The 57,671-nt window shown below is 38.0% G+C and carries 51 protein-coding genes (1 of these 51 running past the window's edge); 30 read left to right on the top strand and 21 right to left on the bottom strand.

Features of this window, described 5'->3' with window-relative positions:
• Positions 1-238, bottom strand: a 238-nt coding sequence (locus tag C7972_RS04555) for a group II intron maturase-specific domain-containing protein (protein ID WP_375334779.1), incomplete at its 3' end; no start/stop codon positions are given.
• A gap of 275 nt (positions 239-513) precedes the next feature.
• Between C7972_RS04555 and C7972_RS04560 the strand changes: the two genes are divergently transcribed.
• The 15 genes from C7972_RS04560 to C7972_RS04640 all read left to right on the top strand — a co-directional run bounded on the left by C7972_RS04560 (position 514) and on the right by C7972_RS04640 (position 18,263).
• Positions 514-1,254 (top strand): hypothetical protein, encoded by a 741-nt coding sequence (locus C7972_RS04560; protein ID WP_110355044.1) that lies wholly within the window; start codon positions 514-516, stop codon positions 1,252-1,254.
• A gap of 683 nt (positions 1,255-1,937) precedes the next feature.
• Positions 1,938-3,260, top strand: coding sequence for a TlpA disulfide reductase family protein (locus C7972_RS04565; RefSeq protein ID WP_110355045.1), 1,323 nt, complete (start codon positions 1,938-1,940; stop codon positions 3,258-3,260).
• A 157-nt stretch (positions 3,261-3,417) separates the two neighbouring features.
• Positions 3,418-4,359, top strand: coding sequence for a 5'-nucleotidase (locus tag C7972_RS04570; RefSeq protein ID WP_110355046.1), 942 nt, complete (start codon positions 3,418-3,420; stop codon positions 4,357-4,359).
• A 605-nt stretch (positions 4,360-4,964) separates the two neighbouring features.
• Positions 4,965-5,477, top strand: a complete 513-nt coding sequence (locus C7972_RS04575) for a toxin-antitoxin system YwqK family antitoxin (protein ID WP_110355047.1) — start codon at positions 4,965-4,967, stop codon at positions 5,475-5,477.
• Positions 5,478-5,637: 160 nt separating this feature from the next.
• Positions 5,638-6,126, top strand: a complete 489-nt coding sequence (locus C7972_RS04580; protein ID WP_110355048.1) for a hypothetical protein — start codon at positions 5,638-5,640, stop codon at positions 6,124-6,126.
• Between the two features lie 382 nt (positions 6,127-6,508).
• Entirely contained in the window at positions 6,509-7,459 is a 951-nt protein-coding gene (locus tag C7972_RS04585; protein ID WP_110355049.1) for an SDR family oxidoreductase, read from the top strand.
• 9 nt (positions 7,460-7,468) lie between these two features.
• On the top strand, positions 7,469-8,380 hold the full coding sequence (locus C7972_RS04590; RefSeq protein WP_110355050.1) for an AraC family transcriptional regulator: 912 nt from the start codon (positions 7,469-7,471) through the stop codon (positions 8,378-8,380).
• A gap of 1 nt (position 8,381) precedes the next feature.
• On the top strand, positions 8,382-8,897 hold the full coding sequence (locus C7972_RS04595; protein WP_110355051.1) for a hypothetical protein: 516 nt from the start codon (positions 8,382-8,384) through the stop codon (positions 8,895-8,897).
• A gap of 1,025 nt (positions 8,898-9,922) precedes the next feature.
• Positions 9,923-10,591: an ATP-binding cassette domain-containing protein gene (locus C7972_RS04610; RefSeq protein ID WP_110355054.1), complete on the top strand. Its 669-nt coding sequence runs from the start codon at positions 9,923-9,925 to the stop codon at positions 10,589-10,591.
• 159 nt (positions 10,592-10,750) lie between these two features.
• Entirely contained in the window at positions 10,751-11,203 is a 453-nt protein-coding gene (locus C7972_RS04615) for a hypothetical protein (protein WP_110355055.1), read from the top strand.
• A gap of 23 nt (positions 11,204-11,226) precedes the next feature.
• Positions 11,227-11,643, top strand: a complete 417-nt coding sequence (locus C7972_RS04620) for a hypothetical protein (protein ID WP_146216264.1) — start codon at positions 11,227-11,229, stop codon at positions 11,641-11,643.
• Between the two features lie 154 nt (positions 11,644-11,797).
• A complete protein-coding gene (locus tag C7972_RS04625) occupies positions 11,798-13,654 on the top strand; it encodes a hypothetical protein (protein ID WP_110355057.1) in 1,857 nt (618 codons plus the stop codon).
• A 257-nt stretch (positions 13,655-13,911) separates the two neighbouring features.
• Complete coding sequence (locus C7972_RS04630; protein WP_110355058.1) at positions 13,912-14,736, top strand: TIR domain-containing protein; 825 nt, start codon at positions 13,912-13,914, stop codon at positions 14,734-14,736.
• A gap of 471 nt (positions 14,737-15,207) precedes the next feature.
• Entirely contained in the window at positions 15,208-15,519 is a 312-nt protein-coding gene (locus C7972_RS04635; protein ID WP_110355059.1) for a hypothetical protein, read from the top strand.
• Positions 15,520-15,914: 395 nt separating this feature from the next.
• The gene (locus C7972_RS04640; protein ID WP_110355060.1) at positions 15,915-18,263 is read left to right on the top strand and encodes an NACHT domain-containing NTPase; all 2,349 of its coding nucleotides are present in this window, start codon (positions 15,915-15,917) and stop codon (positions 18,261-18,263) included.
• A 132-nt stretch (positions 18,264-18,395) separates the two neighbouring features.
• Here C7972_RS04640 and C7972_RS04645 read toward each other — a convergent pair whose 3' ends face one another.
• Positions 18,396-18,623, bottom strand: coding sequence for a helix-turn-helix domain-containing protein (locus tag C7972_RS04645; protein WP_110355061.1), 228 nt, complete (start codon positions 18,621-18,623; stop codon positions 18,396-18,398).
• An 848-nt stretch (positions 18,624-19,471) separates the two neighbouring features.
• Between C7972_RS04645 and C7972_RS04655 the strand changes: the two genes are divergently transcribed.
• The 10 genes from C7972_RS04655 to C7972_RS04700 all read left to right on the top strand — a co-directional run bounded on the left by C7972_RS04655 (position 19,472) and on the right by C7972_RS04700 (position 33,269).
• Complete coding sequence (locus C7972_RS04655) at positions 19,472-20,809, top strand: beta-N-acetylhexosaminidase (protein WP_258364771.1); 1,338 nt, start codon at positions 19,472-19,474, stop codon at positions 20,807-20,809.
• A 152-nt stretch (positions 20,810-20,961) separates the two neighbouring features.
• The gene (locus tag C7972_RS23745) at positions 20,962-21,168 is read left to right on the top strand and encodes a hypothetical protein (protein WP_181422825.1); all 207 of its coding nucleotides are present in this window, start codon (positions 20,962-20,964) and stop codon (positions 21,166-21,168) included.
• 819 nt (positions 21,169-21,987) lie between these two features.
• Positions 21,988-23,421 carry an AraC family transcriptional regulator gene (locus tag C7972_RS04665; protein ID WP_110355065.1) on the top strand — a complete coding sequence of 478 codons (1,434 nt, stop codon included), beginning with the start codon at positions 21,988-21,990 and terminating at the stop codon, positions 23,419-23,421.
• Between the two features lie 508 nt (positions 23,422-23,929).
• The gene (locus C7972_RS04670) at positions 23,930-24,634 is read left to right on the top strand and encodes a DUF1080 domain-containing protein (protein WP_110355066.1); all 705 of its coding nucleotides are present in this window, start codon (positions 23,930-23,932) and stop codon (positions 24,632-24,634) included.
• A gap of 33 nt (positions 24,635-24,667) precedes the next feature.
• Positions 24,668-27,853 carry a PVC-type heme-binding CxxCH protein gene (locus C7972_RS04675; RefSeq protein WP_110355067.1) on the top strand — a complete coding sequence of 1,062 codons (3,186 nt, stop codon included), beginning with the start codon at positions 24,668-24,670 and terminating at the stop codon, positions 27,851-27,853.
• Positions 27,854-27,991: 138 nt separating this feature from the next.
• Positions 27,992-29,122, top strand: a complete 1,131-nt coding sequence (locus C7972_RS04680) for a VCBS repeat-containing protein (protein ID WP_181422826.1) — start codon at positions 27,992-27,994, stop codon at positions 29,120-29,122.
• A 46-nt stretch (positions 29,123-29,168) separates the two neighbouring features.
• A complete protein-coding gene (locus C7972_RS04685; protein WP_110355069.1) occupies positions 29,169-29,465 on the top strand; it encodes a Dabb family protein in 297 nt (98 codons plus the stop codon).
• A 14-nt stretch (positions 29,466-29,479) separates the two neighbouring features.
• Positions 29,480-30,700: a Tm-1-like ATP-binding domain-containing protein gene (locus tag C7972_RS04690; RefSeq protein ID WP_110355070.1), complete on the top strand. Its 1,221-nt coding sequence runs from the start codon at positions 29,480-29,482 to the stop codon at positions 30,698-30,700.
• A gap of 47 nt (positions 30,701-30,747) precedes the next feature.
• The gene (locus C7972_RS04695) at positions 30,748-31,605 is read left to right on the top strand and encodes a phosphoenolpyruvate hydrolase family protein (protein ID WP_110355071.1); all 858 of its coding nucleotides are present in this window, start codon (positions 30,748-30,750) and stop codon (positions 31,603-31,605) included.
• A gap of 59 nt (positions 31,606-31,664) precedes the next feature.
• Complete coding sequence (locus C7972_RS04700; RefSeq protein WP_110355072.1) at positions 31,665-33,269, top strand: sugar MFS transporter; 1,605 nt, start codon at positions 31,665-31,667, stop codon at positions 33,267-33,269.
• 51 nt (positions 33,270-33,320) lie between these two features.
• On the opposite strand, the gene C7972_RS04705 is transcribed toward C7972_RS04700, so the two are convergent.
• Positions 33,321-34,525, bottom strand: a protein-coding gene (locus C7972_RS04705) for an IS3 family transposase (RefSeq protein ID WP_110355152.1) whose coding sequence is annotated in 2 segments (ribosomal slippage) — positions 33,321-34,243 and positions 34,243-34,525 — 1,206 coding nt in all. Because the reading frame shifts where the segments join, the coding sequence is not laid out codon by codon here.
• Between the two features lie 27 nt (positions 34,526-34,552).
• Positions 34,553-35,830 carry a site-specific integrase gene (locus C7972_RS04710; protein WP_110355073.1) on the bottom strand — a complete coding sequence of 426 codons (1,278 nt, stop codon included), beginning with the start codon at positions 35,828-35,830 and terminating at the stop codon, positions 34,553-34,555.
• Positions 35,831-36,274: 444 nt separating this feature from the next.
• Between C7972_RS04710 and C7972_RS04715 the strand changes: the two genes are divergently transcribed.
• On the top strand, positions 36,275-37,489 hold the full coding sequence (locus C7972_RS04715; protein ID WP_110355074.1) for a site-specific integrase: 1,215 nt from the start codon (positions 36,275-36,277) through the stop codon (positions 37,487-37,489).
• Positions 37,490-37,621: 132 nt separating this feature from the next.
• On the opposite strand, the gene C7972_RS04720 is transcribed toward C7972_RS04715, so the two are convergent.
• Positions 37,622-39,925: a relaxase/mobilization nuclease domain-containing protein gene (locus C7972_RS04720; RefSeq protein WP_110355075.1), complete on the bottom strand. Its 2,304-nt coding sequence runs from the start codon at positions 39,923-39,925 to the stop codon at positions 37,622-37,624.
• Positions 39,922-40,308, bottom strand: a complete 387-nt coding sequence (locus C7972_RS04725; RefSeq protein WP_146216266.1) for a plasmid mobilization relaxosome protein MobC — start codon at positions 40,306-40,308, stop codon at positions 39,922-39,924. Before C7972_RS04725 ends, C7972_RS04720 begins: the two co-directional genes overlap by 4 nt.
• Positions 40,309-41,056: 748 nt before the next feature.
• On the opposite strand from C7972_RS04725, the gene C7972_RS04730 reads away from it, so the two are divergent.
• Positions 41,057-41,332 (top strand): type II toxin-antitoxin system ParD family antitoxin, encoded by a 276-nt coding sequence (locus tag C7972_RS04730; protein WP_110355077.1) that lies wholly within the window; start codon positions 41,057-41,059, stop codon positions 41,330-41,332.
• A complete protein-coding gene (locus tag C7972_RS04735) occupies positions 41,325-41,615 on the top strand; it encodes a type II toxin-antitoxin system RelE/ParE family toxin (RefSeq protein WP_110355078.1) in 291 nt (96 codons plus the stop codon). The genes C7972_RS04730 and C7972_RS04735 overlap by 8 nt, the downstream gene beginning before the upstream one ends.
• Before the next feature lie 209 nt (positions 41,616-41,824).
• Here the strand turns inward: C7972_RS04735 and C7972_RS04740 are convergent, their stop codons facing one another.
• Both C7972_RS04740 and C7972_RS04745 read right to left on the bottom strand, forming a co-directional pair.
• Positions 41,825-42,121, bottom strand: a complete 297-nt coding sequence (locus tag C7972_RS04740; RefSeq protein WP_110355079.1) for a type II toxin-antitoxin system RelE/ParE family toxin — start codon at positions 42,119-42,121, stop codon at positions 41,825-41,827.
• Positions 42,114-42,356 carry a hypothetical protein gene (locus C7972_RS04745; protein WP_110355080.1) on the bottom strand — a complete coding sequence of 81 codons (243 nt, stop codon included), beginning with the start codon at positions 42,354-42,356 and terminating at the stop codon, positions 42,114-42,116. Before C7972_RS04745 ends, C7972_RS04740 begins: the two co-directional genes overlap by 8 nt.
• A gap of 366 nt (positions 42,357-42,722) precedes the next feature.
• On the opposite strand from C7972_RS04745, the gene C7972_RS04750 reads away from it, so the two are divergent.
• The gene (locus tag C7972_RS04750; protein ID WP_181422827.1) at positions 42,723-43,844 is read left to right on the top strand and encodes a TlpA disulfide reductase family protein; all 1,122 of its coding nucleotides are present in this window, start codon (positions 42,723-42,725) and stop codon (positions 43,842-43,844) included.
• A 130-nt stretch (positions 43,845-43,974) separates the two neighbouring features.
• On the opposite strand, the gene C7972_RS04755 is transcribed toward C7972_RS04750, so the two are convergent.
• The 7 genes from C7972_RS04755 to C7972_RS04785 form a co-directional block, all read right to left on the bottom strand.
• Positions 43,975-44,823, bottom strand: coding sequence for an SDR family oxidoreductase (locus tag C7972_RS04755; RefSeq protein WP_110355082.1), 849 nt, complete (start codon positions 44,821-44,823; stop codon positions 43,975-43,977).
• 25 nt (positions 44,824-44,848) lie between these two features.
• Positions 44,849-45,478, bottom strand: a complete 630-nt coding sequence (locus tag C7972_RS04760) for a ferric reductase-like transmembrane domain-containing protein (protein WP_110355083.1) — start codon at positions 45,476-45,478, stop codon at positions 44,849-44,851.
• Positions 45,479-45,483: 5 nt separating this feature from the next.
• Positions 45,484-45,684: a hypothetical protein gene (locus tag C7972_RS04765; protein WP_110355084.1), complete on the bottom strand. Its 201-nt coding sequence runs from the start codon at positions 45,682-45,684 to the stop codon at positions 45,484-45,486.
• Between the two features lie 4 nt (positions 45,685-45,688).
• The gene (locus C7972_RS04770) at positions 45,689-46,312 is read right to left on the bottom strand and encodes an O-methyltransferase (protein ID WP_110355085.1); all 624 of its coding nucleotides are present in this window, start codon (positions 46,310-46,312) and stop codon (positions 45,689-45,691) included.
• Positions 46,313-46,415: 103 nt separating this feature from the next.
• Positions 46,416-47,831 (bottom strand): alkyl/aryl-sulfatase, encoded by a 1,416-nt coding sequence (locus tag C7972_RS04775; protein WP_220020871.1) that lies wholly within the window; start codon positions 47,829-47,831, stop codon positions 46,416-46,418.
• 282 nt (positions 47,832-48,113) lie between these two features.
• Positions 48,114-48,617, bottom strand: coding sequence for a MoaF N-terminal domain-containing protein (locus C7972_RS04780; protein WP_110355086.1), 504 nt, complete (start codon positions 48,615-48,617; stop codon positions 48,114-48,116).
• A gap of 99 nt (positions 48,618-48,716) precedes the next feature.
• Complete coding sequence (locus tag C7972_RS04785) at positions 48,717-49,577, bottom strand: AraC family transcriptional regulator (protein WP_110355087.1); 861 nt, start codon at positions 49,575-49,577, stop codon at positions 48,717-48,719.
• Between the two features lie 203 nt (positions 49,578-49,780).
• Here C7972_RS04785 and C7972_RS04790 point away from each other — a divergent pair, with 203 nt between their 5' ends.
• Positions 49,781-50,350 carry a recombinase family protein gene (locus tag C7972_RS04790; RefSeq protein WP_093978151.1) on the top strand — a complete coding sequence of 190 codons (570 nt, stop codon included), beginning with the start codon at positions 49,781-49,783 and terminating at the stop codon, positions 50,348-50,350.
• A 296-nt stretch (positions 50,351-50,646) separates the two neighbouring features.
• Here C7972_RS04790 and C7972_RS04795 read toward each other — a convergent pair whose 3' ends face one another.
• From C7972_RS04795 to C7972_RS04820, 6 genes are all read right to left on the bottom strand, one after another.
• A complete protein-coding gene (locus C7972_RS04795) occupies positions 50,647-51,633 on the bottom strand; it encodes a transposase (protein WP_110355088.1) in 987 nt (328 codons plus the stop codon).
• Positions 51,614-51,973, bottom strand: a complete 360-nt coding sequence (locus C7972_RS04800) for a transposase family protein (RefSeq protein WP_031443165.1) — start codon at positions 51,971-51,973, stop codon at positions 51,614-51,616. The genes C7972_RS04795 and C7972_RS04800 overlap by 20 nt, the downstream gene beginning before the upstream one ends.
• 65 nt (positions 51,974-52,038) lie before the next feature.
• Entirely contained in the window at positions 52,039-52,503 is a 465-nt protein-coding gene (locus C7972_RS04805) for a helix-turn-helix domain-containing protein (protein WP_110355089.1), read from the bottom strand.
• 588 nt (positions 52,504-53,091) lie between these two features.
• On the bottom strand, positions 53,092-55,821 hold the full coding sequence (locus C7972_RS04810) for a hypothetical protein (protein ID WP_110355090.1): 2,730 nt from the start codon (positions 55,819-55,821) through the stop codon (positions 53,092-53,094).
• 189 nt (positions 55,822-56,010) lie between these two features.
• Positions 56,011-56,907 (bottom strand): signal peptidase I, encoded by an 897-nt coding sequence (lepB, locus tag C7972_RS04815; RefSeq protein ID WP_110355091.1) that lies wholly within the window; start codon positions 56,905-56,907, stop codon positions 56,011-56,013.
• A gap of 72 nt (positions 56,908-56,979) precedes the next feature.
• Positions 56,980-57,671, bottom strand: partial view of an O-antigen ligase family protein gene (locus C7972_RS04820; protein ID WP_146216267.1) — the 3' end only. Its footprint extends 1,000 nt past the window's final position; the window shows 692 of its 1,692 coding nt (coding positions 1,001-1,692); its start codon lies beyond the right edge, outside the window; its stop codon occupies positions 56,980-56,982.

Below are 57,671 nucleotides of genomic sequence, written 5' to 3' on the forward strand. Positions count from 1 at the left end.
CATAGGCATGGTCTTGGTCTACGCCCAATCGGATTAGGTTTTTCCTTTTCCGCTCGGACTTCTTCCAATCTGTCCAGATACAATAACGTAAACGATTTCTGAGCCAACCATCCAGATCACGTAGTTTGCCATGGATACTTGTCCCTCGAAAATAGTTCAGCCATCCCCGTTGGATTTCGTTTATCTTGGCAATGTAGCCTTCCCTTACCCGAGCATAAATGCCTCGTAGGTTGTACATACTAAAATACCACAGTTCTCATTCGCAGTTTCCCTTTGCGGTTTCCCTTTACGGTTTCCCGCAACCAACTTCCCATAGAATTGTTTTCCTTTAGTTCCATAAAATTATTCAAACCAATGAGAGCCAGACCCCACAAAATAGGGTAGGGATCAGCAGAGCTAAAAACCATTAAATTAATAACCAGGCTATCTAAAAAGATTTACTAAATTAGACCTATAAGAGGAATATAAACACTAGTTGCTATATACAATTGTTGGCGTGCATTTTAAAAAATAATGGATAAGAAAGCGAAATCAATTCTATTTAAGACCTATTGGAGTTCCCAAGGTTGGAAATCTGAATTTAAAACTGACCCTATCGACTTTGATTATGCTAAATCTAAAGGATTAATGTTCGAGCCTGTTTCAATGTCAATGAAAGAGGTTATTGCCAATTTGGAAAGTTTGGTAAGCCAAATAGAATCAAAGAAAATAACGGACGGTTTTTTATCAAGTTTGAGTAATAAAAGACTCGATTGGCGTTCTGCTCTTGCAAGTTATTTCAACGCCAAACTTATACTTGAAGGTAAAAGAGAATTTTATCGTCCTGAAATTTTCAAATACGATAATGAAGACCTTAATGTTCTGAATTTTGAGCGCATTAAATGGAGCGGAGTTAGACATTCAGACTTACTATATAACTACCTCGATTTAAAACTATTTATGCAAGAAAATGTTTCTGAACCGACCGCATTAGATATTCAGACTTTTAAGGACATATTAAAATGTATAAATGACTCAGAAACTGGGGAATATCCGGGAAAGCTAAGAGATAGACTTAAAAATGTAATGAAAGGAAGTAAAAGTGAACTACATACAATAATGGAAATCCTAGGCTGTTGTGAAATATTGGAACCCAAAAGTTATGATAGACCAACAACTGGAAGGCACGATTGGGCTTTTGTTGAATATTGGCGAGGAGAAGATAAGTTCAATAAAAAAACAGTTGATGAATTTTTTGGACAGTATCTGAAATAAAAAACGACACGCCAACAAGGGCTATAATTCATTGTGGCAGTATGCAAAAAACAAAAATAGAAACCAACAACCGGCCTGATTTCATAAGTGGAAAAGTCTACGACGTTTCCCACAACGAAATCATAGCCTAACCGTTAGCGGTAACTTGCCATAAATATAGACCAGCTTCGGGACTTCCTTTTTTTTGCTGCCTACCCTATAGTTTGACCAATCGGTTCGCAAGCGGAACGTTTATCAGCGCAGCAAAAAAACCACGGTTTGTACAGGTTTGGTTTGGGTTTTCTTGGTGATTAGGGATTAAAGTAGGAGCCACTTACGGGTTCTCCCCTTTTGCCGCCAGTACGCAAGCAGTTCGCAGTTTGACTTTAGGCTCGGCCATCCCTTTCCAGGCTTTACGGAACGCCAAATTTTATTTGTGCTTACAATGGTCTCGGCTTGATTTTAAATGCGGCAAAATCCACGCGGATTGTTCTATTGGTTTGTCCTTTAGAGTATGGCCGCGCTGCAAGCAACCGCTAACATGGCCTATAATTCAGTCTTGCCTTTTTCAAAAGAGAAAATTCATTACTTTTAATCCGGCACGATTCCAACCTGAAAAATCCTAACGGATTTCCCAGACCGAAATCATAGCCTTAACGTTACCTGCAAGCTGAAAACGAACCCGATTATAAATTTAAATAAACATGAGAATTAAAACTGCATTACTATTAAGTATATGTTTATGTATAATGACAGGTTGCAAAAAAGACAACATTTTAGAACTACCTATCACCTATCACAAAGGATTTAGCCCTTTCGAAGCATCTACAAGTGGTGCAAGTCTTTATATGGATGATAAATATTTTAAAGATAAAGTAAACCCATGGAAAAAAACATATTTGAAAGTTTCTGGAGTACCACAAAATTGGACAAATGCAAAAGTTGGACACATTCAATCAGATATGGAACAATATGTTTATCAAAACTACTATTTAGGCGATATTTCAAAAGAATGGTATGATAGACTACAAGATATGTGGAATTGGCATCCAGATACATTGAATTTGTCAAAAGAACCAATAGAAACCAGAGTTGCTTTCGCTGTTGGAAATGATTCCATCGGAAATACAATGGTCGTTATAGATGAAAATAACAATTATGATTTCAGTGATGATAAGCCTTTTGAACTAGTTCAGTCCGACAGCGAATTAGATTGGGATTCTTGGTTAAATAATGAAGCAATATATGTTACTTTTGAACGCCTATTAAATGACAAAAAGATTCAGGTTGAAGTTCCTCTCTTGTTTTCCTCTGCCAATATGGATCAATATTACATAAATTGTTATTTCGCTCAGTACCGTACTGCAAAATTAGAAAATCACATGATATACATCTATTCTAGAAATATCTTTCCATTTAGAGAAATAGGGATAGCTAGTAGCCAAAGTCTAACTGGAGGAAAAATAGATTTTGATAAAGTAGCTTTTAAAAATGAATATCTAGAAATCGGAAATGAATTATATAAAAACTTGGGAGTAAATAGAAATAAAGATGTTTTGCTTTTAGAAAAAATGGATTTATCTAAAAATCAAATAAGCTCCACTCAAATTGGAGATAGACCTTTTAACTTTTCAGAAAAACAGTTCCAAAAACAAAATATGATTTCATTAGATAGCTTGAAGGGAAAATATGTACTTCTCGAGTTTTGGGACACTTGGTGTGGTCCTTGTATCAAAGAAATTCCAAATCTTAAAACGATATATAACAAAACTGATAAATCAAAATTTGAAATAATTGGTATTGTTGGTAAAAATGAAATAACGGTATTAGAAAAATTTGCAAACAAACATGGAATAACATGGCCTCAAATTATTGATTATTCTAACAAAATCAAGGAAAAGTACGGGGTAAGGGGAATCCCAGCAACATTTCTGATTAACCCTGAAGGAATAATTATAGCAAAAAATTTGAGAGGAAAGGAGTTGGAAACTAAAATAGATAGTTTAATAAATAAAGCCAGCAGGTAACAATGGCTATAAGTAAATGCTTGTTCTCGCCTACTTCTGAAAATCCGCTAGGATTTTCAGTTTGGTGCGTACTTGCAAAGTTAAGTGCTAAACCACGCAACTACTCATAGCCGGAGACGTTGTGCGTCATTTAAGAAAACCGAAACATTAAAAAAATATGGCATTAAACTTTTCAGAAATATTAGTTGTCGGAGTTTCTTCAAGAGCACTTTTCAACTTAGAAAAAGAAAACAAAATCTTTGAGAAAGAAAATATTGAAGGTTTTAGAAAATATCAATTGGAACACGAGGATGAACTGTTAACAGAAGGAACAGCTTTTCCTTTAATTAAAAGTCTATTAAAACTAAATGATATTGCCTCGAAACAAATTGTAGAGGTTGTTGTAATGTCAAGAAATAGTCCAGAAACTGGAGTTAGAGTTCTAAAATCTATAAAACATTTTAAACTTCCGATTACAAGATGGGCTTTTTCTGGAGGAGAACCGCTTTCGCCATTTATAGATGCATTTGATATTGATTTGTTTTTATCAAAAGACGAAAAAGAAGTACAGAAAATAAGTGACACATCAAATTGTGCTACTGCTTTAATTTATGAACCACCAACAGACTATCTTCCTGAAATTGACAGAGTAAAATTCGCATTTGATGCAGATGCTGTAGTTTTTTCCGAGGAATCGGAACAGATTTATAAGGAGCAAGGAATGGAGGCTTTTCATAAACACGAATCGGAAAATGAAGATGTTCCGCTCAATGACGGACCATTCGCTGAATTATTACGAAAACTATCTAAAATCCAAGAATTTTTACCTACGACTATAGAATTAACACCTTTAAGGATAGCAATTGTAACAGCTAGAAATGCACCAAGTCATATGCGGGTAATTAAAACTCTTCGTCATTGGGGAGTTTATGTAGATGAAGCTTATTTTATGGGCGGTTTATCAAAAGATAAAGTTTTAAAAGCATTTGGTGCACATATTTTCTTTGATGACCAAGAAAGTCATTTAGATGGCTCTAGTAAAGTAGTTCCATCTGGAAAAGTATTGTACAAGACAGATTCACCTCTAAAAAAATACGAGAAAAAGAAGAAAGAAAAATAAAAACGAACGCACAACAATGGTAACCGTTGCACAAGCCTGTAAAACGTAAAATTACCAACTCAAATAAGCCGCTCTAAGCGGTTTTTCTTTTTTTGGTCATCCGGGTTTAGACCAAATCCAAACCCGTTAAAACGGATTTATCGACTGCTGTCGGTCTGTTTTTCAGAACAAAAAACAAGTCGATCATTCCTGCTCCGCTGTTTACTCGTTTTTGCGTGAATTTCAGATACTTTTTGAGGTTGTAGGCAATGGCCGATAGCTGAATTGCCTAGTTGGCCTACAGCTCGATATTCTTCCTTCATTGTCTTGGTTGATACCTCAGTTTAATGTGCCATGCATTTCGGACCAATTGTGCCATTATAAAAAATAGAAACTAGAAAAATCCCAAACTACGGTTACCCGCAACCAACTTCCCATAGAATTGTTTTTCTTTAGTTCCATGAAATTATGCAAACGAACGATAGCCAGACCCCACAAAATAGAGTAGAGGTCTGCAGGTCCATAAACGATATAATTAATAACTAGGCTAACCAAAAAGTTTTATTAAATTGGACTTATATTAGGAATAGTTAATAACTATACCCAATTGTAACCAATTTTAACAAATGAACTCAAGAATACTTTTTATAGTGCTATTTACAATCATTTTTTCTTGTTCTACAACAAAAGGAATTGAAGAAAATAATACTTCCAACATCAAATTAAACGGAATTACAAAAGAATTTTATGAAAACGGAGATTTAAAATTTGAATGGAACTATGAAAATAAACAGTTAAATGGAATTACAAAAGAGTACCATGAAGACGGAACATATTCTGAATGGTATTATAAAAATGGAAAAAAGAACGGAACTGCTACCAGATATTTTAAAACTGGAAAAAAAGCAATTATGTGGGAATATGAGAATGATATTATAATTAGTGGTACTGGCTATTATCCAACTGGGGAGAAAAGTCTTGACATTGGTTATAAAAATGGCATACAAGAAGGAATTACAACTGAATACTATAAAACTGGGGAAAAGATATTCGAATGGAGGTTCAAAAATGGTCAGTTGAAAGGAGAAACAATTGAGTATGATAAAAACGGGAATGTAAAAAACGTATTGAATTATTAAAGTAAACTGGTTACAACGGGTAGGGCTATAAAAAGGGGAAGCCTACATAATTACCTATATTTAAATTATAAAGGTAGCACACAAGATATTATAATTAACTTCTATCAGAAGATATTTAATGTGATAGACTATTCTATAAACTGTCCGAAACAAAACAACTATGGTCGAAAAAATTAGACTTAAAGAAGCCTCAGAAAAAGAGAAGACTCTTTATTGTTGTTTAGGAGAATCTCTATGCGTAGTTCAAATATTGGAAGATGCACTGAGTCATGCGATTGTTTTAAAGAAAACAGAGCCGGACCAAAAGGAAGAAGCAGGTGCTCTTTTAAAAGAGCAACGATCATATACACTTGGTAAAGCCATTAATATTGCAAAAAAAGAATCGTTGCTGCCTAAACCTTTGGAAATTGAATTGTCTGAATTTCTTAAGGAAAGAAATTGGCTCATCCATAAAAGTATTACAGAGAACAAAAAAGAATATAGAACTGAATCATTTTATAATAATCTTTTTGAACAAACAAAAGCGATAACATCAAAAGCTAACGAATTACGGATTTCGATTGAACTTGATTTAATTGCATATTGCGAAAAGAAAGGAATTGATATGACTAATGTCAAAAATGACATGAATAAGCATTACGGAATTTAAATTTCAAAATCGAGCTCTGCTACAAGGTTGTACATACTAAAATACCACAGTTCTCATTCGCAGTTTCCCTTTGCGGTTTCCCGCAACCAACTTCCCATAGAATTGTTTTCCTTTAGTTCCATAAAATTATTCAAACCAATGAGAGACAGACCCCACAAAATAGGGTAGGGATCAGCAGAGCTAAAAATAATAACCAGGCTATTTAAAAAGATTTACTAAATTAGACCTATAAGAGGAATATAAACACTAGTTGCTATATACAATTGTTGTGTGTAATTAAAATCAACCAAAAAGTATACGACATTCGAAAATCTGTATAAGGAGTTTAACCTACTTCCATCCGACCTTTGTCTTATAATTTTAACACAAAAAATAGACAAAAATGGAAGCAAATAAATTTGGCGAAAAAGGTTGGACACCTGACAGAATCGGAGATTTGAACGGGAAAGTATTCGTTGTAACAGGCACCACAAGCGGAACAGGGTTTGAAGCTGCAAAAATCCTACTTTCAAAAGGTGCAAAAGTTGTAATGCTCAATAGAAACTCCAAGAAAGCGCAAGACACCATTGCTTTATTGAAACAAAATATGGGTAACGACATTGATGTAAATAACATTCAAATGGACTTATCCAAGCAAGTCTCTGTAAAAAAGGCAGCCGAAGAAGTTCTAAAAACAGTTCCTCAAGTAGATGCGCTGATTTGTAATGCAGCAATTGCCCAAGTGCCAAAACAGACATTAACAGTTGACGGTTGGGAAAGTCAAATGGGAACGAATTACTATGGAAATTGGACTTTACAAGCTTTATTGTTCCCGCTTATCGAAAAATCCAAAGGACGAATTGTAACTGTAGGAAGTTTGGGTTATGATATGGGCATTAAAACGATAAAATTTGATGACTTGAATTGGGAGAAAAACTACACCCCTAATAATGCTTATAGCCAAAGTAAACTTGCACAGATAATGTCAACTTATGAATTGCAAGACAGATTGAAAAAAGCAGGTAAAACAGATGTTAAAGCTTATGCGTGTCACCCAGGTTCTTCAAGAACCAACTTGATAAATACAAGCGGTAGTTTTATGATGAAATTCATCTTTAATATGATGAAGTTATCCCCATTAACGCAATCCGCTGAAAAAGGGGCTTATCCGCAATTAATGTGTGCAACAGAACCTAATCTAGACCAAAGCGGTTTTTATGGTCCAACGGGAAGAAGCAATTGGGTAGGTCCAGTTGGAGCACACAAAATAGAACCACATGCTAAAGATAAAGTGATAGCAACAAGACTGTGGGAGCTATCGGAAAAAGAGACAGGAGTAAAATGGAATATTTAAATTAATGAAATGAAACACTTCAAAACCTTATCATCCTATTTAGAGTATTTGGAATTGCCTCGTCCAGAGCATCCAATGTTGAGCGTTTTCAATTCAAAAGGCGATGGCTACCTGCCTTGTCCAAAAGAAAGTTCACCACCAATTACCAATGCCTGCTATACCATTAGTTTTAAAAAGTTTATAGAAGGCAATTTAAACTACGGTCGCACCCAATACGATTTTACCAATGGTGCATTATTTTTTATTTCACCAAGACAAGTCTTGCAATGGGATAACAGCTTAATTTTTGAACAAAAAGGCTTTTCAATAAACTTTCACGAGGACTTTCTAAAGGGAACGGAATTAGCACAACGTATAAAAAAATATGGTTTCTTCTCATATTCCGTAAATGAAGCTTTGCACCTTTCTCCTAAAGAAGAAAAACAAATAGAGTCCATTGTTGAAAATATTGAAATTGAGTATCAAAACAATCAAGATGCATTTAGCAAAGAAATAATCATTTCTCAATTGGATACCTTACTAAAATATGCCAATCGATTCTATGAAAGACAATTTTTAAATAGGAAAGAAATATCAAATGATTTGTTAGAGCAATTTAATCATTATTTGGACTCATATTTTGAATCGGGAAAACTACAAGAAAATGGCATTCCGAACATAGAGAAAGTAGCAGATGAATTGTCTGTTTCACAGCGTTATTTAAGCGATACGCTTAAAAAAGAAACAGGCAAAACCACGACCGAACATCTACACTTGCATTTAATTGATGAAGCAAAAAATATTTTACTACAACCGAATAAAACTGTATCAGAGGTTGCTTATGAATTAGGATTTGAATATCCAGCCTATTTTTCGAGACTGTTCAAAAAGAAAGAAGGTATCAGTCCATCTAAATACAGAGAAAAATATAAACTAAACTAAAATGGAACTATTAAAGTTAGCGACAGAATGGGCAAAAGCCGAAGTGTTTTCAACACGTTTTTTCATCTTATTCTCGGTTGGATTTTTAATCGCAAGTGTTGGATTTTGGCAGTTAGGCAAAACAGATTTAGCAAAGGCATATATTATTCCGACTTTAGTAGCAGGTATTCTACTTTTAATTATTGGTAGCGGCCTTAACTACACAAATATTCAAAGAGTTAAACAGTTTGAGAAAGACTTTAACACTGATGCATCTGCTTTTTATCAATCCGAAATAGAACGTTCAGAAAGTACATTAAAGGAATATACAGTTGTTTTTAAAGTAATTCCAATTATGATTATCATAGCAGCATTATTAATTCTATTGGTTAACGCACCAACTTGGAGAGCAATTAGTATTACAACAATTGCTATGCTAATAGTCATTCTATTAGTTGACGGCACAGCACATTCAAGAATTGAAAGCTACCATAAAGAATTGAAGTTAGTGGATATTCAAAATGGAATTAAAAAATAGCTACACACAACATGGTGTATAGTGCATAGCACCCTTCGGGATTCTACGACACCATACACAGAACGTTACCCAACATTTTGACCAAAAAAAAGAACCAATGAAAATAACCTTACTCAAAATCTTATTTGGTATACTTGCTTTCATAATCGCCGCAATATTTTCTGCTATGATTATTACATTTCTTTTGAGCAAAATAACGCCAAATGAAATTATCTTAAACGTTATACAATTATTTTTAGCAATAATAATTACCGTTGTAATTTACAGGTATATGGTAAGGTATATATTGCAATTAAATAAATGAAATAGTATTAGAGTTTTAATAATGAAGGACTTGAATTCTTAGTAATATACAATCAAAATTGAAAAGGGTTAAAGGGCTAAAGAAGTTTACGCAAACGGACTTCACTCAGACGCAACTGTTCCGCAGATGGACTTTTTAGCTTGTTTGCGCTTATGAAGTTCAAATGATAATGGCGGCGGACAACTCGGGCGGAAAAAACGTTGGGTAACAAAGCCTAAACGTAATGCGGGGTTTTGGGCTAAATCGAAAGGTCTATGTATATTTTTAAAGTCGCTAAATCTTATGGATTTAGCTTTGGACAAAAAAAATAAAACTAAACAATAAGCTTTAGCTTCGTGTACAGACGGAAACGAAAGGTTTCCTTGCCTCCGCACTACGCTTAGCCAAACCGTTAGGCAAAATATGAAATCTGTCTCCAAAATAAAATTTATTGCAAAGAATGTACAGTAAAGCTATTTCAAAATACTTTTTGGATATTAATATGTTCAACGTTACTTATTGTCTGATTTTTGGATTCATGTCTGGATTTTTATGGAGTCTAGTCATGTTTTCTTCATTTGGTATTTTGATAGGCTATTTAGGTTATCAAACTTTCAAAAAGAATGAATATTATGCGTATTATAATCTAGGCTTTACAAAAGCTGACCTTTTAAAAAAAGTATGGTTGCTTAATACCTCTATTTCAATTTTTTTATTTCTAATCTATTTAATATTTAAATAAATGGATTTTTTAGAAATAACTGACCTTAACAAATCTTACGGAAAGAAAACTATTTTAAAGAATATTGACCTTGATTGTAAAACCGGAGAGATAACTGGAATATTTGGTCGCAACGGAACTGGAAAATCAACTTTATTAAAACTAATATTTGGAACAGTCAAAGCCGATTCAATTTTAATAAAAATAAATTCAGAAATCATTCATCAAAAAGCAGTAATTCCATCAAAAAAAATTGGTTACTTACCGCAAGACACTTTTTTGCCTAAAGAACGGAAAGTACGAGAAATAATTCCTCTGTTTTACCCAAATGGAGATGACCAAGACAAAATTTTTTACTCGCCACAAATATCGAGTTTTGAAAAAATTAAAGTTGGAAAACTATCTTTAGGACAATTACGCTATCTTGAGTTACTGATTATTGGAAATCTAAATCATCAGTTCTTAATGCTAGATGAACCCTTTTCAATGATTGAACCAATTTATAAAGATGTAATTAAGGATTTATTACTCGAACTCAAAAAATCAAAAGGAATAATTTTGACCGACCATTATTATAACGACGTTCTTGAAATTACAGATAAAAATTTCGTTTTGAAAGGTTCTGAAAAAATTGAAATAATGGATAAAAACGATTTAGTGAAATATGAATATTTGAGGTCAAATGAATAATAAAATACTTTGCCTAACAATGTATAACCGCAATTACGGCGGATTCGACTACGTCCGAATCCACTCGGAATTGCTAACGTCAGTGCTTAACCGAAAATTATTAACTTTAATCCCGTAACTGACGGTTATACGAGACCGTTGTAGCCAATTTAAACTCTGATGAGTCCTGAAGTCCCAATAATTGTTTTAATACTTGCCATTCCTACGTATTTCATTAGTAAATGGCTTCTCAAGAAACTAAAATTAGGTAATGAAAATAACCGAAAATTTCTTGCGATAATCCCTACAATAATCTTAAGTCCAATTATCTATATTGGGCTCATCGCAATTTGGATTATTTCGATTTCTTATTACCCTGATAAAGATTTTAACCAAAATGAATGGAACTCAAATGTTGAGGAAAGATATGAGATGTCAAAGGACATCATTAAATCGAATCTTTTAATCGGAAAGACAAAAAAAGAGGTTGCAGAATTACTTGGGCCAGATTTCTATTCGCATGGAGAAAACCACATTTCTTATGAACTAGGAAATATTCCAGGACTTTTTAATATTGACCCAGATTATCTGGACATCTACTTTGAAAACGGAAAAGTTAATAAAGTAGAATAGCACCAAAGTTAAATTTAAAACCCATGAATTTTTTTAAATCAATTTCATTTTTAATTATTGGACTTTTGATTTGTTCTTGTTCTTCTGAAATAGTGGAAATGAATGAAGGAGAGAAATATTTAGCAAACAAAATTGGAGCTGAGTGGACCAGTATTGGTCTTACTCAATCGGAATCTAAAACTAATGGACAGGTTACAGAAAATCGGACTTACATTGATATAGTGATTAAGCAGTCTGAAGATATCGACAAAATCTTTGAGGATACAAAATACGCTGAAAAACGGACAAAAAACGTTGCCCAGTTCGTGTTGGATTCGCTACAGTTTGGAGAAATGTCTTTTAAACCAGAAGAAATTCAAGTGGAGTATGTAAAGGAAAGTGGATTTTTGATTTTTAAAAGTGAAAAGAAACAATCAATGTCTTATAAACTAAATAAATAAAAACTGGCTACAACACGGTGTATAATTAATTGCGGTTGAATTCCTTAGTCGGAATTCATTGCAATCAATTATATTTACTACTGGCGGACAGTTTTCGTTGGAAAAGTCCGCAACTAATTATACACTAACCGTTAGCGGTAAGAAAAAATCACAAATGAGAATAAAGGAAGATATTCCAATATTAGGAAAAGTTACTGTAAACTTCCTTGATTTAAGTGCGAAACTATATCAGCATTACATTGATATTAATGAAATTGATAGACAAAAAAACACAGCTCATTTAGGTTTAATTTCGCACGCTTTTAAAAACTCAAACCACAGTAGATTTGATTATTTAATCTTACAATGTGTAATATCAGAACTCATTGAAAACTCATTTAAAGGAACTACTAATGCGCAAGGTAATATCACGATAAATGGAAAAAAACATTTTGGTAATGATGTAATTAAAACTTGGATTCTACTTTCCAATTTTGGGCATTGCAAAAACACGATTGGCGACGAAAAAACAATACTTCTTCATTGTATTCAAAATAAAACTTACAAAAGAAAACTACTTAATTGTGTCAAAGATGCTAGGCTAAAAAAATGGTCTGAAGAAGTTATTGATAGTTTTGATTATATAAGTTTCCACCATATAATTAGCTTTATTAGAATTTACAAGACATTTACAAGAAGAGTTGCTAGACAAAATGAACTTTTCAATGCCTATAAACTTTTATTACTTCCGGAAGAAGAAAATGAGCAAATTGCAAGCTCTATTCAGATTTCTCAATTAAAAAATCTCTATTACATACTAAGAGATATTTCTATGATTTCTTTAGATTCAAGGAATAGCTCTTTACCATTCAATTTAGACATTCTTTCAACAGTTTTATCACTCGATTCTTTTGAGCACAAATATCAAAATAAAAGAATTTCTATCATATTGGAACCACTTATTTCAATTCTATGCGATAACCTATATTTAAATATTAAAAGTCAAACACATCAGAGGTCATATGAAGTAAATGCGTCTAAAATAATCGGAACCGATGTGATAAAAAGTCTAAATATTGCATTAGAAAAAGGATTATATAATCCTACCGTCTGTAATTTGCGTCATTTTTTAAGAATTCAACTTAATAAAAAAAATATGGTTTTTGAGGAAATTTCAAATGCCACTCGACAAATTTTAACTGTCAAAAAAGGGATTACTGGTGTTGAGGCTTCTATGGATTTAAATCCATTTTCAGAAGAGAGAGTTATTGATTTTTATACAGCAGATAATTTTAAGGTTAAATATTTTTCAACTTTCATTTACAATATTGGAAATATAATCCTTGAGCAAATTATTGGAACGGCAAAGAATGAATTTAATAAAACTAAAAAAATCAACGAAATAATTGATGAAAATTTAAATGTACTTCCCATTTCAGAAGCACAAAAAATAGATTTTAAAAAACCTATTAAAGAACACATTAGGTCTAATATTAAAAAGGCATTATTAACTAAAAATTTACCAATATTTAAAAACATACTTTGGGCTGTATTACGTTATCACCTGAATGAAAAATATCATTTTGATATCAACAATCACAATTTTGGAAAATATGATTATTTTGGTGTTAAGGTTGCTGGCTTAAATCCTCTCAAAGAAAATTTAGATAAAGCAATAGCTTCTGAAAAAGATATAGATAGGAAACACGAATTAAATCAATTAAAGAAATCTGCTTATAGAAAATTTGATGGTACTGTTCTCATTTGTCTTTCCAGAATAAAAATTTACAATTACTCTTTAGCACCTGATAAAAGGATAGTAACCGACATTGATGGAGTAGTATTGAAATTTAACCATAAAGAATTGATTTTAGAATTACACGAGGGTAAGAATACAGCTAAACCTGTAAAAGATGCTATAAAAGATATTAATGCGAAATTATTTAAAACAATAGATAAGAAAATTAAAGGCGTAAAAATAAAAGAGGTTCCAAACTATGGGGCCAAAATTTATATCCGACATAAAAAATAACGTTGCCTAACAATGGCAACTATTGCACAACCCTATAATTTATAAAAAATCGATGCTATAAGCGGCCTTTTAGGGCCGTTTTGTTTTTTAAACGAACGTGTTGCCCACAACGATCGTTACCGACTTTTTTGCTAACTTGTGCAATAGACGCACCGTATAAAAATAATGCACTTCGATGGCATGTTATGAACAGTGTCTTTTTTAACCTGGCGTACTATTCTTATACCAATTTGTTAAGCACAATTTAAAACCAGTTAATGAGTAAATTAATAATAACAAATTCTGAGTTTAAATCTACTCTAAATGATAGAATTGGATTCGGCTTAAAACTTATTGAAAAAATTAATTCCAAAAACTGCGATTTTGAAACTTTAAATCGAGAAATGAACAGGTGGGATGATTACAACAAAGAATTTCTAAAACAGTCATTTGATAATCTCAAGAATGAATATTTAAATAGTTACTCTGGAGCAGGATTAACATATTTTGGAGATATAATGAGGTCAAAACAGGGTGATCCTCATTTAACCTTAAGGAACTTGTTAGAAGACAAAATTGACAATTTATCCAATCTTGAAAATAAAGCCAACTTATTAAAAACTCAAATTTCAAAAAAAGTTACTGATAATCATATATTGTCAAAACATGAGGTTTTTATAGTCCATGGTCATGATAATGAGGCGAAAATAGAAGCTGCCAGATTTGTTGATAAATTGGGATTTAAACCAATAATTCTTCATGAACAAGCAAGCTCTGGAAGAACTATTATTGAAAAAATAGAAAGATATTCAGATGTTGGATTTGGAATTGTACTTTATACCCCTTGTGATATAGGTTCCGTTCAAAAAGAAAATCTAAAGTTGAAAAATCGTGCAAGACAAAACGTGGTTTTCGAACATGGTTTCTTAATTGGTAAAATAGGAAGACATAACGTTTGTGCTCTGGTGAAATCAGATATTGAGACTCCCAATGATATTTCAGGAGTTGTTTACATAACTATGGATTCTGGAAGTGGATGGCAATTACAATTAGCAAAAGAGATGAAAAAAGCTGGATATGATGTTGATTTAAACAAATTATAAAACCATAGCCTTTACAGTATCCTATGAAACCCATTAGTCCATCCCGAAAATTATCGGGACCTTAAAGATTAATGCTTTTTTACTTTACAACCCCTAAAGTAGATTTAGATCTGAAGAATTGTTCAGCCTCTAGTACCATTGCGCATACGCAAATACCATAAATAGTATTCGCAATATGCCCTTTACAGTTTCCCACAACTTACTTCCCATAGAATTGTTTTTCTTTAGTTCCATAAAATTAAGCAAACGAATGACAGTCAGACCATACAGATTAGGGCAGGGGTCAGAAGAGCACTAAACTATTAAATTAATAACTAGGGCAACTAAAAAGATTTATTAAATTAGACCTTTAAAAGAAATATAGTAACTATATCCGTATGTTAGTTACCATTCACGAGAATTTGGTGAATATCAAAAACTAAATGTATGAATTAGAATAAAGCAAATCGCTAAGAAATATGATTTGACCCTATGATGCATTTATTGAAAAATATCTCAATTGGAATTGACCACAAGAGAGATGGTGTAGATTTTAATCTTAATCTTTACAGTAAGGGAACTAAAGGGAATTACAGAGAGGACTTCCCAAGGACAATAGTTCGGATAACAGGAGCAAGATTTGAAATAGTAAACAAATCACAAAAAGAGTTAATTTTCAATAAGCTAATTCTTGGAATATTTATCGAAAATAAAATAGTAACTATAATGAAGAGAAAGGCATATTATTTGTTCTCAATGAAACTGAAATGCACCGTTCAAATTATTTTGACGGTGATTTTATAGAAGTGAACTTGATAAATTGAATGAAGAAACTGATCCCGAATATCAAAATTGGCATACACATGAATTCTCGAAGTTAGATTTTGAAATACCCTTGGATCAAATTGATACAAGAATCAAAATTATAGAATAAAAGAATAGTCAAGAAAAAGAACCCTTGTACAAGCCTCTAAACTCAAACACCTGAATGTGTAAAGTTCTCCACTTTGTACATTCCAAACTCCACCCTATACCAGAAAAAAATATCCCTGTTGACAAATGTTCTGCAAGAACCATGTTCAATAATACTATTCCTTTAAAATTTATACTATATTAGTGATAACTCCCTCTCTAGTACAGTATTAAAAATATATAGTCAAAAACTCAGTATATAAACGCGGTTACAAAAATTATAATTAATGACAAGTACTGAAAAAAATAAGAAGTTAGCTTCATTTAATAACGAAAAGGAATTTAGAGAATTTTTGATTGATTTTCTGAAAAAGAGCGGATTTCATGATGTACTACATACTCACAGATATGGTAGCCCTGAACAAGGAAAGGATATTATTGGTCGTATTGATCATCCTATTACAGGTAATGACTGGTTTGCTTTTGTCGTAAAAAAAGGTAGGATTTCAGGAGGTACAAACGAAATTGAAACTATTAAAAACCAGATATTACAGTCATTCGAATATCCTTATAAAGGCATTAATGGAGAACAAATAAATATAAATAAAGTAACGGTTGTTACTAACGAGAATTTTACAAATGGTGCACAAAGTCAAATTACTGAAAGTCCAAAACTTAAATTATATAATAATTTTACCTTTTGGTGGAATGAAACCCTAGTTCCCGCTATTGATAAGAATTATCCTGATTTTTGGTTGCCAGGTGATGCTTTTGCTAAAGAATTTTCAAAAAACTTCTCTCATTTACTACAAGAAGAAATAAGTATAAGGGAATTAAGTATTCGGAAAGTAGATGATAAAAAGATTCAGAAACTTCTGGATATATTTATTGAACCCATAATTACAACCGACTACATAGAGGAAAATAAGGTTACAAAAGTTAAAAAGAACAGAACTACGAAGGTTAATTTGAATAATATAAATAAGATTGTGGAAAACATTCTTATTTCTGGCGATCAAGGTTCAGGTAAAACTAAAATTTTAAACAGTCTAGCAAAAAAGTTTTCTTCTCCAGAACTAATTTTTAAAAATAAAGAACTACCTGTAAAATTAAAGGCCACCGATTTAAGAGATTCAAATTTTGATCTTGATGAATTAATAGTTCAATTTATTAAGAAATTTTCAGATCAATTTTATGAAGAGAATTTCTATAAAGAATATAAAGTCCTTTTATTTATAGATGATTTTGATTTACTAAATAAAACAGATAAGGATAAAATACTTGAAGTCCTTCAGAATTTTTGTAAGGAAAATGATACGCATTTTATAATAACATATCAAAAAAGCGATTTAAATTATGATGAATCCATTACTACTTATAAAATTCATAATTTCAATTTAAAACAAATAGAAACATTTGTTTTAAAGTTCTTTGAAGGATCAGATAGGGCGGAGAAATTTATTCGAATTTTGCGTGATAGTGATATATTATCAAAATTACCTACTACACCATTAACAATCTCACTTCTTTCCTTACTGTACGATGAAAATAATTTTGAAATTCCTGCAACTTTAAGTGACATTTATGATGATTTTACGAATGTTCTATTAGGGAAACTAGAAATTTATAATCGCTCAGAATTACTTATTTATAATATTAAAAAAAGAATATTTACGTCTTTAGCTTTGAAAATGATGGACGACAGAGAATTCGAAATTCAATTACAAGAATTTATCGAATTTGTTAATCAATTTTTATATGAGAGAGGTTACCAAAAGCAGAGTTCCGATGAAATAAAAGAAATAATTGAAAAATCTGGCTTATTGTATATAACTGATAAAGAAGAAATTGGATTTAAGCAACAGGCCTTTGTAGAATTTTTAAGTTCAATTGAAATTTATCATCATAAAAGAGAAACACATTATATAAAATTAATAGAAAATTTTAATGATGTTACTTGGCAGAACACTGCAATTTTCTACGCTGGTCATTCTAAGGAATTGGAAGGAATGATAGATGATGTTATTGAAAAATCACCTAATAATAACTTAAGAGACTGGTTTATCAATAGCAGTGGAATGGGCTATCTTGCTCAAGCTTTATATCAATCAAAACCAATAGAAAGACAAAAATTGATTATAAAGGCTTTAGATAATCTGTTATTAGCATATCATAAGGCAAAAGAATTAACTGGTGATGAGAAAACAGTGTTTTACAATATGCCCTTACCGTTGTTGGCAGCCTCTATTAATTATTGGTTTAATGAAAACTTTAAATCAATAACCTTAAAACAAACATTAGAAATAAGTTTTGATGAAATATTTATTAGAAATAATGATTTTGAAAATAATTATAGGCTTTTAATGATTGCCACAACATTACACACACCATATATAAATGAAGAGAATAAATTCATAGAACTAATAGAAAGAAATGAGTTTATGGATCATCCAATTCTGCCATTGGTTGCCGACTTTGCAATAGAAATTGGAATGATTCAAAAGAAGGATGTTAATCCAGAATTAAAAGAAAAAATTGAAAAGCAGATCAAGAAAAAACGTGATTATATTCGAGCCGTTTTAAAAGAACCTGCGTATAGATTTAATGAGTCTTTTGCACTAGAGGCAAAAAAATAACTACTATCAACAATTGTGACTGTTACACAGTTGTGATCTTTCCCAAAAAATAGGCAAGTAAATTAAGGTAAAAAAAAGAAACTTAAATTGATTAATTAGTATTGAAAAGATTTACCTTCAAAAATTTATTCGTCATTCTTCTGATTCAAAAAAGTAGGTAATCCGTACCTCAAAATAATTTGCAATTCTAGTTAAAGACTCAACTGTAACATTACTTTCAGCTCTTTCTATTCTGCCTAGGTGAGTTTTGGACAAATCAACCTCATTGGCCAATTGAAGTTGAGAAAGATTTTTTTGCTCTCTCAATTCTTTAATTCGCCTGCCTATTAATTTGAGTAAAATAATAGAGTCCGTCTTCATTCTTTAGTAAAGATGAATTAAGAATGAAAAAAAATCGGACACATATATGTGGTTTTTCAAAATAATATTTATATTTGTCTCATTAACATATGTTTGCGATTCTTCTTAGTTTGAATTAGTCTAGAAGCAGTCGCTTGGATTCCCGGTCTAAAAACTGGTAACTTAATGCACGGGATGATAAGCAAGGTGCCCATGACCCGGGGCATGGGTTTTCTTATCAGAGTGTACCAAACCAGTTCATGGATCTTAAAGAAGCGTTTAACCCACTTTATCTGAGCGTTGTTTTACTAAGAAGTTTTGCAAGCAGTAACCAAAAGGCTAAAAGAGCTATGAAACACATCTTATGTAACTTAAATGGTAAAACCGCCAATGGGCAACTTACCGTTCTTTTGCAGCATACCGTGTACGACATTCTCTTTACCAAAAAGCCCAAGAACCCAATATAGGTTTTGTATTATTATGGGATTTGTGTTGTACCAATTTTTCCGGAACTCGAAAATCCTTTTATCCCATAATCCACGATCCACACATTTTTTGGCATCCGGCCAAATAACGACAAAGCAGCCTAACATCATTTAAGGCTATTCCTTTGCTGCATCAGATATGTATGGTTAAGCATTTTTGACAGGCTAGGGGAGGAGCCATAAAAGTGAGCCAGGTGAGGCATGCCCATTCGGCAACCTAATCTTGCAAACAAAACCACAATACCAACCCATAGATCCATATTGCCTATGACATAGAACATATACAAAAATAGCCTCCCAAACCCTGTTTGACCGACTGGTTTGGAAGGCCTTGACTAAATAAAACTAAGTTTCATCTAATCTTCAAAATTATGAAAAATAATCTTGAGTACAGGGGTGTTATACGCTATCCAGACGTTGCGACAGCTCATGCCCCCGGCAATAGAATCGGGAACTTCCTTGGAGGCCGAATTGTCTATTCCCGCAGTGGTCATTAAGGATGAGCCAAGGTTTGCCTATAGGGGCATGATGCTGGATGTAAGCCGTCATTTCTTTCCCGTGTCCTTTGTCAAGAAGTACATAGACCTTATCGCCCTTCATAAGATGAATACACTTCATTGGCATTTGACAGAGGATCAGGCTTGGCGCATAGAAATAAAAAAGTATCCGAGGTTGACCGAGGTGGGAGCCTTCCGGAACGGGACCATTATCGGGCACCATCCGGGCACCGCAAACGATCAAGAGGTATACGGGGGCTTCTATACCCAAGAAGAGGTCAAGGATATCGTAGCATATGCCTCCAAGCAACATGTCACCATTATTCCTGAGATAGAGATGCCCGGACACGGAGCGGCCGCTATTGCAGCTTACCCCTATTTGAGCTGTTTCCCGGAAGAACCGACGAGCGTGTTCAATGATATGATGTCCGACAAGAGCAGGGAGCTACAGCAATCCGGTACCCCTAAGATTGTACAGGAAACATGGGGCGTAATGGATGACGTCTTCTGTGGGGGGAAGGAAAGCACTTTTGCTTTTCTACAAGATGTCCTGGATGAGGTGATACCGCTTTTTCCATCAAAGTACGTTCATATAGGTGGGGATGAAAGCCCAAAGGCCAATTGGGAACGTTGCCCGAACTGTCAGGCCAGGATCAAGAAGGAGAAGTTGAATGACGAGCATGAACTGCAGAGTTATTTTGTACAACGAATGGAGAAATATATAAATGGAAAGGGCAAACAAATTATAGGATGGGACGAGATTTTGGAAGGCGGATTGGCCCCTAACGCCACGGTTATGTCCTGGCGTGGCGAAAAAGGCGGGATTGAAGCGGCCAAACAACATCACGATGTTATCATGACACCCACCACCTATAATTATTTCGATTATTACCAATCAGAGGATACTGAGAATGAACCTTTGGCCATTGGAGGTTTTCTGCCCTTGGAAAAAGTGTACTCCTATAACCCAATTCCAGAGGAACTGGATAAGGAGGAGGAAAGATTCGTCCTTGGGGCGCAAGGTAATGTATGGACCGAATATATGAAAACGGAAGATCAGGTAGAATATATGACCTTTCCCCGTATGGCGGCCTTGTCCGAAGTGGTATGGTCTCCACAGGAATCAAGGTCTTGGGAAGATTTTAAGGAGAGATTGGAACATCTTGCCAAAAGATATTACGTTCTGGATATTGAATATGCAAAACATTTTATGGAGAACTGGTAGCATGAAGCGTTTCTACGCCATATGTGTCAATTATAATTTATGTTGGACTGTGCTTTTTATTTGCTTCATTAGGTGGTTTCAAGCAATTGGCAATTCTATCTAGTGCCTCGATTTTACTTATTTATTTGGGAGTAGCAATCGCTGTGATAAAATTGAGAAAAAAAGAAAATAAGGAAGATTCCGAATTGTCCAAAGACTCATTTAGAATCCCAGGAGGATATATTGTCCCAATTTTGGCCATTCTGGTTATTTTATTCTTTTTATCCAATCTGGCATTAAATGAATTAATCGCCATTGGCACTTTTATTGGAGTATTATCCATAATCTATTATTTAATTAATGTAGTAAGTCATAATTGATAAGGGAATTAAAAGAGGTTATTTAAATAACTATTTAGGAAACAACCAACTCATTCGCTTGATCCAGAACATGGTTGGTAAAACTTTCTTTAAATTGATATATTTGAAAAAATGCCATGTCCTGTCCAAAAACTATTCTTATTTTATTTGTTTCTTGATTACAATAAAAAACAGCTAATAATACCTTTGTAGTTCTTACCTAGTTTTGGTGTGCAAATAGTCGTGTTGTACAAAGTAAATATATCGACAACTGTAATATAGGGCTTTGATTGCCATTAATTAGATTTGGCACGTTTCCACTGTATTGACCTTAAAGGCTATGTCCACCGTTAGCCTGTAAAATTTTAGTACAGAGTATACGGAAAAGATGCAGGTCAATGTTGCCGTTATGACCACTGATAAAACGATAAAACGATTTTGGTCCAGATTGCCGGAAATATTTTTATATGGATTTTCATTATTGGGTATTAATAGTTTTTACTGTCATTTATTGATTCCCGTACTTTTCGGATAGCTTTGCCTATTATTTTCAATTGTGTGTACGGCAACATTCTGACACTCTGCTTTTTCTTTAATGGATAGTTCTTTTTGTTTAATGAAAAAGTATATTTACATTTATGGGAAATTTGACTATTTTTTTGTTTCTATGTGATTGCCCAATTATTCCATAGATATTAAATTGAACATCACTATAAACTTGAGCATTCCTATATAGTTAAACTAATGTTCTAAATTCTATACCTTGATATGTTAATTTTGAATTTAGTATTAGCCGGGGTTTACCTAGAAATTAATATTTAATTAGAATTCTTCAAGAAAATGTTATTTCGCTTAAGTTTTCTTTTGATATTTATAATCGTTTCTTGTTCATCTTCAGAAAGGCCTGATATAATTTTTGACAATTTTGAAAGTGGTACTTTTGACAAATGGAATAAGCAAGGGATTGCTTTTTTAAGGCCTATTAGTAAGGATTCCGTTGCCGATAGTATTCAGAATATAAGGGGAAATTTTTTTGCCTATTCTGTTTTTGAGGGAACTGGTTTGAACTATGGTCAAGGTAAACTTGTATCCTATCCTTTCAAGATAAATAGAAAATACATTCATTTTTTGGTGGCTGGTGGTAACCATACAACAAGGCAGTGTGTTAATCTGGTCATTAATAATAAGGTCGTCAGGGTTGCAACAGGAGCAAATGATAAGATCTTTAGAAATCACATTTGGAATGTAGATGAGTTGCAAGGTCAAGAAGCTGTAATTGAGGTGGTAGATGCCATGGCCACGGAATATGATGGTACCCTAATTCCTCACATTTTGGTGGATGATTTTACTTTTAGTGATTATAGGGATCCAACAATGGAGATATTTGAAGATTTTGAAAATGGTACATATAATAGTTGGCAGGTTGAAGGTGAGGCATTTGAAATTCCTAGAAATAGAACTAACATATATTACCCAATCACGCCAACAGGTTTTAATGGAAAGTTCTTTGCTTTTTCCTTTGGGGAGACCCATGATACCAAAGTTGGAAAACTTACCTCGAAACCTTTTACAATTGACCATGACGGTATTCGATTTTTAATTGGGGGAGGAGCGCATAAAGGTCTTACCTGTATGAATTTAATAATAAACGATTCCATAATTTTTTCCCAGTCAGGTGAAGACGATGGACAAATGCGCTTACATGAATGGGATGTAACTCCCTTTAAAGGAGAAGAGGCCGTTATAGAAATAGTAGATAATTATTCAGGAGGATGGGGTCATATTATGGTAGATGATATTATTTTTTATGACAATCCACCAAAATTAAGCTTCTGGAGTTACACAGGGTTTTTTGTATTGATTCTAATATTTTCCTTTATTTTGTCTATAAGGGGACTGTTTCCTACAAAGAAGAAAGAAGCGGCAAGCGAGGAGGAATTACAGAATTTGGAACTAGTAAAGAAGGCACTTAAAACATCTGAAATCTTTAAGGAGTCTAATCCAGAAATAGACCAAATAATCCTTATTACGGGTATTGAGGAAGATGAAATCACTAATTTATTCAAAAAAGTGGAGGACACCACGCTTATGAACTACCTAAACTTTTTAAGAGTGGAGGAATTTAAGAAGCTGCTTAAGGATCCCAAGAATGAGGCTTTTACAATGGTTTATCTGGCTGAAAAAAGCGGTTTTAATTCTAAATCTTCTTTTTATCGCGTTTTCAAATCAGTAACGGATTTAACACCTTCCCAATACAAGAACAGCCTAGGTTAAACCTGATTTGGGTTCTAACCCATTTCTTATAATAATTGGTTTAGATAACGGTACCATACAATCAGCTTCATGTTCATCATTTATACGGTTTTTGATGTCATCTTATTTTTGGAATCACTTAAGAAAGCAGATTTTATTACGATTAGTTGGTTTTTTCATGTTGATATATAAAGACCATTTATGTTTAGGTGGATGAAATACAATTTGAGGCCAAATATGACGGTTGCGTAAAAGACTAATGTTTACGGGTGATGGGATGTCCCAAATTCTTTACGGGACATACTGATTACCTAAAAATTAGCGAAAATATTCACTCCCGACTACTTTAGAAAAATCAAATCCAATCAAAAATTAATGGCTGGACATTCGTTACTTAATTTTGTTGGATTTGGTATTCAAATTGAATATGATTTTTGATTTACATGAAGCAATAATCTATAGCTTAACCAAACGAATTACACTACTGGTTGGTAGTTAAACTATGTATAACTAAACTTAAACTATTATTATGTACAGGAAAAACAATTATTGGATTAGTTGCTTAAAAAGGTTAAATAATAAATTAAGACATATTTTGGGTACTTTCAAAATAATACTGATAATCGCCCTTTCAACTAATATAGGTTGTAGCGCTCAAAATTTCCCTCCGACGAACTCCCTTTTCGACGGGACAACACTTAACGGTTGGAAGGCCGTAAAAAAGGAAAACGCCAAATTTTGGTCGGTTGTGGATAGTGTCATTACGGGTGGCGATGGGGTATCCAAAATCCCTACGAATACCTATTTGCATACTACCAAAAGCTTTGGGGATTTTGAATTCCGGGCCCTTTTTCGTTTGACCGGGGACCATAGCACTGGTCTGATCAACAGTGGTATACAGTACCGATCTATTATTGAAGACAATAAGATCATCGGCTACCAAGCGGACATAGGCAAAGGGTATTGGGGGGACATCTACGACGAGCACCGCCGGGCCAAACTATTGGGCGGCGATCTTAGTACCCTGAAACATATCCTGGACGAGGATGGCTGGAACAGTTATATTGTTAGATGTATCGGGAACAGGCATGAACTGTATATCAATGGTGTCAAAACGGCCGAGTATATTGAAAAAGACCCTAAGGTTCCGTCCAAGGGGGTCATAGGCATCCAATTGCACAGTGGAGGAAATGCCAAGGTCGAATTCAAGCATATTACAGTCACCGAGCTTTAAAGGAATATAATCATAAATATTTAGTGAATATACATGGAAATTAAAAGGAAATTACTTTTATATGGCTTTGCCTTTGCCGTAACCTGCATGGGATGTAAGGAAAGATCGGATACGGCCCATTCTGGGGACAATAACGGAGTTGAATATCCCGCCCTCAACAAAAAAACGCACTCGTCAAGGACGGAAATACTCTCACCAGAAGAGGAATTGGCCGGCTTTAATGTACCTGATGGCTTCGTGGTAGAGCTGGTGGCCAGTGAAAGGGACGGTGTGGTAAACCCTATCCATATGGCATTCGACGATGCGGGCAGATTGTGGACCCAGACCGCGGAGATGTATCCCTTGGACCCGGTATCCGATATCGCTTGGCGGGACCTACTAAAGTTGATGGACGATCCAGCGGCCCAGGAAAAAGATCCCAATTTTAAAAGAATTTTGGACCTGTACCGCGGTAAGACCAAGGGTAAGGATAAAATATTGGTACTTTCCGGACTCTACGGAAAAAATAGCGTTAAGACCAATGTCTGGGCAGACGGACTTGCCATTCCCCAAAGTATCTTGCCCTATAAAAATGGCACCTATGTGGCCCAGGGTTCCGAACTGTTCTTCTTGGAGGATACTGACAATGATGGCAAGGCGGACAAACGGACACCATTGTTCACCGGATTTGGGTTTACGGACACGCATACAATGGCCCATGTACTTGTGCGTGGTCCCGGGGATTGGATCCATTTTAGCCAAGGGGCCCTTAACAAAGGGGAAGTGAGCTCACTTAAAAGTGATGCCAAGATCCGATTGGATTATAGCAAGATTGCACGATTCTCCCTGGATGCAAAAAAAATAGAACTGGTCAATGCAGGATTGAACAATATCTGGGGCTTCAAGTTAAGGGGCAATGGCCAATGGTATGGAATGGAGGCCAATGACCTGGGGTATTCAGTAGTACCCATGGAGCAGGGTACGGGATTTCCCGGTATAGGTATGGAACGCCTTAGGCCTTACCAGCCATGGATGCCGGAACTGCACAAATTCCGTGTCGGGGGGACGGGCATGTCCGGGATTGCCTTTGCCGACGATTTGGAGGGGTCCTTTCCGAGTGAATGGAAAGATGTGGCCTTTATCGCCAATCCCATAACCAGTGAGATCAATGCAGTAAGGATCGTTCGTAATGAAGACGGCTCCGTTTCCGCTGAACTCCTTCCAAGTTTCTTGACCTCGGAAGACGATTGGTTCCGGCCGGTCAACATGGAATTCGGACCCGATGGTTGCCTTTATATTGCCGATTGGTACAATAAAATCGTTTCCCATAACGAGGTAGCTACATCACATCCTGACCGGGACAAATCCCATGGCCGTATTTGGAGGGTCCGTTATAAATCCCAAAAACCTCGCGAAATTCCCAATTTCTATGAGATAAAAACAAACGAACTCGTAGGTTATTTGAAGTCGCCCTCCATTTGGGCCAAACGTGCCGCCTGGCACCAGATTACGGATCGCCCCATAGGCGAGACCAAGGAATTGGCCAAAGACCTGATACTTTTGGTTTCTGATATTTATCAGGACGAGATTACCCGTATCATGGCGCTTTGGTCCCTTGAGGGGATAAAACATTACGACTATAAGTTGTTAGCGGCTTTAATGAATACTAAATCCGATAACCTTAGAAGGGAAGCTGTCCGTGCCCTGGAATCCTATTCCCTGGATGCCGGAACATTGGCCCAGCTATTGGAAGGGCCTTCCAATGATAATAACCCCATGGTAAGATCGCAGGTACTAAGGACCTTGGATGCGGCAGGAACGGCAAACCCACAGACCATAGCCCTATTGGTGGGGGCATGTAAACCACCACTTGAAGGGAACGATATGGGAGGGGCTTACGAACGTAATTTTGAAAGGTACTTGGCCCGTAAGGCCCTGGAGAATTATCCCAATGAACTGTTGGCCTTTATCAGGTCTCCCAAGGTCTCCCAATACGCCACTGTTAATTTAATATGGGCGAGCCAGGCGTTGCCAAAGGAGGAGCGGGAAACGGTGTTCATGGATCTATGGAAAAAAGCGGACAATAAGGAGCTGGACGAGCCGACCTTTTTAATCGTCGCCGGAATGCTGGAGAACAATCAGGTCATGAAGATGATGCTTCCAGTTCTGGAAAATGTGGGCAAAGCGCAGGAACATGTTTCTCTCACTCTAAAAAACCTGGCCAAAATACAATCAAAGGAACTTACCAATGCATTGATAAAGCCTATCGGGCATTTGCTAAAAAGTGGGGATATATCCCAACAAAATTTAGGTTTGGAGGCCATTGGAAAATTAGGTATCCACTCCTTAAGGGATAATGTAGTTCCATTTGTAAATGCGGACTCCTCTTCTGAAACGATCAAATTGGCCATGCTTGCACTGGTTGGTCGGCCTGGGGAAAATAGGGCGATTTTCGAGCGGATCGCAAAAATGGAGACCTTGGAACTGGATTTGAGGGCAGAGGCCATACAGGCACTGGCAAAAGCGGATATGCAAGCTGCCGATAAGGCCATAATCGCTTGGATGCCCAATTTGGACCAGTCCCAGAAACAATCCGTTACCCGGATATTGTCCAACTCCGAAGAGGGAAGTAACCTTCTCAAACAGCTTTTTGAAACGGGAACTTTGACTTCGCAAGAGTTTGATCTTTCCAGTGCGGAAAAGGTCTTTCAGTCCGATAAGGAAGATGCAAGGGGGATACAACTTTTTGAACAGGTGAAAAACAGGATAGACGGGGAAAAGAAGGCGTTCCAATCGAAACTGCAGCGATTCATGGCCATTGCTGAAAAAGGGGGAGGAAATCCCGAAAATGGCGAAAATCTTTTCCAGACCTGTCTCATGTGCCATAGTGTTGGTGACAAGGGACACGATTTTGCCCCGGCATTGGACGGATCGGCAATGCGGGAAAACGAGGCCCTCCTGACTGCAATTTTGAATCCGGATGCCGCTGTGGAAGGAAGTTACGCCGTTTATAGAGTAACCAAGAAAGATGGGGCCAACATAGAGGGCTATCTGGTGAAAAAGGATAATCGGGGAACCACAATTGGATTTATGGGGGGCGGTAGTCAATTTATCCAGGTTTCGGACATTGTTTCCGAAGGCTTTTTGGGAGGCCGTTCCTTTATGCCCAAGGGGCTGATCGACAATTATTCGGATGAACAGGTCTCGGACCTGTTGGCTTATATAAGAACATTAAAATAGGTAATCAATTTATCCATGCTCATAACCCCACATAATTTTTTGTTCATCCTTTTGGTATTGCTTATTTCGTTATGCCCATCATGGGCTCAAGAGAAAATACAACCACGTACCATAGTGTCTTTTGAAAAAACACAATTATTGGATAGGTATATCTCAGAGGGAGCGTCGATAGGGGATATTGATAAGGACGGCCATAAGGATATTGTTGCTGGTAACTTGTGGTGGAAAGGACCTGATTTTAAAGTGACATACGCCTATGGCCCTGTAAAATATTTTCCCATCACAGGTCCTGGCCTAGAAGGCTATTCTAACAATTTTTTTACTTTTCCTTCCCATATCGATGGAAACCGATGGACGGATATCCTTCAGGTGGGATTGCCGGGGACGGAAAGCAAATGGATAAAGGATCCGGGAAAGAATTCCTTTCCACTCACCAAAATGGTGCCCGAACCTGTATATCAAAATGCCCTTGGGAATGTTTGTCATGAGTCTCCAAGTCTAGTGAATGTAATTGGGGACGTCCAGGGAGAGTTACTTGCTTTTAGTCAGGGATACTTGGTGCTGGGATTGGCATCCTCAAAAAAAGGAGAGAATTGGCAAATGCTCCCAATTAGTTTAAAGGACGAAGGCAAATTCAAAAAATATTCGCACGGCTTGGGGGCAGGGGATATCAATGGGGACGGACTTGTGGACGTAATAGAAAGAAGCGGATGGTGGGAGCAGCCCAAAAACTGGGATAGAGCCACACCATGGGCCTATCATCCATTTCCATTTTCTCCGGGCAAGGGCGGAGCCCAAATGTTTTCCTATGATATTGATGGAGACGGAGATAATGATGTGGTCACGGCTATAGATGGCCATGGATATGGGCTTTCCTGGTTTGAACAGATCGAATATGGTGGAGAAATTACATTTAAGGAACATACCGTCATGACCAACAGTCCCGAGGATAACCCCTATGGTGTCTCCTTTAGTCAACTGCACGCTATGTCAATGACCGATATTGATAACGACGGTATTCCTGATATCGTTACCGGCAAATGTTATTACGCCCACAACGGGCACGACCCTGGAGCAGAGGACCCAGCTGTACTATATTGGTTCAAAACCCAGAGGTATGAGGATGGGCCGGCAGAGCTTGTCCCCTATAAGATAGATGATAACTCTGGCGTAGGAAGACAGATTTCCACAGGTGATCTTAATGGGGACGGAAAGATGGATATTGTGACCTCCAACAAAAAAGGAGTCTTTGCCTTTATTCAAAAATAGGTAAGTATAGAACATAGATTAATTGAATATATAAAAACACAGAATTATGACCAGACATTATGGAATGTTCCAGTTCAAGGAAGGGATAAGCGAATCGGAGATCGAGAATTGTTTTGCTGTTATGCAGGATATGGTGGGCCGTATACCGGGGCTCGTGGAGATGGAATACGGCCCCTATGATAGTACCGAGGGACTTAATGACGGGTTTACCCACGGGTTTATTATGACCTTCGACAGCCCTGAATCCAGGGATGCCTATCTACCACATCCCGTACACGAAGAGGTAAAAGAAGTGGTAGTACCAAAATTGGAGCGGGTAGTAGTGTTCGACTTCAACGTATAACAAAAAATAAAGCTATGGGTACATCCGATAAAAGTATGGTAATGCTGGGCTGTTTTGATACCAAGGGGGAGGATTTTTCCTATCTCTTAAAAAGTCTCAAGGCCTTGGGCCAACAAGTGATCACAATAAACACGGGGGTCATGGGGACTTCCGTGGACTTCCCCATCGATGTGGACCAGGATGCCGTGGCGCAGGCCTCGGGCGCGGGCTTGGAGGCTATCCGGGATTCCGGAGATAGGGGAAAGGCGGTTGAGTTGATGGGAAAGGGAGCAGCGAAGATCCTTGAGGACCTTGCTTCCAGGGACATGATCAAGGGAGTTATAGGAATGGGCGGTGGAGGAGGAACCTACATCATCCTTGAGGCGATGCAGGCGGTACCCCTGGGCATCCCCAAATTCTGCCTGAGTACGGTAGTGGCCAAGGACCTCTCCAGACAGATAGGGGTCAAGGACATTACCTTGATGTCGTCGGTAGTGGACGTGGCGGGGCTCAACAGCATCAGCAGACTGTTGATACGGCAGGCGGCATCGGCGATTACCGCCATGGCGGATACCAAGGTGGGTGCTTTGGAGGAAAGCAAAAGGAACATCGCCATCAGTATGTTCGGGAACACCACCAAATGCGTGGACAAATGCACCGAATTGTTAAAAGAAAAAGGATACGAGGTTATGGCCTTCCATGCCACCGGGGTGGGCGGTGCCACCATGGAATCGCTGATCCGTGAAGGGGTCTTCGACGCTGTGCTGGACGTTACCACCACGGAACTGGCCGATGAGCTCTGCGGGGGTATTTTGAGCGCTGGGCCGGACCGACTGACCGCGGCAACGGAAATGGGGCTCCCCCAGATCGTAGTACCTGGATGTCTGGATATGGTGAACTTTGCCCAAATGGACACCCTACCCGAACAGTACAGGTCGCGACAGCTCTACAGTTGGGCACCGGACGTGACCCTGATGCGGACCAATGTCACCGAGAACGAAACCTTGGGAAAACAGTTGGTGGACAAGCTCACAGGGGCCAGGGCCCCTGTGGAGATCCTACTTCCGTTAAAGGGTATATCCCAGATCGACAGCGAAGGGGATATTTTCTATGATCCCAGAGCGGATGATGCCCTGTTCAGATCTATAAAGGAAAATGCGAAGGGCCAATTGCCGGTTGTTGAAATGGACGCCCATATCAATGACGAGGCCTTTGCCAAGTCCCTAGTGGATCGTTTATTGAAATTAATGGATTAAAGAGGAATACGATACAAGAATAAAATACAACCAAAAAAAGAAACAAAATGCCAAATAAATGGACGGGGAAGGGTAACCCTTATACCCGGGAAGAAGTTAGACAGCGATTGCAAAAGACCTTGGCCCAAAGGAAAGCCATCATAGGTGCTGGAGCGGGAACAGGGATAAGTGCCAAATTCATAGAAAAGGGAGGGGCCGATTTTTTGATCATATACAACTCCGGTCGATTTAGGATGTCGGGCCACGGATCCACTGCCGGCCTTATGGCCTATGGCGATGCCAATGCCGTTGCCATGGAGATCGGGGAATTTGAAGTATTGCCAGTGGTGGAAGAGATTCCGGTTTTTTGTGGGGTACACGGATCCGATCCCCGTAGGCGCATGTGGCATTTTCTGCAACAGGTAAAGGCCATGGGATTTTCAGGAATCAATAATTTTCCTACCCATTCCATCGTGGATGGCAGCTTTAGGGATATCCTGGAGGAGACCGGGATGGGCTTTTACAAGGAAGTGGAAATGGTACGTCTGGCCTCGGAAATGGATCTTTTCTCCTGTGTTTACGTAGCCACTCCCGAGGAGGCCGTACAGATGGCCGAGGTAGGAGCCGATTCCATCATAGCCCATGTGGGGACGACCGTCGGGGGTTCTATCGGTGTTGTTGGTGCAACAGTGGATATGGACTTTGCCATTAAAAGGACCCAAGAGATCATCGAGGCGGGCCGGAAGGTCAATCCGGATATCATTTTCCTGGCCCATGGAGGCCCCATCAATACTCCGGATGACGTTAAGGCCATCCTTTCCAAGACGGATGCCCATGGCTTTGTAGGGGCATCCTCCCTAGAGAGGATGGCCGTGGAATCCTCGTTGACGGCATTGACGCAGGAATTCAAATCCCTAGAAATATAGGCTAGGATACCGTTACATAACGAACCTGGAATACCAATAACCAATAAACCAAATAGATTATGGAAAGTATATCAAAAGAGGACAGCTCACGGAAAAGAACACTTTTTCTGGGATGTTTTATAGCCCTGTTGACCACCGCATTCGGTTTTATTACCCGCGTATTCCTAGTGGATACCTGGAGCGAGGCTTTCGACCTGAACCCGGCAGAGGCGGGAAGGCTCATGGGGATAGGGATCTGGCCTTTTTTTGTGGCCATCATTTTCTTCAGTCTGCTGATAGATAGGATCGGGTATAAACTGGCCATGATCTTTGCCTTTATAGGTCACATGACCTGGGGGGTTATGGGCTATCTTGCCTATCAATATCTGCAGTCCGGGGATATTGATACAGCCTACAGCCTTTTGTATTGGGGCAGCTTGGTATTTGCATTGGGCAACGGTACGGTGGAGGCCTTCATAAATCCTGTGGTGGCCACCATGTTCAACAGGGAAAAGACCAAATGGCTGAACATATTACATGCCGCCTGGCCGGGGGGACTGGTCCTTGCGGGGATCATCTTTATAGGTATGGGCAATGTGGAATGGTGGATCAAGATCGTCATCACCGTGGTGCCTGCCATCATGTATTTTTTTATACTTATAAGGCAGGAATTCCCGCCCAACGAACGAGTGGCGGCCGGGGTAAGCTATAGGGAAATGCTTCAGGAGTTTGGTATCGGGGGAGCTTCCTTGGTAGCTTTTTTAGTGGTGCTACAACTGAACGATTTTTTTGGGCCCGGTCCTGAAGATTATGCAATGCGCTATGGGTTCATCGCCATAGGGGTGCTCATGGTGGCCGCTTTTGGCTGGTACGTACGGACCTTGGGCAGGCCCATATTGTTGTTCCTTTGCTTTATCATCATGCCCCTGGCCACCACCGAACTGGGCACGGATTCCTGGATCCAGTCCATCATGCACGGGATAGCAAGCGATAAGGGTTTCGATGCGGGATGGGTACTTATATATACCTCCGCCATTATGTTGGTGCTCCGGCTCTTTGCCGGATCCATTTTGCATAAGGTATCTCCATTGGCCCTATTGGTCATCAGTTCCGTGCTGGCCATTTTCGGGCTCTATTTCCTTTCAATTTCAACGGGCTGGTACATTTTTGCAGCGGCGACCCTATATGGTCTTGGCAAGACATTTTTCTGGCCCACTACCTTGGGAGTGGTGGCAGAGCAGACCCCTAGGGGGGGCGCCCTTACCCTGAACGCGGTGAGCGGCATTGGCATGCTCACCGTGGGCATGTTGGGGGCACCCATTATCGGGGCCTTCCAATCCAATTCGCAGATCGAACAACTGCAGGCCTCCCAGGAATTGGTCCAGGCTGCCCCGAATACCCTGTTGGCCGACGGGAAGATGGAGCTGCCCCTAAGGGATGAGACCATCTATTCCATCATCGATTTCCAAACGGTGGACATGGATGAGTTAAACAGGGCCCTGGAAGGTGTCGCTGATCCACAGGAGATCAATGCCCTGGTAGCCGATTTGAAGACCAAAGGGACCCAGAGGGCGCTGGCCAAGGTCATCGTGTTCCCGGTGATCATGTTGGCCTGTTACCTGATCCTTATCTTCTATTTCAGGGCCAAGGGAGGATATAAACCAATCGTATTGGGACAAAACTAAGGTGAAATAAAAAGTGGACTTGCAACAAAAAAGTGGACATTTAGTTAAGAGTTATGCTGCTATTTTCTGATTGGACATTTCGGTTTCAAATTCTTCTATTGTTTTATACCCCAAAGTGGAGTGTAACCTTCTTCTGTTGTACCAGGTCTCGATCCATTGAAAGACGGAAAGTTCAGCTTCAGATCTGTGGTCATAGCTGTGTTTGTACACCCATTCCACTTTCAAGCTCTTAAAGAAACTTTCGGCCACTGCATTGTACCAACAATTACCCTTCCTGCCCATACTTTGTTTTACGATCCCATCATAACTTTTAATGATATTGGTGAATCTACAACTGGCATATTGTGACCCCCTGTCTGAATGGAATATGAGTTCTTTCGTAATGAACCTTTGCTTGACCGCCATGTTCCAAGCTGGATTAATGGTGTTGTCTGTACTTAGGTCATCGCTCATCGACCATCCTACGACCTTTCTGTTGAACAGATCGATTATTACAGTTAGATACATCCAGCCTTGTTTGGTCTGTATATAAGTCATATTGGACACCCAAACCTGGTTCTCTCGGGATACCGTAAAGTTCTGGTTTAGGATATTAGGGGCTATTGGATAATCATGGGCCGAATCTGTCGTAAATCTGAACTTGCGTTTTCTTCTGGCCAATAGGTTATTGGCCCTCATTATCCTGGCCACCCTGGGCCTAGAGACACGATGCCCTTTTTTCAGCAGTTCCACTTTGATCCTGGGTGCCCCATAGCTCTCAAAGCTATCTTTGAAAATATCACGGATAGCCAATGATATGGCCTCGTTCTCGCACCACCTCTTGGATGGCCCCCTGACCAACCAATTATAATACCCGCTTTTACTTACATTGAACATTTTGCACATCCTCCCAACTGGAAATTTGAATTTATGGTGTTTTATGAACCTATATTTTTCCTGTCGCCCTAGGAGAAGATGGTTATTGCCTTTTTTAGGATATCGCGTTCAATCTCGGTATCCCTTAATTTTTTCTTCAACTCCGCAATCTCCTTCTGTTCATCGGTCAATTTTGGGTTGCCCTTTCCCGGAAAACTGTTTTTCCCATAATCCTGGGATTCCCTTCGCCATCGGCTCAGTACCGAAGTGGGGATGTCCAGTTCCCTGCATATCTCAACAACACTGCCACGGGCATAGCTCAGTTCCACAGCTTTTTCCTTAAACTCTACACTGTAATTCCTTTTTTTTCTCTTGACATGTTTCAAAGTTAATTTAAACAGCCAACACACTCTTATTTTATCGTCCAGTTAAATATAGTAAGTCCAATTCCCAAGGTACTTTTTTTTCGTCTTCTTAAGTTCAGAGGAATTATTCTTGTCTTCAAACCGTAATTGGAGCTTGTTCATATCCTCGGCAAGTTTGATATCCAGTATTTTGGCGTAATGCTGGGTTGTCTTTAAAGACTTGTGTCCCAGCATTTTGCTCACGGATTCAATAGGCACACCGTTTGCTAGAGTTATGGTAGTGGCAAAGGTATGCCTTGCAACATGAAAGGTTAAATTCTTGTTTATTCCAGTTAGGTCTGCTATTTCTTTAAGATAACCGTTTGTTTTTTGATTGCTATAAACTGGTAATAATCGATCCTTGTCACAAGGTAAAGAGGAATACTTGGAGATGATTCTTTCGGCAATTGGCAATAGCGGAATACTACTCATGGATTTGGTCTTGGTTCGCCTCACTTTGATCCATCGTTTCCCATCTATCCCGATTACGATATCGTTTACACTGAGCTTGGCAACATCAACATAGGCCAAACCAGTGTAGCAACTGAAAATGAAAACATCCCTTACCTGTTCCAATCTTGAAATCGAGAATTGTTTTTCAATTAGGATATTTATTTCTTCTTTGTTTAAATATTCCTTATCAATGGATTTCGGTCGAAGCTTAAAGTTGTAAAAAGGATCTTTATCGATCCATCCATTGGCGTAGGCCTGGCGTATTATCTTTTTGAAGTAGGCTATATATTTTAAGGACGAATTATGTGAGAGTCCTTGATCGGCCTTTAAATAGTAAATAAAGCTGTTGATGAACTTAACATCTACCTGATGGACAGGTTGGTCCTCGGAGTTATAGTTAGATATAATAAATTTTCTGAGGTGCTTTTTGGTGGTCTTATAGCGTTGAAGTGTCCTAAAGGAGAATTCCCTTCCCACCAGTTTTTCCATTCTTTGGTTATGCTCGGCAAACATTTCCAAAATCAATTTTTTATTGTTATTTGCCCCTATAAATTCATCCCTTATTCCTTTTGCCGATATATAATTATTGTCATCGTTCAAAAACCTTTGATAAATCTCATATATTCGATTTTTAATAATATCCAGTTGACGGTTGGTCTGTTTGGCTTCTGGGGTATAGCCTATAACCTTGTTGGCCTTGGCATCCCATTTAGAAATAGGCACTTTTCTCATGGTGCTAACTTCAGCTCTCTTTCCATTGTAGGTAATTCGCAGATAGATGATGGCCTGGGAGGGGTCGCTCACACCCTTTTTTCGGATATAAAACAGAATTGACAATAGATCTTGCATAATTTTTATTTTTTTACCACTTAAATATAGTAAATTAAAAACAAAAGAAGTCTTTGTAATACGCTGTATATAAGATGTTTATGGTTAATTCGGTGGCACTAAATTATGTATTGTTGGTGCCACCGAATGGGACACTTTTTGGATGGTATTAAATGATATTAAATGGGGTTTAATAAAATGAAAAACCCTGTAAATATTGACATTTACAGGGTTTTGATTGAATTTGATATTCAAATCGTACTCGAGGTGGGAATCGAACCCACACTCCGAAGAACTGGATTTTGAATTCAGAGTATTTTGATGTCATATGTAGTTAAATAGCTCATATTAAGCTATTTACATTTTTACAAAAAACAATAAAGACCATATAAAACCATAAAAAACCACCATTTGTTGTACCTATGTTGTACCTAGAATTCGTATCTTTAGTATAAATAGTAAAGTATGGGGTCAAGTATAAAGGTAACTCTTCGCAAGAAAGCGAACAAACAAGGTCTTTTTCCTTTAGCGGTTCGCATAACTAAAAACAGAAAAACGACCTATCTTTATATAGGGCATTACATTGCTATTAAATATTGGGATGAAGGCAATCGCGAGGTGCGAAAATCGCATCCCAATTCCATACGCTTAAACAATCTTCTAATCAAGAAGTTGGCTGAAGCGAATCAAACCTTAATTGATTTACAGACTCATCAAAATGATATCTCGTCAAAACAGATAAAAGAGGAAATTGCAACTCCGCTTACCAAAACTAGCTTTAAAGAAATTGCCGATAATTATTTAGATAATTTAGAAAAAACAAATAAACTACAGCGTTTATCATCCGATAAAGCGCGAGTCGGCCATTTTATAAGGTTTGTCGATAATGATGATTTAAGTTTTCGAGAAATTGACGAGGCTTTATTGCGTCGTTTTTCACTCTATTTGAAAACTACACGAAAAGTATCTCAACGCTCGGTCATTAACAACTTAATTGTAATTAGAACCCTATACAATAAAGCTATACGATTAGGAATTGTTGACAGAAAATTGTATCCATTTGGAGCGGATAAAATACGCATCAAATTCCCCGAATCCGAAAAAGTTGGGCTTACCATAGAAGAAATTCAATCAATCGAGGCTTTGGAGGGCTTAACGGAACAGCAATCTCATGCGCGAAATGTTTGGTTGTTTAGTTTTTATCTTGCAGGGATGCGTGTTGGTGATGTTCTTATGATTAAGTGGAGCGATATTTACGATGGCCGGTTACACTATCGTATGGGGAAGAACGAAAAATTGTTATCCTTTAAATTACCAGAGAAAATTACATCACTTTTAAGACGATATTATGAGGACAGGAGATCAAGTGAGGATTTTGTTTTTCCTGAAATGAACAATGCTGACCTGAAAAATCCGAAAGATGTTTTTAACAAAGTAAAAACCGCCAACAAAAAATTTAATAAATATCTCGTGCATATCGCAGAAAAAGCGAAAATAAACAAAAAGCTCACCATGCACATTGCCCGTCACAGTTTTGGCAATATTTCAGGCGACAGAATTCCTATTCAGATGCTGCAAAAGCTATATCGTCATTCCACCGTTACAACTACAATAAATTATCAAGCCAATTTTATGCATAAAGAGACTGATGATGCTTTAGAAAAGGTTATTAATTTCTAAATTTTCAAATTTTCAAAAAGTTCAGCAAAAAAGGAAAGTTAATACTTTGCGCATTTTTATTTTTTCTCCCTATCCACGAAAAAAGCACCTTTTGCGGTGTCAATTTCTATAACTCAATCACTTCTTTAAAAGCTACATTGAAATCCCCTTACCCTTGTACTTCGACCAATCCGTGAGTTCATCCTTGAACCTATTGTAAATCTCCTCTTGCCCTTTTTTGCCCCTATTGCCCAATAACGAACTGATGGCATAAACGCCTTTTCGCAACAAACGGTTTTGTTCGAAGGAAGATTTCCTTTCCAGTGCCTTATTTAAACTTTTCCGAAGTCCGTTGTCCATATGGTGCTGCACCAACTCCGAATGGAGGTTTGGGTAAACTTTTTCAGCTGTCAGCATAAAGGCGACCCTATCGTACATTCCCCTTTCCATTAGATGGTCCGCCCAAAGGTTCTTGAGATCGTTCCTGCCATCTTTGATCAGGCCGTTGATGACGGTCTGCTGTTCCAATAATGTGGCGGTGACATCGGGAATGGAATTCAAATAAAGGTCTGTTCTTTTTGGCAAGGGGCAACTTGTCCTATGGTCCGTATAAATGGATCTGACCTCGAATCCGTCCTTCCCTTTTACAAAATAGAATCCCTTGGCGTTGAATAGGGCCATATAGTCGTTCGGGGATTTTTCATAAGGCGCTTGCATCCGTTCGGCGTGTTTTACATAACTGCCCAATGCGGCCTTCTCGAATTCTTGCCTATATCCGATTTCCATGGTACCGTACAGTTTTGGAAAGACCATTGGCAGAAAAAAGGAGGATGCCGTAAGTTCAGGGCCAATATCGGAATTCCGTGCCGTCAACATTTCCAATACCATATGGTTTTGACGGACAAAACCGGTGGATACATAGGCGTCCATGGACTTGGGGAAGGGCAGGTCGCCCAAACGAACAGGGACCGTATGTTTGTTGGAACCGGAAAAGGACAATCGGTTGTCCTGGTACTTTACGCCCAGGGACCGGAACAGGCGATGGACACTCCCCTTTTCCTTCCCTACATCGAAAATGCAGTTTTCCAATATCCTGCCGATAAGCCGGAACTTGCTTTCCAAGGTTTCTTTTTCCTTTTTTTCCTCCAATTGGTATAGCCTGTCCCTAACCGTCGGGAACTCTCTTTTAAGTGCTTCCATCAACAAATTTTTTTGATTTCTTGGAAGGTAGCGTTCAAGAAAAATGTAGTTTTTTGATGTTTTAATATGCGGAAGGATATCCATTGGGTTCCTGGCCATTATGTTCTCCGAGAACAGTCCGTTGCGGTCGTGGGACTTCAGATAGGATGTCCGGAATGCCTCTTTTATGAGTTTTTGGACTTCCAATGTAAACTGATTGCTATCGGTATCGATCTCCGTGGGTCCTTCGCCGTTCCCGAAAATGTCAAGACGTTTCTCCATTCTTATTTTTGGACTCAGCTCGCTTTCCTTGAACGCATATCCCGATTTGTCATGGATGGTGTACCCCTTGATGGCATCCCCTTTTATGTCCAGTTTTATATCGATGCCCTGATATTCCTTAAGTACTTCGACGAGGTCGTGTGGCCTTATGGCCCTGAAAAGACCATAGGTGGTCCCTATCTGTTTCAGCAGGCGTTTGCGGTGCATCGGAAGTAGTTTCGACTTTGAATTGGCCTCGAATACCTTTTGCAGTTTCGGGCCGCTCAGGCTTCGGTGAACGGTGGAGCCGTTGATGAACCGGGTCCGGTAGCCTTTTTGATTGTCCAGTCCATAGGCCACCCCAATCTTCCCCGATATTTTTCTTGTCTGCCTTACCTGTATGTGATAGGGATTTACGAGTTTCGCCAGCTCCCCGAAACTGCGCACTTTGTGTTTTTGGAGGATGCCGTTCAGTACGTCCTGTAAATAGTACTTCGTCCCTTGGGCAGGGTCCATCCCGAACTGGAGTACTGGTAATCTGTATATTGGCAGTTCCCTCTGCTGTGTGGTACGAGGCGATGGTGATAGGTTAAACTTTTTTTCAAGGTATCGTTGGGTCGCCAGGTTACTTCTATAGCTGTTGAAAATTCCGAGAACCTTTCCATCATCGTCCACATTGGTCGTTATAATATGGACATGCTCATGGCCGGTATCGGTGTGCCTTACCATTACAAAGGGCTGTTCGCCATAGCCCATTTGCTCCATGTATTCCCTTGATACTGCTTGGAAGGTATTGTCATCTAGGTGTTCCCCTAGGGGAAGGTTCAGGGTAATATGGGCATAGCGGTTCTTGGTGGCATTGCGCTGTCCCTGGAAATGGAGTACCCTCCCGAAGAACTTTTGTGAAATGTCCTGTGAGTACATGTTCCCATATCCGAGTATGCGCATACCCTCTTTGCCGAAGACATAGTTCAGCATTCCCTGACAGCTTTCCCCATATCCAATCCTTCCTATCATCCCATTTGTTCTTCTAATGTGATTTCAATAAGTGCGCTAAGCAGTTCATTGGTCCTTCGTATCTCGTCCATCAAACCACTGTTGGGACTTCTCTGGTTCTTCAAGTTTGCCAGTTTTACCAATTGGTTGATGTTGCTGCCTATCCTGTTGATATGGTGGGCAAGGTCCGAAGTGTTCGGCAGCCTGTCCCTTTCCTCCGATTCCCTATCCAATACGAGCCTTCTCAGAAGGGGGCTTATTACGCCCCTTTCGTGAATATTCAAATGATAAGATTTGCAGATTGTCTTCAATTTATCATATTCCATATCGTTGAACCGTAGCATTATGTTATGGTACCGCTTATTATTACCCAACCGTTTTCGGCCTCCTTTCTTTCGTTCCATTTCCTTTGTTTTTAAGGCAAACACTTCGACTGAAGTAGACAATTCTAAGTTACTTAGAATATAACTTGCTATCCTTTCCAAGGATAAATATAGTTGATCAATATTAAATATAAAAGACTAATAATCAATTCTTTAACCCTATAAATCATATGGAATCATATAGGACTATATGGGTACACGTATATAATTTATATGGTCCAATTTGGTGTTTAAAAAATTAGGGAATCATGGAAATATCCAAGTTTTTTGTGGAGAGGGGAAGAAAGGTCAAGGGGTTTTTCTCCCCTTGTGCTTTTCAGTGGCCGAGAGGGGGTCGGGCTAAATTGGAACGGAAAGACTTTACTTGCTGACCGGGGACTCGTGTCCGCTAGGGGAGGATCGGAATGGGAGGGTTGACCGACTTCCGCCTTGGCTTGGGCAAACATATTGATTTTACAAGTATGGTTCCTTAAAGAAAGTCCAAATAAGCTTGGGATTGGATATTCCTATTGACGTTTAAACTTGAGCGTATTTAGTTGGATAATTAGTCGATTAAAAGTTTCGTTTAATTGTTTTTACCAATATCATCAATTATATAAATACCTCCTAGAAGGTGTAATGGAGCATGAGACGCATCTTGGTAAAGTTATCCTTAACACCTAAACTGGGTTGGAAATGGAGTGATTTTCGTTATTATCACCTAATTCTTTTAAATATGCGCTGATAATATGTTATATTGCGTATACTATATGTTAAATAGAATAAAATTATGGCTACAGTCCGAAAATCATTGACCATTACCGAAGCCCAAGAGCAATGGATAAAACTGCAAATTAAAAATGGAGGTTTCGCCAACGATAGCGAATATATGCGGCATCTAATACGTTTGGACGAGGAACGCAATAGGGAATTTTTAATTACAAAAGCAGCTATACAGGCGGGCTATGATAGCGGTGTAAGCCCCAAGGTCAGAACCGTTGACGAGATTATGAAAGCCGCAATTAATCGTCGAACGGACAAAACGCAAGGAAAACAGAATGCATAGATATGCGCTATCCTATAGGGCTGACAATGACCTTGATGATATAACGGATTATACTTTGGAGATTTGGGGGGAAAACCAGACTCGGGATTATCTTGCCGGGTTCTTACAATGCTTTCAATCTTTAGCGGATAAACCAGATCTTGGCAGAAGTGCCGCCGAATATGCACCGCTCCTAAAAAGATACAATTACAAAGCCCATACAATTTTTTACGAACCAACGGAAAAGGGCATTTTTGTAGTCCGCATATTGGGTCAGAGACAGGATTTTGAACGCCATCTATAAGCACTGGTTAAAAATCAAATATGTTCGAAATTAAAACTTGGCTCTTCGATTGTGGAACGGGTAATTACTTTTTAGTTCAACAAGCTTCTAAAATTATATTATGATCTCAAAAATTGTTCTTTTTACAGAACCAGGAAAAGGAATTAAGAACTACCCTAACTATTAAGCTATTAAAAATCATGACACTAGTGTCTTAACTTTAACCGGGGTTATCTATCGGCCTTCTCTTTCCTATTATCCTTCATAGCTACAACCGTCACTTTGTCTTTGTTGAAAATGTAATAAACAGTTGTGTTTTTGTGAATGACCGCTCGCCTTAAAAGTTTTTGACTTTTTGATTCAGGATATAATGTAGGGAAATTAGATACCGTTAATTCAAATTGCCGAAGCAATCTTTCAAATTTAACGACCTCCTTGACAGTGAACTTTTGAATCAGGTAATTTTTAATGGCAATGGCGTTTATCAGAGACCTTTTTGTCCATTCTACCCTGTAAGGTCTATCCATTGGTCAAACCGTTCCAGAATTCATTGGATTTCATAGTTTCACCTTGTTGATAATCTCTGATACCACTTAGAATATTAACCCTATCACTTTCTGTAAGTTCTTCCCACCAGTCGATGGATTTGCCCTCACTGGATAATTTAACGGAACTAAGCAGACTTAAAATAGACTCATCGGTTAAAGATTGGATCCATCCAACAAGCTCCTTTTTAGTATTGTTCAATTCTGCTGTTCCCATATTATCATTTTAAAGTAAAGTTACAAAAACCGTACAATTATGAATTAATTCAAAGACGAACTTTTTTTTCACCGGGTATGTGTCCTTGCCTATCCTTGTATTTGAACTTTCAAATTTGCTTTATGAAGAGAGAGATAAAATTTTTGTGCTATAAATGGTTCTTTTTACGGTGCTCTTCAAAAATCGAGATACTGGAGCTTTTTTCTTAGAAACTAGAAGTAGGAAAACTGGTAAGGCTACTGATAGCGGTTCTAGCCTGTCCAAAGGTTACCACTATTGTTTGTACACAACTCTCTAAACTAAAAATTTAGTTGTACTTTGTCTGTCACTAGGGATAATATGAACCCAATTGTACCACATTTTAAGATGAAGAAAATAATATTAGTATTAATTACTGCGGTTCTATTAATTTATTGTAAAAAAGAGCAGAAAGTCGATGTTGAATATGTAACCAACAAGTTCAAAGAATATGCTGCTAAAAGAGAAAAGGTAGCATACAATATCCAGAAAATAGATTCCTTTGCCAATTCTGAAAAAGTATCTATTAAAACTGGTTTTGCATTTATCGATAAAAATAGCAGTGATGAAACTTTGGGGCTTTCATTCTATAGTAAAACAGATGATAATCCAACAGCGTATGTTTACGATAAAGGGACCCGGTATTTAATTTCAAAATCCGATAAAACATACGAAGCTGAAGAAAGAACAGCCGATGATGCCATAGTACGTCCTGGTGGGAGGTTGATTGTTACTCAGGTTTTTCATCTTGATACGGTTTATTATAAATCGGTATCATTGAGCAGAACGGATAAAAATTATGTTTTAAAATATAAATATAGAGATCAGCCAACTTATAATATTACTAATACAGAAGTAACGGTTGAGTTAACGAAGGACAACTTCTTCCCTGTTAAGATTACTCAAACTGAGAAGATGATAGGTAATAGATCTTTTAATCAAATAATATTGAGTAACATCAAAATAAACGAGGAAACCAAAAATTCAATTGAAAATTATAAAAGCGAGTTTAAAGATTTTAAACTAGTTCAACCCGAAAAGGAAGTACAGCAGTCAAACCCCCTTTTAAATAATGAACTTCCGAAAATAAATTTATCAGATTTATTTAATCCTAATGAAACTATAAGCCTACCGTTTAATAGCCTAACACTAATTGACTTTTGGGAAGTTTGGTGTGGCCCTTGCATTGCCTCGTTCCCTAAAGTAGAAAACTTAAAGAATAAATACGCAGCCCAACTTAAAGTCATAGGCATTGTAACAGAAGATATTGAAAAAGCAAAAGAACTGGTTAAACTAAAGAAGACCACATACCAAAACCTTATCGGAAATGAGGCACTAAAGAAAACTTTTAGTGTCAATAGCTGGCCTAGATACCTTTTGGTTGATAGTAACGGAATATTAATAAAAGAGTACTTTGGATTTTCAGAACAAATTGAAAAAGATATAAAGGAATTAATTAAAATCCTATAAAACGGCCGGTTAATAGAGTTGAGTAAAGAAAAAGGGAAAGTGTCGTAAAATGTTCGTTTTAGGGGACTTTTGGATTATGAATTAAAAATTTTGACACAGATTTTCCTATCATTTTAATTTGTGCAGATTTTTACTTTGCGTTATATACCTTCATCATTTCGATTGTTGATTTATGCGGCCTGCCTACTGCTTTTTCAAAATCGGATACCACATCGTTTGCGTCATTTTTAATGCCTTCATAAATCCCTGCTATCACAGTTCCTAAAAAGTCACCCAGTTCTGCTTTTCTGTCACTTTTATATGCTTCAACAGAAATCGGATTATAAACAAGATTGGTATCATAAACTTGGTTTATGCATTCCGCAAGTTGGCTTTGAGTAATTGGTTCGCCCACGAGATTGTAAACTTTCCCATTGTGTTTTTCTTCGGTTAGTATTTTTGCGTAAGCATATCCCAATTCTTCTCGGCTAGTGTACGTACATTTTCCATCGCCTGCACAATTTCTAATTTCTCCATCTTTAATATATGTATCCATATATTCTAAATCTGGCTCAATATAAATCCCATTTCTACCTATTACCCAGACAAGACCTGAATCTCTAACGTCTTTTTCTGTTTGACGATTGCTCTGTACAACCGGGCTAAATGCGTTATTTTCCTCAGCACCAACAATACTGGTGTATACTATTTTCTTTACTCCGTTTTGCTTGGCCGCCTCAATCACATTTCTGTGCTGTTGAATTCTTTTTTGAGGTTCATCCATACCTGAAACTAAAAGCACGGCATCAACACCTTGTAAAGCCACATCAAAATCTTGGCGATTATTATAATCTCCTTTTCTTATTTCAATTCCGAAATGTTTCGCTTTATCCGGTGTTCGGGCAATGCCAATTACATTCTCCTTCCCAATTTCATTAATAAGGTGTTTTACAACGGAAGCACCTAATTTCCCACTTGCTGATGTTACTGCTATTTTCATGCTATTTTTATTTAGTGTCTATAAATTAAGATATAATAGTTCTTCTGTTTTTGCGAAGTCCAACGAATTTATCCTTTACAAAGGGTATTCTTATAATAAAACCAATACCCACGATTACAGCATAAATAATCCATGTTTTATCTAAAATTGCCACGTGTAATATGCTTAGGAAGATGGCTGCATATGCGAGACTTTGCAACTTTTTCCAATTCCTTTTAAGTCGTTTCATTGATTTTCTGTTGGATGTAAAAAACAAAGGAATTAATATCAGAATAGCTAAAAATCCAGCTACATAGTTCACTTGGGTAAATGTTTCTAAAAATCCTTCGGCCCAAATAAAAATGATAAAATGAAGAAAACTCCAAACCGCTGTTGCGATACCCAAGGCTTGCCTGACAAAGAGCTTGGTTATCCCAAAAATGATAAAGACCGGTGTTAATGTTAATACGGCCGTCATCCATCTAATGGCAAACTCTCCAGAAATATGATATAACATTTCTAAAGTGGTCATACCATCACTACCTGCACCTTCAATTAACGTAATGGATAAACCATTCGTAAAATCAATATGAACCATATTGATTAGTATGAACATTGGCAGTATGGCCAATATCGCAACTATCATCCAACCGTAATTTCTTTTTAAAAAATTCATGTTGATTATTGAAGTTTTGATTTGATTTCCTCTAACTCCTTTTCAAGTTTCTCCGCTTTTTCTTTGAACTTTTGCATGGCTTTTTTAAGCTGACCTATTTTTTTGAAAGCTTCTTCATCTTGAACAGCTTCATAAATTGTTACACCCTCTTTTTCCTTTATTTTTGATTTACTACCACATTTTGGGCATGTTGCTACTTGACTCATGATTTTACTTTTTAATAGTTATTAGTGATACTTTACTTCCAAATTTTGGTTGTATGTGATACCTTTTGTTTGCACCAACCTCTTTTAAAAACGCTTTGGTGTCTGCCATTTCAGCATTATCCACATAAATGATAGTGTTGGTATGAAAATTAGGTTCAAGCATTCGGAATAGCGATAAGTACAAATCTTTCCAGCCATCTAACAACAACAAATCTATTGGCTCATGATAATCTTTCAAAGTCTGTAAGGCATCGCCAATTCTAACCTCAATAAGGTTGTTTACACCTGCCTTCTTAAAGTTTTCAATTGCTTGTTGCGCTTTCGATTCGATTAATTCTGTAGTAATGATGCGACCTCCCGTTTCCATCGCACCTTGTGCTAAAAATAATGTGGATATCCCGAATGAAGTTCCAAACTCCACGATGTTCTTAATGTTGTTCTCCTTTATAAGCTGCTTTAAATCCGCTCCTTGTTCTTTGGATATGGAAAGATATGCATCCTTAAAATCCAATGGTTGCATGGGTCTGAACATGCTTCTTGCAGCACCTTTCATCATTTTAACACGGTCGTACTTAGAATCGTCGAACAATTCATTTAATGTACTTGTTACTTGGTCATGTAAAGTCATATTTTTCTATTAGTTAAACAGGGAATTCTAAAAATGTTTGGTATTCCTTGTTGCTTTTTATTTTTTGACATATCGCTTTCCCTACCATTCCTTATATAAATTATTATAGCTCTTTATTTTTCTCCAATTCATAGGAATAGGAGAGGTAGTAGTTTCTTGCGGGGGCATTTACTTGTTGTGCCGCCAAAGCCCTTAACAACTTTACCTTAACTTCAATGACTTTTGGTTTTTGATAGTCCGTTTGAAGCAGAGCGTCGGCTAATTGTAATCCCCACTGATAATCACCATCCTCTACTGCTTTGCTTAGTTGCTCAAATATCTTTTTCTCACCTCCTGCAAGGTCAATAATATGTTTCGCCTCTTGTGATGAAGAAAGTGGGTAAAGGTTTGTAGGGTTCCCATCAAACCAACCTACATAGTGAAGAAATATGGAACGAACCCCCCATGGAACCGAGCCATAAAACTCCTGCAAGTTCGGTTGATCTATTAGTGAATCGGCCAACCTAACACTGTCAACGGTTTGTTGAAGTGTATACCCTTTATTCATGGCATCTATTGTTTGCCGGTAGATACTTAAAATCGCTGTTGCGTAGTTTTTAAGATTATTATGGACAATTGATTTTCCGGAGAGTGGGCGTGTATGCCCAGGCACGAGGTACTCCACAGGGAGAGTACTCATTTTTTGTATCGATTCGCCCCATGATTTGACATCCCTATATTGCGAACCCCGAATGGCATAAAGGTTTGGAAACGATTTGTAATAATTATCTCCTGTAAACAATGTTTTTAGACCGGGAATCCATACAAAAAGCTCGTCATTTGTTTCCCCATCAGCGGCATGCAGTTCGAAATCCAGGTCAGCGAGCGAAACCAACAGCGAGTCTTTAAACGTAATATTGGGTTCAATATATCCTTCCCCGGCCCTGTCCGTTGGAGTGATACCGGGGGCCACACCTCGATTAATGATATCTTTGGCCGGTAAATCCCGCCCAAATTGCCTTGCGTTACGCTGTTTTAGGATGGGCTCTACCGGTGAACTTCCTTGTAGCCCATCCTTAAATCCTGCTCTGGCAATTATCTGAACATCCTTGCTATTGCCAATAAAAGCGGAAGTACCTCCCGTATGATCATCATGGCCATGTGTGTAAATTACTGCCTTTACAGGTTTGCTAGTTATCTCTTGGAACTTTTCCGCTACCGTTTCCGCAGCCCCCAAAGCGCGGAGTGCATCGACAATGACCACTCCTTCTTCTCCAATTACCATGGAAGCGTTTGAACCATCATATCCCACGGCCACATAAACATATTCATTTAATTTGATGATCTCAGGAGCAAATTCAGCACTTTGGCCTTTTAATTTGGTGATATTTGGATTTTCTTGTTCTTGAGACACATTCTCTTTAGGAGAATTTTGACATGCCTGCATAGAAATGATTACCAATAGAAACAGGACTATTTTTATTGTTTTGCTAACTTCGATGAAGTGTCTATCTCCTACTTGAATCTTATTTAGTTTCATTTTCTATGATTTTAAAGTTCGGTACAAAATTGGCACTATACCGGACAATCGGGTAGGTCAATCTTCGGAAAAGAATGGTAAATGTGGGAACGAAACTACTATAACCCGGTTTTGAACGGTGTTGATTTAGTACAAGTATATTTTTTTGAAAAATTCCATTGGGTTATTTCAGTCATAACTACACAAAAAAAATCTGATGAAGTTTGTGAAATCTTCATCAGATTTAATAGTAGTTCCTAACTGATCACTATTCTTCTTATTCAGAGAATGATAGACTGAAATTTATTCAGGTATTTTTAAATGATCAATAATCCCACTTAGAAATACTGTTTTTAATGGTCGTTCAGGCTTGTTTTCGTAACCGATTATAATAGAACTGTGCACTAGCATTTTTTCAAAATCCAAAACCACGGTCAAATAGTCCCTTCTGTCAGTTTCGTGCCAATTGATCATATAAAGGTCATTACCAATTTTAAGCGAACGATAAGGAATATCTTCGTTTCCATTTCCTTTTGCCGGCCCGGCAACCCATTCATATTTGGCTTTGCCATTGTTGAACTCAAAGTGTATAGCCGTTCCATTTTGATACTGGAAATTCAGTGAGTATCCATCTAAGAAGTGTTCAGGCTGTCCGAACTGAAATTTATTTTCTTCCGATGTTTTGCTTTGACCAAAACTAAGTCCAACGCTAAATAGCGCAAGACAAATAAGTGTAACTAATTTTGCTTTACTCACAAGGTTTCTATTGTTTTTCTTGTGTTCGTTATTTTTCTTTGAAAGGTTCATCTTCTTATGATTTAAAAGTTCGGTACAAAATTCGCGAAATGTTGAATAGCCTGGTAGGTCAATCTTCGGAAAAGAATGGTAAATATAGGAGCGGAACGGCTATAGCCCGGTTTTGAACTGCTTTGGTGTAGTACTGGTATGTTTTTTGAAGAATTTCGTGAAATTTGTCACTTCGTCGAAACCCACCGTATATGCGATTTCCTTTAAACTATCATTTGTGCTTGCTATTGCTCTTTTTGTTTCCAAGATCACAAAATCATCAACAAAATGTTTGGCAGTATTGAGGGTGAATTCTTTGACTATCTTATTCAAATGTTTTGTAGAAACCAATAGCATATCGGCATAGTCCTTTACATTTCTCGTGGTGGTATACTTTTCTTCCACCAAATTTTTGAATTCCAGAAATAGCGGATAGTATTTATTTTGTTTTTGAGGTTCATCTGTCTGTGAAAGACGCTCTAGTCTTAATAAATATAATTCGAGCATTACCGCCACAATATTCTTTTGGGCATAGGTATTTTCTGTTTCCAGTTCAATCTTTAGATGTTTAATAAATGGCTCATTGAAACTGATACCATCAACGGCAGCTTTGGAAATATGATAATTATAGAGATGGGAAATAAACTCAATGGACGATTTTGAAAAATAGTTAAGTACAAATTCTTCCGTAAACACAATCAGGAATCCGTCATAACTTGGATTTTCTTCAAAAGCATGTACTTGTCCTTTCGCTATTTTCAACACCGTACCTTTTTTTAATGGATACTCTTTCAGGTCGATCTTATGACTTCCGACACCATTGGTAACGATCAGCAAGGCAAAAAAGCTAAGCCTATGGGGCAAATTGGGGTTATGGTCCAAACCTTCTTTTATTCTTGCAAATAAGTTGGACACATTAAGGAGCTCGAATTCCTTTTCGTCTTCTTCGCTTTGAAATGATATTTTGGGAATGTTATTCAAATCGATACGTTTTTCAGCTTAGTAATGATTGGACTAATTTAATGATTATATCCTATCTATATGGGCCATGGCATCCATTTTAGAGTCCCATAAAACGGCCGATTCACGTGACACTTTTCACGGAGGGAAAAATCTTGGAGGGTATTGTCTCATTTCTGGTCTTTTTTATTAGTTTCGTTAATTAACCTTTTACGGCACTAAATATGGTAATAGGATATGCGAGGGTTTCCACCCCGGAACAAAAATTGGAATCTCAAATAGATCTGTTGAAAAATAGCGGATGCGAAATAATCTATTCGGATATAGCAAGTGGAACTCGGGACGATAGAAAGGGCTTGAATGAAATGCTGAAGTATATGAGAAAAGGGGATACTATCTTGACCTATAAAAATGATAGGGTATTCCGTTCCCTAAAAAACATGGTACAACTTATCGACCGGTTCAATGAATCTGGAGTACATTTTAAAAGCCTCAGCGAACCCGAATTCAATACTAATTCTGCAAACGGTAAATTTTTACTTCAAATTTTTGCTGCTGTTGCCGAATTCGAACGTAACCTTATAAGTGAGAGAACAAAAGTCGGCTTGAACAATGCCCGTCAACGTAATAAACTTTTGGGTAGGCCTTCTGGGTCAAAACGGGAAACTATTGAAAAATACCATTATGCCAAGCATCTATACGACCATATGGATGTGGCGATTGGTATGGCATGTATCAAGGCTAAAATTAGTAAAAGTTCATTTTATAGGGTGGAAAGGCAACTTTCAAAATGAAAGATCAATAAGCCATGTTCCCTGGATTTTTAAATCGGTCCACAGCTAAAACAAAGTTTAATGGTCAAAATGGTTGTCAAATTTTAGGATTTCGAAATGTAGGTGGCATCCCCATCTTATTTCCGAATTGCCTACAATTCCAATAATTTCACTGTAACTGATAGGTGATTAAATGGTCGCTTGGGCTCGAACTAGGGACAACTTGATTATGAGTCACTTTTTTCTAATAAAAATTATTCATATTAAATCATCCAGAAATAGTTCCAGTTAAATTGGATCAAGAACAATTGTTGTGTTTATGCAAATATTGTGGTCAATCTATAAAGGAAGAATTCTACGTTTTTGACTCCTCTGAATTGCGCTCTAAAAGCTTTTATTTTTGCATTGAATGATTCCGCCGATGCATTTGTACTCCTGTTTATAAAATAGTTCAGGATCGACCTATAATTGAGCGATATCGTATTGGCAATAGTATTGAAGGCCCTAAAGCCTGTATTCTCTACGTCTTTGTACCAATGTGCCAGCTTTGTATATGCTGTTTGTATAGAAGTTGCCGTATTGAATATGTTCCTGAGCCCCTGTACCAGGTCGAAGGCCACCTTTATATCCGGATATTGGGCGAACAATATTTTGCTCCTTTCGGATTGGTTTTGTGTCCAATTGTTGGGCGATTTGTAAAGGAGATACCTACTTCTGGCCAAGAGCTGTTTTCTAGTGTCCCCATTGCTAAATTCTTTTGGGACGAATGTCCCGTTCTTTGCCCTTGCCTGCTTTATCTGTTGGTTCTCCCGGTCTATGGCGTCCCACCTATGTTTGATGCGGATGTCCTGAAGGGCCTCCAGTGCCAGCTTCTGTACATGGAACCTGTCCGTTACCTGTATTGCTTTTGGGAAGCATTGTTTGGCGATGGTCTTCATGGAGTTGGCCATATCCAGGGTAATTTCCTTGACCTTGGCCCTTTTTTTGGCCGATATCTTTAGCAGCTGCTCAATGATCGGTCCCACCTTGGTGCCGGCGAATATGGCCACTATGGAACCTTTTTTGCCCTTGGCCTTTTTGTTGGTAATTATGGTGTAGAGTTCCCCCTTGGAGAGTGCCGTTTCGTCAATGGACAGATAAGGTCCCATATTCTCTGGGAATATGAGCCACTCCTTGGCATGTGGTCTCTCCTCCCATTGTTTGAACTCGCTTAAATAATCCCGAAACTGTCGCTGTAGTTTTTTGCCGTTGACCCCATAAAATCCGCCAATGGTATGGCAGTCATTAGCTTTGGTACTGACCAAGTACTTTTAAAAAAGCAGCGAACTCAACGGTCATACGAGTCCCCTGTGCCACTAGATCCCAATCTCTTTGCACGGCTTGGCCAGTGGCCTTGTCCAGCCAACGGCGGCGCTTAATGTGGAGATAAACTGACTTTCCCCTTAACGGAAAATCCTGGACGACGATCTCTTTGTGAAAACCATGGGCTATTAAAGTGCGATGTTTTTCCTCTTTCGGGGTATCTTTTTTTTCTTCAAAATATAAATGAAGCGCACCCTCTTGCATATTATGGGAGACTAGGTCAAAATGGGTCGTTAATACTTCTGGCAGTATAAACTTTAATAGGTCCAATGATAATTCCAATACGATCGTTTTTCCGCAAAGATCTTATTCTATTTTCAATTCACACACAACTTTTGGGATTGATCCTAAGAGACTATTAAAATTATAGGAAATCCTCCATACCCTTTTCCTGCTAACAGGAATAGAATAACTAGGAAAAAAGGTAGTGCTAACATACTTAAAATTTGAAAATTCAAAATTTTCTTTCCAATAGTATTCATCTTTCTATCATTTCTATTCTTGAAAAATATAATTGATGGGAAAATAATATTACCAAATGGGATTACCAACATTGTTAAAACACTAAAATTCATAAGTTTCAATGTTTTTATGTTGTTTTTTACAAATAATTTGGGGTTACCTTCATCATGAAATATATCTGAGCTTTCAATGGATAAAGTTTTCGCTAAAGTTTTGAGGGTATGAGAACTTCCCGTTGACAATCCTTTTTCGATTCGCTGAATAGTTCTAATGGATATTCCAGAAGACTTTGATAACTCTTCTTGAGTCAGGTTTTTAAGTCTTCTATGCTCCTTTAAGCTATTCTTCATTGTGGTTTTCAAATTACCGTTAACATTATAGGATTAAATCAGGTAAGCCAAGGGCGCAGTTCTTTAATGTAACTATGCGGTCTCGGTTTTGCGCTATCCTTGCTACAGGGATTGGATCCTTTTTATTTTTTCCAATTTAGGGATTTTTAGTCAATAATATGCAAAGAGGTTGGACAGGAGCGGTGTTTGGCCAGCCAATTTAAGGGAAGGCACGAGCCAGTGGGGAATTTTATTTGTTTTCTTTAAAGTGGTACAATTTAAAACGGGATGGCTGGCACTGATGCATTAAAGAAAGCCTGTAAAGCGGTTTAAATAAGCTGGATTTTCTAAAAATTAGGACTTGTACAACGGCTGCCCGTGTTGGTTTTGTTGAAAGCTGGTTTGCAAAGGCCTCCAAAAATATCCGGTTACTTGCTGACCTAAAAAGAGAAACTGCCTTAAAAGGGAGTTATAGAAGTTTGTTTTTTTTATAATTTATTTGCTTGTGCAACGGTTACGTTCGTTTTATGGGACTTTAAAAAACTAGAATTTAACGTCTCACCAAACGCAGTTTCTTTTAACGAGGTGATGTACTTCATTTATTTGAACTCACTTTTCTGATACAACATAATGCTTCTTTCCATAACCGACGCGCCCGTCCCTTGAAATAGCCTCTACAACAATTATATAGTCGCCCGGAACGTCTCCATTATAAAAACGAGCCGATGCGCTTCCTGACTTATCAGTGCTCAGATGGGGTTGCCAGTGGATAAGTGCCCTAAGATCCGGCTTTTGTTCTTTGGTGGGAATCGGACTGTCGTATTTTGGGGTGTAGAATTCCATGACCGGGGAAAAGACCTCGACAGACGTATTAAAGGTGCCAGGTGTCGGCCTTATGGAAGTATTGATACCTAAACCGCCTTTGGTAACCACAGAAATGATATGTCCAAGAGATGGCGTATTCATGGGACTTACCTCTGGAAAAACACTCTGGTACAAGCTCCTAAAGGAACTGGCGTACTGGATAAGTTCTACCCGCTCTATAATTTCGGGGGACATATTGGACACCTGACCATATTGGTGTTTGTCAAGCGGTTTACCGTCGACGATCAATAAAGTCCCCTCCTTTTTTGGATTTCCCGGTACGATACCGCGTCCGGATTGATATCTTACGGCTCCATACTGTCCCGCTCTGACATGCGCAAGCATAAACCCGTCGCTATATTTTTCAATAAATACCTGATCTCCGTAATTGAAAAGAAGGATACTGTATAGCCCATAGGACCATTTTTTCTCCTTTGCCCTTAAATCATCTCCATTGACGATCCCATCTGGTTCTCCGTATTTGTCGTAAAGTTTTTTGCGCTCGGGACTTAAGAGGTTGTCGGTAACAATCACCTCGTCCAGTTGCGTAACCCCATAGAGGGAATCTAATATGGCTTCTGTTCGGACACGTTCCATTCCCGCCACGGCCACACTTCTGATCAGGGTATCCAGTTGACGAAAGGCCGGCCTACGATCATAGGTTACTTTTGGAGGCTTTGGGTTATTCAAATTGATCCTATAATCAAGTTTATTCCCCTTTTTTCCATCATCTACCGTAAGTAGGACCCGCATGGGTGGGCCATAGGTATCCTCCATCATGAACCTGAAGTTACCCAGACTATCGGTGGTTCCTGAGTAGAAGACCGGTGACTTTGATAAGGAAGATAAGGTAAGCCCCACGCCTTCCTTAGAGAGTTTGCTCCTTCCGGGGGCCTGTACCGAGCCCCTGACCTCGAGGCGAGACTGAGGCCAATAAAGGGTCTTCTCGATGCGTTTTGCAGGATATTTGTAACGGCGCCAGCCCTGGGAGAGCATAAGGGCGTCGAGGTCCTGGGCACGTCCGGTATTCTGGGAATTAAAGTAATAATCGGGATCCTCGATCGTTCCCCGCAGTTCCGAACTTAAAAGAAAGTAGGATTTAATGTTCCCAAACGTATGCTGGCCCTGTACTGAATTGATGGCCAAAACGGACAATTCTACGGGGCCCTGAACGGAATCTTGTCCCGTGATAAGGATATCCAATTGGGTAGGTTGGCGCCGTGCATACGTTTCCCTGTCCGTAGCCAGGTCCACCTTCAAATGGTCTTCGGTCTTTTCATTGAAGAACAGCCGCTCCGCAACGGTATTTTTGTTCTGGTCCATCAGGGTAAAGACGAGTATGCCCTCTGGCAATGCCTCCGATAAAAGGCTCTTGGACAGATATCCCTCTCGCAACGGACCCTCTATCATAATAAGATCCTGCCCCCGGCAAGAGACCTTGATATACACATTGCCGGAAAGGACATTTGAGTATACCCCCGCCCAAATATTTTTGCCAGTTCGTTGAACAGAGATAATACTTCCATTGGATGCCGATTTGGGCAAAGGGAATTTTACGATGGTTTTCGGTCCGTTCGTGGAACGAATTTCGGCATGGTAGGTACGGGAACTTTCGGCGTAAATTGAAAAATAGCCCATTCCCAAACGGTTTGACACAAAATCAATGATATGTTTCCCCCTGTCGTCGAAAACGGTTCCCTGGACCCTGCTTCCCTTGCCGTCGATGCCTATGGCCTTGTACGCTATCTTGTTGCTGTACCCCTCAATTAACGTACCGCTTTCAGGAAAGAATTGCAGGTCTACCTCGTTTTGATCCAGGACGACCGTTTCGGATAGCCCCTCTACTGTCACGGTCACCCAGCTAGGGTCTTCCAGCATCTCGTATTCAAATGCATAAGCTCCATGGCCATTTCTTTTTATAAGCAGGGTGTCGCTCCCCTTATCTCTTTCTATGGCGACCTGTACCTGCTTGGCCCCGGTCGATTCTATGGCGTCTGACCTAACCTTAGCGCTCAAAAGGAACCGCCCGTCACCTACTTTCTCCAGTTTTAGGGAATCCAATAATTTCGGGTTGTTTGAGGGCCAAGGAGCTACAATGTCCACGTAGCGCTTATAAATGAAATCATCCCCAAAGTTTCTGTTCCATTGGGTATAGGCCTGTACCAGATAGCGGCCCTCCGGCAAGCCCTTTTCGGGTTCAAAAGACCCCCTCCCTACCCCTTTGGACAACTTGACCAATTTACGCGACACGATTTTCCCGTCTGGACCAATCAATTCAACATGAAGTACACCGCTAATTTCCGTGAAACGGTGGGAAATTGCATCGGTTACGATGGCCTTGAACCAGATAGTTTGGTCGGTAGCGAACACTTCGGAGGCAAGCTGCAAATAGATCTTTTCGGGCGACCACCTATCTTGTGAAAAAACGGAGGTTGAAATCGACAATAATAGCAGAATGATAAACTTTCTTGACATTTTTATTTCGAATAGTAAACTTCTAACCAAACGCACACTTTAATATCTAGATATCTAGAGTTTGTACTTAAGTTAGTCATTTGAATTTATTTAAAATGAAATACCATCCTATTGGAAGGTATTAATGCTTTAAAAAATTTACTCTTTAAACATTAGCGACCTAAATACTTAAAGAAGAGAAAGCTTGTTTTATATTTTGAATATTACTTTTCCGATAATATTCTTTTGGGCAACAGGGCCAAATGACCTAGAGTCAATAGACTTGTTTCTGTTGTCCCCAATCATAAAATAGTAATCGTTTTTGAAAATATAAAATTCACTTTCTTTATTATCATAATAAAAAGAACATTCTTCTCCAATTTCACCCCCTTCTTCCCATTCCATAATATCACGATAATCCTTTATTTTGTTTGACTCAAAGCTAATCTTTAATCCTTTGTAGGGAATTACAAATTTATCCATGTTGTTTTCCGAATAGGGTGGGAATTGAATCATTGAGTTATTATGTTTGGCGTCTGGCTCGATTGCCCCGATCGAATCGACGCTTTTACAACCCATAAGCAATTTTTCCTGGTTCAAATCAAGATTGATTATAACGTAACCGGAATATTTCTGTATAATACTGCTTGAGTCCTTATTCATACACTCTTTTAAGTCATTAAAATTTCGGTACCAAACCTTTCGAAAATGACACGAGGTACGGGGAGGGTGTGCGTATCGCCCATTAATAAAAATATCCGTGTCTTTTATTTCAATTATGTCACCTGGCAGACCAACACATCTCTTCACGTATATCGTTGATTCTTTACCTACGCTGAAGACTAAAAGATCGTTTATTTTTGGTTTTTGCTTAAATTTCAGCTCTTTTAAGATTTTTGCTAGGGGGCTGCCGTAAAAAATCTTGCTAACAATTATAAAATCGTTTTTTTGTAAGGTGTTCTCCATCGAAGAACATGGTATATGGAAAACATCAAAAAAAAATAACCTTAAAACAATCGTACTCAAAAAAAACCAAAATAAGACATTTAATAGCTTAAGAAAAAAAAAGCGAGCTATCTTTAGTCGTAAATTCAAACGCTTTTCCATAATTACAGTTATAATGATTTCATTTTTAATTGATTGTGCCTGCCGCAACCATAAACAACAGGTATTGTCGAATCAATCAACATAGTTCACACCTTGAAGTTTTAGAAAATTTTTTGCTCCATTTATTATTTCAAACGTTGTCTCGGAAGGAACTGTAACCTTTAAATTCAATATTCTATTAGCAACATTCACAGCATTTTCCATTTGATTGTTGTCGGAATACATTTTAAGCAATAAGTAATGGCTCCTAAAACTTCCTGGAACCATATTAATGGAACGTTGATAACATATTTCAGCATTTTTGTAATCTTCTATTTCCTTATAGCAATTCCCCAACACATTTTCTATTACGGAATTATTAGAATAATTCTTGGCATTGCTCAATATATTAATGGCAGCATATGTATCCTTTGCACTATATAAAGCCAGACCATAGTCGGTAAGGAACTTCCCGTCGGTATCAAAAAACGGGTATATTAACCTGTAACCCTTAACTGCCAAATTAAAATCTTTATCCAAATAATTTTCGTGGGAATTATTCCAAACATAATAAGCTTTTGCTAGTTTCAGTGTCTTATAAAACAGTAAGCAAGAGATAGATAGACTAATCAATAGTATGTAAAATGATCTTGATTTTGATTTATTTTGGGGTTTAAAACGGTTGCAAAAGGAACTAGCCTGGTTTGCAGATAAAATTGCCACGTAAAGGATTAACACCAATTTAATAGGCAGAATTTTAGAAGGATACGAGAATAGTGAGAAGA

This window comes from Arenibacter sp. ARW7G5Y1 (assembly GCF_003201775.1).
GTDB lineage: Bacteria > Bacteroidota > Bacteroidia > Flavobacteriales > Flavobacteriaceae > Arenibacter.

Excerpts from the sequence above, each read along its gene's own strand:
- C7972_RS04560 (WP_110355044.1), top strand. The coding sequence starts at position 514 with ATGGATAAGAAAGCGAAATCAATTCTATTTAAGACCTATTGGAGTTCC.
- C7972_RS04565 (WP_110355045.1), top strand. The coding sequence starts at position 1,938 with ATGAGAATTAAAACTGCATTACTATTAAGTATATGTTTATGTATAATG.
- C7972_RS04570 (WP_110355046.1), top strand. The coding sequence starts at position 3,418 with ATGGCATTAAACTTTTCAGAAATATTAGTTGTCGGAGTTTCTTCAAGA.
- C7972_RS04575 (WP_110355047.1), top strand. The coding sequence starts at position 4,965 with ATGAACTCAAGAATACTTTTTATAGTGCTATTTACAATCATTTTTTCT.
- C7972_RS04580 (WP_110355048.1), top strand. The coding sequence starts at position 5,638 with ATGGTCGAAAAAATTAGACTTAAAGAAGCCTCAGAAAAAGAGAAGACT.
- C7972_RS04585 (WP_110355049.1), top strand. The coding sequence starts at position 6,509 with ATGGAAGCAAATAAATTTGGCGAAAAAGGTTGGACACCTGACAGAATC.
- C7972_RS04590 (WP_110355050.1), top strand. The coding sequence starts at position 7,469 with ATGAAACACTTCAAAACCTTATCATCCTATTTAGAGTATTTGGAATTG.
- C7972_RS04595 (WP_110355051.1), top strand. The coding sequence starts at position 8,382 with ATGGAACTATTAAAGTTAGCGACAGAATGGGCAAAAGCCGAAGTGTTT.
- C7972_RS04610 (WP_110355054.1), top strand. The coding sequence starts at position 9,923 with ATGGATTTTTTAGAAATAACTGACCTTAACAAATCTTACGGAAAGAAA.
- C7972_RS04615 (WP_110355055.1), top strand. The coding sequence starts at position 10,751 with ATGAGTCCTGAAGTCCCAATAATTGTTTTAATACTTGCCATTCCTACG.
- C7972_RS04620 (WP_146216264.1), top strand. The coding sequence starts at position 11,227 with ATGAATTTTTTTAAATCAATTTCATTTTTAATTATTGGACTTTTGATT.
- C7972_RS04625 (WP_110355057.1), top strand. The coding sequence starts at position 11,798 with ATGAGAATAAAGGAAGATATTCCAATATTAGGAAAAGTTACTGTAAAC.
- C7972_RS04630 (WP_110355058.1), top strand. The coding sequence starts at position 13,912 with ATGAGTAAATTAATAATAACAAATTCTGAGTTTAAATCTACTCTAAAT.
- C7972_RS04635 (WP_110355059.1), top strand. The coding sequence starts at position 15,208 with ATGATGCATTTATTGAAAAATATCTCAATTGGAATTGACCACAAGAGA.
- C7972_RS04640 (WP_110355060.1), top strand. The coding sequence starts at position 15,915 with ATGACAAGTACTGAAAAAAATAAGAAGTTAGCTTCATTTAATAACGAA.
- C7972_RS04645 (WP_110355061.1), bottom strand. The coding sequence starts at position 18,623 with ATGAAGACGGACTCTATTATTTTACTCAAATTAATAGGCAGGCGAATT.
- C7972_RS04665 (WP_110355065.1), top strand. The coding sequence starts at position 21,988 with ATGTTATTTCGCTTAAGTTTTCTTTTGATATTTATAATCGTTTCTTGT.
- C7972_RS04670 (WP_110355066.1), top strand. The coding sequence starts at position 23,930 with ATGTACAGGAAAAACAATTATTGGATTAGTTGCTTAAAAAGGTTAAAT.
- C7972_RS04675 (WP_110355067.1), top strand. The coding sequence starts at position 24,668 with ATGGAAATTAAAAGGAAATTACTTTTATATGGCTTTGCCTTTGCCGTA.
- C7972_RS04685 (WP_110355069.1), top strand. The coding sequence starts at position 29,169 with ATGACCAGACATTATGGAATGTTCCAGTTCAAGGAAGGGATAAGCGAA.
- C7972_RS04690 (WP_110355070.1), top strand. The coding sequence starts at position 29,480 with ATGGGTACATCCGATAAAAGTATGGTAATGCTGGGCTGTTTTGATACC.
- C7972_RS04695 (WP_110355071.1), top strand. The coding sequence starts at position 30,748 with ATGCCAAATAAATGGACGGGGAAGGGTAACCCTTATACCCGGGAAGAA.
- C7972_RS04700 (WP_110355072.1), top strand. The coding sequence starts at position 31,665 with ATGGAAAGTATATCAAAAGAGGACAGCTCACGGAAAAGAACACTTTTT.
- C7972_RS04710 (WP_110355073.1), bottom strand. The coding sequence starts at position 35,830 with ATGCAAGATCTATTGTCAATTCTGTTTTATATCCGAAAAAAGGGTGTG.
- C7972_RS04715 (WP_110355074.1), top strand. The coding sequence starts at position 36,275 with ATGGGGTCAAGTATAAAGGTAACTCTTCGCAAGAAAGCGAACAAACAA.
- C7972_RS04720 (WP_110355075.1), bottom strand. The coding sequence starts at position 39,925 with ATGATAGGAAGGATTGGATATGGGGAAAGCTGTCAGGGAATGCTGAAC.
- C7972_RS04725 (WP_146216266.1), bottom strand. The coding sequence starts at position 40,308 with ATGGAACGAAAGAAAGGAGGCCGAAAACGGTTGGGTAATAATAAGCGG.
- C7972_RS04730 (WP_110355077.1), top strand. The coding sequence starts at position 41,057 with ATGGCTACAGTCCGAAAATCATTGACCATTACCGAAGCCCAAGAGCAA.
- C7972_RS04735 (WP_110355078.1), top strand. The coding sequence starts at position 41,325 with ATGCATAGATATGCGCTATCCTATAGGGCTGACAATGACCTTGATGAT.
- C7972_RS04740 (WP_110355079.1), bottom strand. The coding sequence starts at position 42,121 with ATGGATAGACCTTACAGGGTAGAATGGACAAAAAGGTCTCTGATAAAC.
- C7972_RS04745 (WP_110355080.1), bottom strand. The coding sequence starts at position 42,356 with ATGGGAACAGCAGAATTGAACAATACTAAAAAGGAGCTTGTTGGATGG.
- C7972_RS04750 (WP_181422827.1), top strand. The coding sequence starts at position 42,723 with ATGAAGAAAATAATATTAGTATTAATTACTGCGGTTCTATTAATTTAT.
- C7972_RS04755 (WP_110355082.1), bottom strand. The coding sequence starts at position 44,823 with ATGAAAATAGCAGTAACATCAGCAAGTGGGAAATTAGGTGCTTCCGTT.
- C7972_RS04760 (WP_110355083.1), bottom strand. The coding sequence starts at position 45,478 with ATGAATTTTTTAAAAAGAAATTACGGTTGGATGATAGTTGCGATATTG.
- C7972_RS04765 (WP_110355084.1), bottom strand. The coding sequence starts at position 45,684 with ATGAGTCAAGTAGCAACATGCCCAAAATGTGGTAGTAAATCAAAAATA.
- C7972_RS04770 (WP_110355085.1), bottom strand. The coding sequence starts at position 46,312 with ATGACTTTACATGACCAAGTAACAAGTACATTAAATGAATTGTTCGAC.
- C7972_RS04775 (WP_220020871.1), bottom strand. The coding sequence starts at position 47,831 with ATGAAACTAAATAAGATTCAAGTAGGAGATAGACACTTCATCGAAGTT.
- C7972_RS04780 (WP_110355086.1), bottom strand. The coding sequence starts at position 48,617 with ATGAACCTTTCAAAGAAAAATAACGAACACAAGAAAAACAATAGAAAC.
- C7972_RS04790 (WP_093978151.1), top strand. The coding sequence starts at position 49,781 with ATGGTAATAGGATATGCGAGGGTTTCCACCCCGGAACAAAAATTGGAA.
- C7972_RS04805 (WP_110355089.1), bottom strand. The coding sequence starts at position 52,503 with ATGAAGAATAGCTTAAAGGAGCATAGAAGACTTAAAAACCTGACTCAA.
- C7972_RS04810 (WP_110355090.1), bottom strand. The coding sequence starts at position 55,821 with ATGTCAAGAAAGTTTATCATTCTGCTATTATTGTCGATTTCAACCTCC.
- lepB (WP_110355091.1), bottom strand. The coding sequence starts at position 56,907 with ATGGAAAAGCGTTTGAATTTACGACTAAAGATAGCTCGCTTTTTTTTT.